Source organism: Cyclobacteriaceae bacterium (assembly GCA_025808415.1).
GTDB lineage: Bacteria > Bacteroidota > Bacteroidia > Cytophagales > Cyclobacteriaceae > UBA2336.
Genome location: CP075525.1, coordinates 2,534,330 through 2,592,000, shown reverse-complemented (window position 1 = coordinate 2,592,000; position 57,671 = coordinate 2,534,330). Strand labels below are relative to the sequence as shown.

General features: G+C 39.5%; 50 protein-coding genes, 1 pseudogene and 1 riboswitch (2 of these 52 running past the window's edge). Of the genes and pseudogenes, 14 read left to right on the top strand and 37 right to left on the bottom strand.

What is annotated here, in order from left to right:
• Positions 1-41, bottom strand: partial view of an acyl-CoA dehydrogenase family protein gene (locus KIT51_11760; protein UYN85556.1) — the start only. 1,177 nt of this gene lie to the left of the window's left edge; the window shows 41 of its 1,218 coding nt (coding positions 1-41); it begins with the start codon at positions 39-41; its stop codon lies beyond the left edge, outside the window.
• Positions 42-93: 52 nt separating this feature from the next.
• On the opposite strand from KIT51_11760, the gene KIT51_11755 reads away from it, so the two are divergent.
• The 4 genes from KIT51_11755 to KIT51_11740 are packed head-to-tail and all read left to right on the top strand — an operon-like array spanning position 94 to position 4,846.
• The gene (locus tag KIT51_11755) at positions 94-1,038 is read left to right on the top strand and encodes a tryptophan 2,3-dioxygenase (GenBank protein UYN85555.1); all 945 of its coding nucleotides are present in this window, start codon (positions 94-96) and stop codon (positions 1,036-1,038) included.
• Between the two features lie 35 nt (positions 1,039-1,073).
• Positions 1,074-2,858: a hypothetical protein gene (locus tag KIT51_11750; protein ID UYN85554.1), complete on the top strand. Its 1,785-nt coding sequence runs from the start codon at positions 1,074-1,076 to the stop codon at positions 2,856-2,858.
• Between the two features lie 46 nt (positions 2,859-2,904).
• Positions 2,905-4,479, top strand: coding sequence for an FAD-binding protein (locus KIT51_11745; GenBank protein ID UYN85553.1), 1,575 nt, complete (start codon positions 2,905-2,907; stop codon positions 4,477-4,479).
• Positions 4,480-4,483: 4 nt separating this feature from the next.
• On the top strand, positions 4,484-4,846 hold the full coding sequence (locus tag KIT51_11740; GenBank protein ID UYN85552.1) for a CoA-binding protein: 363 nt from the start codon (positions 4,484-4,486) through the stop codon (positions 4,844-4,846).
• Positions 4,847-4,867: 21 nt separating this feature from the next.
• Here the strand turns inward: KIT51_11740 and KIT51_11735 are convergent, their stop codons facing one another.
• Both KIT51_11735 and KIT51_11730 read right to left on the bottom strand, forming a co-directional pair.
• Positions 4,868-5,374, bottom strand: a complete 507-nt coding sequence (locus KIT51_11735; GenBank protein UYN85551.1) for a hypothetical protein — start codon at positions 5,372-5,374, stop codon at positions 4,868-4,870.
• Positions 5,375-5,431: 57 nt separating this feature from the next.
• Positions 5,432-5,581, bottom strand: coding sequence for a hypothetical protein (locus KIT51_11730; GenBank protein ID UYN85550.1), 150 nt, complete (start codon positions 5,579-5,581; stop codon positions 5,432-5,434).
• 136 nt (positions 5,582-5,717) lie between these two features.
• Between KIT51_11730 and KIT51_11725 the strand changes: the two genes are divergently transcribed.
• Positions 5,718-6,677 (top strand): polyphosphate kinase 2 family protein, encoded by a 960-nt coding sequence (locus KIT51_11725; protein ID UYN88573.1) that lies wholly within the window; start codon positions 5,718-5,720, stop codon positions 6,675-6,677.
• Between the two features lie 2 nt (positions 6,678-6,679).
• On the opposite strand, the gene KIT51_11720 is transcribed toward KIT51_11725, so the two are convergent.
• Complete coding sequence (locus KIT51_11720; protein UYN85549.1) at positions 6,680-6,820, bottom strand: hypothetical protein; 141 nt, start codon at positions 6,818-6,820, stop codon at positions 6,680-6,682.
• Positions 6,821-6,952: 132 nt separating this feature from the next.
• Between KIT51_11720 and gyrB the strand changes: the two genes are divergently transcribed.
• Entirely contained in the window at positions 6,953-8,908 is a 1,956-nt protein-coding gene (gene gyrB / locus KIT51_11715; protein UYN85548.1) for a DNA topoisomerase (ATP-hydrolyzing) subunit B, read from the top strand.
• A gap of 66 nt (positions 8,909-8,974) precedes the next feature.
• On the top strand, positions 8,975-11,101 hold the full coding sequence (ppk1, locus tag KIT51_11710) for a polyphosphate kinase 1 (protein ID UYN85547.1): 2,127 nt from the start codon (positions 8,975-8,977) through the stop codon (positions 11,099-11,101).
• Position 11,102: 1 nt separating this feature from the next.
• On the opposite strand, the gene KIT51_11705 is transcribed toward ppk1, so the two are convergent.
• Positions 11,103-12,041: a phosphatase gene (locus KIT51_11705; GenBank protein ID UYN85546.1), complete on the bottom strand. Its 939-nt coding sequence runs from the start codon at positions 12,039-12,041 to the stop codon at positions 11,103-11,105.
• A gap of 60 nt (positions 12,042-12,101) precedes the next feature.
• A riboswitch (SAM riboswitch) is annotated at positions 12,102-12,218 on the top strand.
• A gap of 55 nt (positions 12,219-12,273) precedes the next feature.
• On the opposite strand from KIT51_11705, the gene KIT51_11700 reads away from it, so the two are divergent.
• The 6 genes from KIT51_11700 (at position 12,274) to KIT51_11675 (ending at position 17,766) form a co-directional block, all read left to right on the top strand.
• Entirely contained in the window at positions 12,274-13,278 is a 1,005-nt protein-coding gene (locus KIT51_11700) for a homocysteine S-methyltransferase family protein (protein ID UYN85545.1), read from the top strand.
• Between the two features lie 59 nt (positions 13,279-13,337).
• A complete protein-coding gene (locus KIT51_11695) occupies positions 13,338-13,475 on the top strand; it encodes a four helix bundle protein (GenBank protein ID UYN85544.1) in 138 nt (45 codons plus the stop codon).
• A 12-nt stretch (positions 13,476-13,487) separates the two neighbouring features.
• Complete coding sequence (metH, locus tag KIT51_11690; GenBank protein UYN85543.1) at positions 13,488-16,193, top strand: methionine synthase; 2,706 nt, start codon at positions 13,488-13,490, stop codon at positions 16,191-16,193.
• Between the two features lie 86 nt (positions 16,194-16,279).
• Positions 16,280-17,236, top strand: coding sequence for a methylenetetrahydrofolate reductase [NAD(P)H] (gene metF / locus KIT51_11685; GenBank protein ID UYN85542.1), 957 nt, complete (start codon positions 16,280-16,282; stop codon positions 17,234-17,236).
• A 42-nt stretch (positions 17,237-17,278) separates the two neighbouring features.
• Positions 17,279-17,428 (top strand): hypothetical protein, encoded by a 150-nt coding sequence (locus KIT51_11680; protein ID UYN85541.1) that lies wholly within the window; start codon positions 17,279-17,281, stop codon positions 17,426-17,428.
• Positions 17,429-17,502: 74 nt separating this feature from the next.
• Positions 17,503-17,766 carry a helix-turn-helix transcriptional regulator gene (locus KIT51_11675; GenBank protein UYN85540.1) on the top strand — a complete coding sequence of 88 codons (264 nt, stop codon included), beginning with the start codon at positions 17,503-17,505 and terminating at the stop codon, positions 17,764-17,766.
• Positions 17,767-18,115: 349 nt separating this feature from the next.
• On the opposite strand, the pseudogene KIT51_11670 reads toward KIT51_11675, so the two are convergent.
• The 6 genes and pseudogenes from KIT51_11670 to KIT51_11645 form a co-directional block, all read right to left on the bottom strand.
• A pseudogene (locus KIT51_11670) lies at positions 18,116-19,179 on the bottom strand (IS3 family transposase).
• Positions 19,180-19,671: 492 nt separating this feature from the next.
• Positions 19,672-20,511, bottom strand: a complete 840-nt coding sequence (locus KIT51_11665) for an agmatine deiminase family protein (protein UYN85539.1) — start codon at positions 20,509-20,511, stop codon at positions 19,672-19,674.
• Positions 20,512-21,777: a hypothetical protein gene (locus tag KIT51_11660; GenBank protein UYN85538.1), complete on the bottom strand. Its 1,266-nt coding sequence runs from the start codon at positions 21,775-21,777 to the stop codon at positions 20,512-20,514.
• A 397-nt stretch (positions 21,778-22,174) separates the two neighbouring features.
• Entirely contained in the window at positions 22,175-23,125 is a 951-nt protein-coding gene (locus KIT51_11655) for a site-specific DNA-methyltransferase (GenBank protein UYN85537.1), read from the bottom strand.
• A gap of 1 nt (position 23,126) precedes the next feature.
• Positions 23,127-25,847 (bottom strand): DEAD/DEAH box helicase family protein, encoded by a 2,721-nt coding sequence (locus tag KIT51_11650; GenBank protein ID UYN85536.1) that lies wholly within the window; start codon positions 25,845-25,847, stop codon positions 23,127-23,129.
• On the bottom strand, positions 25,844-26,164 hold the full coding sequence (locus tag KIT51_11645; GenBank protein ID UYN85535.1) for a helix-turn-helix transcriptional regulator: 321 nt from the start codon (positions 26,162-26,164) through the stop codon (positions 25,844-25,846). Before KIT51_11645 ends, KIT51_11650 begins: the two co-directional genes overlap by 4 nt.
• 41 nt (positions 26,165-26,205) lie before the next feature.
• On the opposite strand from KIT51_11645, the gene KIT51_11640 reads away from it, so the two are divergent.
• Positions 26,206-26,478: a hypothetical protein gene (locus tag KIT51_11640; GenBank protein UYN85534.1), complete on the top strand. Its 273-nt coding sequence runs from the start codon at positions 26,206-26,208 to the stop codon at positions 26,476-26,478.
• Between the two features lie 374 nt (positions 26,479-26,852).
• Here the strand turns inward: KIT51_11640 and KIT51_11635 are convergent, their stop codons facing one another.
• The 26 genes from KIT51_11635 to mgtE all read right to left on the bottom strand — a co-directional run.
• On the bottom strand, positions 26,853-27,647 hold the full coding sequence (locus tag KIT51_11635) for a cation transporter (protein UYN85533.1): 795 nt from the start codon (positions 27,645-27,647) through the stop codon (positions 26,853-26,855).
• Positions 27,648-27,652: 5 nt separating this feature from the next.
• Positions 27,653-29,827, bottom strand: a complete 2,175-nt coding sequence (locus KIT51_11630; GenBank protein ID UYN85532.1) for a TonB-dependent receptor — start codon at positions 29,825-29,827, stop codon at positions 27,653-27,655.
• Between the two features lie 414 nt (positions 29,828-30,241).
• On the bottom strand, positions 30,242-30,580 hold the full coding sequence (locus tag KIT51_11625; GenBank protein ID UYN85531.1) for a hypothetical protein: 339 nt from the start codon (positions 30,578-30,580) through the stop codon (positions 30,242-30,244).
• A 441-nt stretch (positions 30,581-31,021) separates the two neighbouring features.
• Complete coding sequence (locus tag KIT51_11620) at positions 31,022-31,816, bottom strand: DUF3800 domain-containing protein (protein ID UYN85530.1); 795 nt, start codon at positions 31,814-31,816, stop codon at positions 31,022-31,024.
• A gap of 55 nt (positions 31,817-31,871) precedes the next feature.
• Positions 31,872-32,045 (bottom strand): hypothetical protein, encoded by a 174-nt coding sequence (locus KIT51_11615; GenBank protein ID UYN85529.1) that lies wholly within the window; start codon positions 32,043-32,045, stop codon positions 31,872-31,874.
• On the bottom strand, positions 32,046-32,885 hold the full coding sequence (locus KIT51_11610; protein ID UYN85528.1) for a GIY-YIG nuclease family protein: 840 nt from the start codon (positions 32,883-32,885) through the stop codon (positions 32,046-32,048).
• Positions 32,886-32,983: 98 nt separating this feature from the next.
• The gene (locus KIT51_11605; GenBank protein ID UYN85527.1) at positions 32,984-33,901 is read right to left on the bottom strand and encodes a site-specific DNA-methyltransferase; all 918 of its coding nucleotides are present in this window, start codon (positions 33,899-33,901) and stop codon (positions 32,984-32,986) included.
• A gap of 6 nt (positions 33,902-33,907) precedes the next feature.
• Entirely contained in the window at positions 33,908-34,822 is a 915-nt protein-coding gene (locus KIT51_11600; protein ID UYN85526.1) for a HindIII family type II restriction endonuclease, read from the bottom strand.
• Positions 34,823-35,079: 257 nt separating this feature from the next.
• Positions 35,080-35,727, bottom strand: coding sequence for a hypothetical protein (locus KIT51_11595; GenBank protein ID UYN85525.1), 648 nt, complete (start codon positions 35,725-35,727; stop codon positions 35,080-35,082).
• Positions 35,728-35,995: 268 nt separating this feature from the next.
• A complete protein-coding gene (locus KIT51_11590; GenBank protein ID UYN85524.1) occupies positions 35,996-37,123 on the bottom strand; it encodes a site-specific DNA-methyltransferase in 1,128 nt (375 codons plus the stop codon).
• Positions 37,120-38,487, bottom strand: a complete 1,368-nt coding sequence (locus tag KIT51_11585) for a DNA double-strand break repair nuclease NurA (GenBank protein UYN85523.1) — start codon at positions 38,485-38,487, stop codon at positions 37,120-37,122. Before KIT51_11585 ends, KIT51_11590 begins: the two co-directional genes overlap by 4 nt.
• Positions 38,488-38,499: 12 nt before the next feature.
• Positions 38,500-40,599 carry a DUF87 domain-containing protein gene (locus KIT51_11580; protein ID UYN85522.1) on the bottom strand — a complete coding sequence of 700 codons (2,100 nt, stop codon included), beginning with the start codon at positions 40,597-40,599 and terminating at the stop codon, positions 38,500-38,502.
• A gap of 524 nt (positions 40,600-41,123) precedes the next feature.
• On the bottom strand, positions 41,124-42,185 hold the full coding sequence (gene mcrC, locus KIT51_11575) for a 5-methylcytosine-specific restriction endonuclease system specificity protein McrC (protein UYN85521.1): 1,062 nt from the start codon (positions 42,183-42,185) through the stop codon (positions 41,124-41,126).
• Between the two features lie 3 nt (positions 42,186-42,188).
• Positions 42,189-44,810, bottom strand: a complete 2,622-nt coding sequence (locus KIT51_11570) for an EVE domain-containing protein (protein UYN85520.1) — start codon at positions 44,808-44,810, stop codon at positions 42,189-42,191.
• 9 nt (positions 44,811-44,819) lie between these two features.
• Positions 44,820-45,929 (bottom strand): hypothetical protein, encoded by a 1,110-nt coding sequence (locus tag KIT51_11565; protein ID UYN88572.1) that lies wholly within the window; start codon positions 45,927-45,929, stop codon positions 44,820-44,822.
• A gap of 2,248 nt (positions 45,930-48,177) precedes the next feature.
• Positions 48,178-48,879 (bottom strand): type 1 glutamine amidotransferase, encoded by a 702-nt coding sequence (locus KIT51_11560; protein UYN88571.1) that lies wholly within the window; start codon positions 48,877-48,879, stop codon positions 48,178-48,180.
• A gap of 4 nt (positions 48,880-48,883) precedes the next feature.
• A complete protein-coding gene (locus KIT51_11555; GenBank protein UYN85519.1) occupies positions 48,884-49,600 on the bottom strand; it encodes a YggS family pyridoxal phosphate-dependent enzyme in 717 nt (238 codons plus the stop codon).
• Positions 49,597-50,322, bottom strand: a complete 726-nt coding sequence (locus KIT51_11550) for an AAA family ATPase (GenBank protein UYN85518.1) — start codon at positions 50,320-50,322, stop codon at positions 49,597-49,599. The genes KIT51_11555 and KIT51_11550 overlap by 4 nt, the downstream gene beginning before the upstream one ends.
• Positions 50,319-50,861, bottom strand: a complete 543-nt coding sequence (locus KIT51_11545) for a GNAT family N-acetyltransferase (GenBank protein ID UYN85517.1) — start codon at positions 50,859-50,861, stop codon at positions 50,319-50,321. The genes KIT51_11550 and KIT51_11545 overlap by 4 nt, the downstream gene beginning before the upstream one ends.
• Positions 50,862-50,884: 23 nt before the next feature.
• Complete coding sequence (locus KIT51_11540; GenBank protein ID UYN85516.1) at positions 50,885-51,490, bottom strand: winged helix-turn-helix transcriptional regulator; 606 nt, start codon at positions 51,488-51,490, stop codon at positions 50,885-50,887.
• Complete coding sequence (locus KIT51_11535; protein UYN85515.1) at positions 51,491-51,754, bottom strand: DUF2024 family protein; 264 nt, start codon at positions 51,752-51,754, stop codon at positions 51,491-51,493.
• Between the two features lie 136 nt (positions 51,755-51,890).
• Positions 51,891-52,124, bottom strand: a complete 234-nt coding sequence (locus KIT51_11530; GenBank protein UYN85514.1) for a thioredoxin family protein — start codon at positions 52,122-52,124, stop codon at positions 51,891-51,893.
• A 438-nt stretch (positions 52,125-52,562) separates the two neighbouring features.
• Entirely contained in the window at positions 52,563-53,399 is an 837-nt protein-coding gene (locus tag KIT51_11525) for a hypothetical protein (GenBank protein UYN85513.1), read from the bottom strand.
• Positions 53,400-53,411: 12 nt separating this feature from the next.
• Positions 53,412-54,761, bottom strand: coding sequence for a dihydroorotase (locus KIT51_11520; protein ID UYN85512.1), 1,350 nt, complete (start codon positions 54,759-54,761; stop codon positions 53,412-53,414).
• Positions 54,762-55,220: 459 nt separating this feature from the next.
• Positions 55,221-56,681: a BamA/TamA family outer membrane protein gene (locus KIT51_11515; GenBank protein ID UYN85511.1), complete on the bottom strand. Its 1,461-nt coding sequence runs from the start codon at positions 56,679-56,681 to the stop codon at positions 55,221-55,223.
• A gap of 25 nt (positions 56,682-56,706) precedes the next feature.
• On the bottom strand, positions 56,707-57,671 hold the 3' portion of the coding sequence (gene mgtE / locus KIT51_11510; GenBank protein UYN85510.1) for a magnesium transporter. 415 nt of this gene lie beyond the right edge of the window; the window shows 965 of its 1,380 coding nt (coding positions 416-1,380); its start codon lies off the right edge, out of view — the gene reads right to left on this strand; the stop codon is at positions 56,707-56,709.

Sequence of the window (57,671 nt, the reverse complement as noted above, 5' to 3'; positions counted from 1 at the left end):
AATGATTTTATAGTCTTTTTATCCAACGTGTGGGTTGCCATAGGATTTTGTTTAATTGCATGCAAATTTAAGTAAATCACAATCCTTAACACCATGGAGGAACCTAAGGTTAACCCTGAATTAGCGGAACAACTCAAGAAATTACAGGAAAAATATGCTGTAATGGGGCAGGATTTATCGTCCTACCTGGATGGCCTGCTCTACTCGGATTACCTCACCTACTGGGACTACATCCACCTGGACACCTTGCTTAGTTTGCAGAACCCGAAAACCAGTTTTCCGGATGAACATATTTTCATCATCTACCACCAGATAACGGAGCTTTATTTCCGGTTGATCATACTGGAACTCGAACAAATTACCGCAAAGGAAAATCCTGATGAAAAGTTTTTTAGTGAACGGCTTGATCGGGTGAACCGTTACTTTGGCCATCTCGAGAATTCATTTGATATCATGGTGAAAGGAATGGAGCGCGAACAGTTTTTAAAATTTCGCATGTCGCTTTTACCGGCCAGCGGTTTTCAATCGGCACAGTATAGGATTATTGAATTGTATGCTACGGATTTCATAAACCTGGTGGCGGAGAAGGATCGTGTATCAATTCGGGATGGAGGAAATATAGATGATGTGTTACCGAATTTATATTGGCGCAGTGGTGCTACCGAATTGGCTACCGGAAAGAAAACCTTAACGCTGCAGCAGTTTGAAAAAAAATACCTTCATCAGTTTCGCGCTCTCGGGATTTCACTGGCCACAAAAAACCTTTATCAACTGTATAAGAAACATTTCTCGGGCAATCAAACGATCATTGAACGCCTTCGGGCGTTCGATACCCTGGCCAATGTGCTCTGGCCCCTGGCGCATATGAAATCCGCAGCGCACTACCTGGAGAAAGATCCGGAAGATATAAAAGCCACTGGCGGCACCAATTGGCAGAAGTACCTTCCGCCACGTTTTCAAAAGGTTATTTTCTTTCCGGAGTTATGGTCAGATCAGGAGAAGGCCGAATGGGGCAAAGCTGCCTTTATCCGTAAATAGCGCTGAATTTCGTACCTTTCCATAATCTTTTACCCGTGAAAAGGCTATCCATAGCAATTTCATTTTACCTCTTTGCGGTTCAAACCTATGCCCAGGTTTTTACCCGTCAAACTTTTCACGATCCCGAAAAGAAATTTATCAAAGAAGTTTTCCAGGTTAAGGATACCATTAAGAATATTCTGCATGGGCGTTTTGTATCCTATTACCTGAACGGTAACATCGAATCAAAAGGTTTTTTTTCAAACAATGAAACAACCGGCATCTGGGAATTTTTTTACGAATCCGGAAACCTGAAAATGCGCGGGGCCCTTCGCCAAAATTCCAACTATGGTTTGTGGGAATATTTTTATGAGAGCGGCCAGAAAAGTATGGAAGGTACAGTTAATGGAAAAAACCGCGAAGGTGAATGGAAAATGTTTTATGAAAACGGCCAGGTAAAGGAAACCGGAAACTACGTGAACAACCGGAGGTCGGGTTTGTGGTTGAGTTATTTTGAAGATGGTGTAAAAAAAGGTGAGATCGAATACGTTGATGATTTTGGCCGGTACACAGAATATTATCATACCGGAAAGGTAGCAGCCGAAGGCCCCAAAATGGGTACGCGCCAGGTTGGCCATTGGCGGTTTTACGATGAGGGTTCAGGTGCATTGATAACACAGGGCAATTATGAAAATGGGAAAAAGACAGGTGAGTGGATTACCTATTACCCTAACAACAGTGTAGCCGCGAAGGGTCGTTATGAAAACGATCAGCCGGTTGGTAAATGGGAGTATTATTTTGAAGATGGATCGTTGAGTTCTTCGGGCGAATATGTAGGCGGTCAGAAAAATGGTTACTGGAGTTCTTTTTCAACCGGTGGAAAATTATTAAGCGAAGTAAACTACGATAAAGGTACTGGAGAATACCGCGAGTATTATCCCAGCGGCAAGCTGAAAGTTACCGGCATGATGGTGGATGAAAAAAGACAGGGTGCCTGGATTTTTTATTTTGAGGATGGAAAGAAGGAAGGTGAATGCGAGTTTGATAAAGGTAAAGGAATGTATTACGGGTATTACCGCGATGGCTCGTTGCAAACGCGGGGAGAAGTTGATGGCGACAAACGCGTTGGTACCTGGGAACTTTACGAGCGTGATGGTACGCTCTCCGGCTACTACAGGCCTTACTATAACCAACCCAACCTGGCTAAAGATATTAACGACATGGTGGCGAAGAAGGAAGTTGCACGGTCATCGTCCGGGGGTTTTGGATATTTTACAGCACGCGCGAATGAGTTTAAAGGCGTTATCGTGGAAGGCAACCCGGTATTGATGTTTGCAGGGCGCTTTCCATTGGCGGTTGAATTTTATTCGCAGGAGCGGCTTGGCCATGCTTTTGAATTTATCGGCATACGCAATCCGTTTTTTGAGGCCGATGGCAAAGTTGTTCCAGGCAAGTTATTTGAACGCGGATACAGCATATCCATTAAGCAAAAGTTCTATAATCCTGTAAAAGCCGGCATGTGGTACTTCGGACACCAATTACGTTTTACCAACCTGGGTCATTTCACCAACATTATATTTAACGGAAATCCGGAAAGCATAATTACGTTTACCGCGCCTGATCAGCGTATTGAATATGGCGCTTTGTTAGGGTATAGGATTATACAGCGTAACAATGTCAGTGGCTTTACCATTGATATTTATGGTTCTGCCGGAATAGGTTTCAGGAACGTAAATGTCGACCCGATGAGTGCCAGTTATTTCCAAAATGTTGACCAATCCAAACTGGTTACAAGCTTTACGTTCGGGCTCAACATGGGCAACGTGTTTTCCTATCGTTAACACGTTATATTTGCCTGCTTAATATTGAAGGTTAACTTCCTTCCACATGCCTGCCAAAGAGATTATACTTTCGCCCGAAGAGGCTTTTGATGAACAACGCTTTATTCCTGCGTTGTATGAAAAACTCGGAATGAAGAAGGATGGTGAGTTGTGGGTGCGCCCGTTAAAGCGCTCCATTGATGCCAGGGGCAAAAAAGTTGTGGTACGCGTACTCTGCGAAACCATAAAGGCCTCTGAAAAACGTCCGCTGATAACATATTCAAAAAGATTTGCTGCTGTTGAAAAAGCCAGGCGCGTATTGATTGTTGGGTCAGGGCCAGCCGGATTGTTTGCTGCCCTCCGTTTACTTGAATTGGGCGCAAAGCCTATACTACTGGAGCGCGGATTTGATGTAAAAACCAGGCGCAGGGATATTGCCGCCATTAATAAACATCATATTGTTAATCCCAATTCAAATTATTGTTTTGGTGAGGGGGGTGCCGGTACGTATTCTGATGGGAAGCTATACACACGATCGAAGAAACGCGGTGATGTTAACCGCATTTTGGAAATACTGGTGGCACACGGTGCGAAAGAAGAAATTCTTTTTGATGCCCACCCGCACATCGGAACAAATAAACTCCCTATGCTTATTGAAGAGATCAGGAAGAGCATTCTCGAAGCCGGAGGTGAAATTCATTTTAACTCTTGTGTAAATGATTTTATAATCAAAGAAGGGTGCATTAAGGGAGTTAAATTGAGTGACGGAACCAGTATAGAAGGCGAGGCCCTTATCCTTGCCACCGGCCATTCTGCCCGTGATATTTTTGAGTTGCTTTATTTCAAGGGTATACTCATTGAACAAAAACCTTTTGCTTTGGGCCTTCGGGTAGAGCATATGCAGCAACTGATCGATCGGATCCAATACCATTGCCCGGTTGAACGCGGACCGTACCTACCAGCCTCATCCTATTCGCTGGTGCATCAGGCCAGCGTTAACGGTCAACAGCGCGGTGTGTTTTCATTTTGCATGTGCCCTGGCGGATTTATTGTTCCGTCCGCTACTGCTCCCGGTGAGGTTGTCGTCAATGGTATGAGCCCATCCCGAAGGGATTCCCGATATTCAAACTCGGGCATAGTGGTTTCGGTGAACGAGCGGGACTTTATTCCCTTTAACCGGTTTGGCCCATTGGCAGGTATGCATTTTCAGGCAGCCATTGAACGGCAAGCGTGTATCCTTGCCGGTAATACCCAAACCGCCCCGGCCCAACGTTTGGTAGATTTTGTGGAAGGAAAAGTTTCAACAACCCTTTTGGAAACTTCCTACCAGCCTGGACTTACATCCGTTGACTTACGAGAGGTCTTGCCTGATTTTATTACAGAAGCCTTGCAGCAGGGTTTCCGGAACTTTGGTAGTAAAATGCGCGGTTACCTGACCAACGAGGCACAAGTGGTGGGTGTGGAAAGCCGAACATCGTCACCGGTGCGCATACCGCGCGATGGTGAAACCCTGGAGCACCCACACGTACAAGGTTTGTTTCCGTGTGGCGAGGGGGCAGGCTATGCAGGAGGTATTGTTTCTGCAGCCATGGATGGCGAACGTAGTGCTGAGGCGGTGGCCAGAAAATTAAAATTGAACTGAGAAAATGAAAACGGTAATTATCGGGGCAACCCCAAATCCATCGCGCTATGCTTTTATAGCGGCCGGTATGCTCACGGAATATGGGCACGAAATCGTACCTGTTGGAATTAAGAAAGGAGAGGTTTTCGGGAAGCCTATTTTAAATATGCGGGAGCAGCCGGAGATTAGTGATGTTGATACCATTACGCTTTACATTGGGCCGGATCATCAACCCGAATGGTATAATTACCTCATCGGCTTAAAGCCAAGGCGAATTATTTTCAACCCAGGCACTGAAAATCGTGAGTTTGAACAATTGGCTATCAAGAATGGTATAGAACCCATTGAAGCCTGCACCCTGGTTATGCTGCGTACAGGCCAATATTAATGGTAATGCAATCCAATAATCTCACCGGACAGGCTCATTGTCTTTTTGAATAGCAATGACGGAGACACACACAATTTTCCATTCACCGTTTACTTTCTCCATTACTCTTACCTCTGCTTGTGGTGGCCTGTTGGTATCGTCCGAAACTTGCTGCGTGAAACGGATATACGCCATGTTGCCATGTATTTTAATATGATGCCAGTCCCGTTTAATATTGGCGCTGGAAGGTTTGGAGGTTTTGAAATAATTACTAAACCCTTTATTAATTTCATTCCATCCTGAAAACGAATTCACATCCGTAGTATCGGCAAACGACCAAAAAGCATACGGCTCATGCACCCACAAATTGGCCCATGTTTTCTGATCGATTTCAAAAAATGCTTTTGTTTCCTTTTCGATGATTGCTTTAATAGCGGCTTCATCGTTGCCTTTGACAACGGGCTGGGATTTGCCTTTTTTATCTTGCGCGGAAAGGTTCAGGCAGGTGGCACCGACCAGAAAAAGCAGGAGGTATACGGAAAGTTTCATAGCGTTAGGGTTGCGGTTAACAATCTGTTTTATGACTACTGTATTAATTCGCACGCTTTAGAAGGCAACCGGAGTATCTACGGGGGTAGACAACTCCTGCATCATGTCAACTAATCCTGCAATAATTTTTCGGATAACCCCAACGGCAACAAAACTCAGTGTTAAGTAAATAAGCAGGAAATCAAGCTTTTTTATGGCCAGTTTCATAGGTTTTTGATTAGGTGACTATAAGTTAATGAAATAGGCCTGAATAGTCAAATCAAAACGCTGGCCAGGTTATGATGTAAATCATATCCGAAAAACCGTTTTAAAGATTACCTTCATGAGCATAATCCCTGACACCATGTTATCCGATGAAAAACTTATAAGCGTGAAGAAGCTTTACGCAAAGCCTGGTAAGAAAATAAGCCTGAAAGACTTTGATACTAAATACACGGGCAAGCAACTCAACCGTAAGGAAGCCGAACAGTTGCTGGAAACCGGCCGAAAGCATTTGGCCGAAATACAGGATAAACTATATGCCCACAACCAGTACAGTGTGCTTATTATTTTCCAGGCTATGGATGCTGCCGGTAAAGATGGTGCAGTAAAGCACATCATGTCGGGGTTTAACCCATTGGGGGTAAAGGTGTATAGTTTTAAAGCGCCTAATTCGCATGAGTTGGATCATGATTTTTTCTGGCGTCACAACCTGGCTTTGCCAGCACGTGGAGAGATCGCTATTCATAATCGTTCACACTATGAAAATGTGCTTGTAACGAAAGTCCATCCGGAATGGATACTGAACGAAAATATTCCGGGTATTGATTCAATAAAGGATATCAGCAAAGCATTTTGGGAAATGCGCTACAAACAAATTACCCGCTTCGAAAAAAACCTGGCGGAAAACGGAACCATCATTCTTAAATTCTTTTTGCATGTTTCTAAAAAGGAACAGAAAAAGCGTTTCCTTGAACGGATAGATGACCCATCAAAGAACTGGAAGTTTTCCTTATCTGACTTAAAGGAAAGAGCGTATTGGGATGACTATCAGAAGGTATATGAGGAGGCCATCTCGGAGACATCCAAAGAGCATGCTCCCTGGTTTATTATTCCTGCTGATGATAAATGGTATGCCCGTTTAGCCATTGCCGCAATTATTTACCGCGAGTTTGGAAAGTTAAAGTTGAGTTATCCAACCGTTACGGATTCTCAAAAAGCTGAACTCCAGAAGGCCAGGCTTCATTTGATGGCGGAGAACGGAAATGAAAAAGATAAATCCCAAAAGAAGAGTAAAAAGGTTAGGCTTGTAACCCCTGATTAAAACTAATTTTGATTGGGTTGATCAACTTCTTTTTCCACTGTATTCAGGTGAACGATCGTTCCCTTTTTTCGTAGTACTTCAGCCAGTTGAATCAAACCGTTATTCCTTCCCATGCGTTTCAGGGGTTTTGAGGGTTTAGTCATCTCAAATCAGGGGGATTAATTTTAGGCATATTTTAAGTTCAAAATAATGTTAGTTTTTTAGCCCTTAATTACCTGATTTTCTTACGTTTTACGGTCAAAAAGCCTTAATTTTGAAGGTTCTAACCAAGCATCATGACGGAAAAAAAGAAGAAAGGCGCGGATGACTATTCGGCCAGTAATATTCAGGTTTTAGAAGGATTGGAGGCAGTTCGTAAACGACCTGCCATGTACATCGGTGATGTAAGCACCAAAGGACTTCACCACCTCATCTGGGAAGTGGTGGATAACTCCATTGATGAGGCATTGGCAGGTTATTGCGATGAGATACGGGTAACCGTAAATGAGGATAATTCGGTGTTGGTTGAAGATAATGGCAGGGGTATACCTACCGACATGCACGCCAAAGAAAAACGTTCGGCCCTGGAAGTGGTCATGACTGTTCTCCATGCCGGTGGCAAGTTCGATAAAAACACGTACAAGGTTTCGGGGGGGCTTCACGGTGTGGGGGTTTCCTGTGTTAACGCCCTATCGGAAGTTATGAAGGCCACCGTTTACCGCGATGGTAAAATCTGGGAGCAGGAATACCGCAGGGGCGTGCCCCAATACCCGGTTAAAGTGGTAGGCGAATCGGACCGCAGCGGAACTTCTGTAAAATTCCTTCCCGACAAAGAGATTTTTATTGTAACCGAATATAACTACGTAACCATTGCCTCGCGTTTACGCGAACTGGCCTTCTTAAATCCGGGTATTCAAATTTTCCTTACCGACTTACGCGAGAAGGATGAAGAAGGAAACCCGCGCACCGATAAATTTTATTCTGATGGCGGATTGCGTGAGTTTGTTGCTTACATTGATTCTACCCGTGAAAAGCTAATACCCGAACCAATTTATATTGAAAATGACAAGGGATCAATTCCGGTGCAGGTTGCGCTTAGCTACAATACCTCGTTTAGTGAAAACCTGGTTTCGTATGTCAATAACATCAATACACACGAAGGGGGAACGCACGTAGCAGGTTTTCGCAGGGCGCTTACGCGTACCTTGAAAAATTATGCTGATAAATCAGGCCTGTTGGATAAAGTCAAGATCGAGATCAACGGTGATGATTTTCGCGAAGGGCTAACTGCAGTTATTTCTGTAAAAGTAGCCGAACCTCAGTTTGAAGGGCAAACCAAAACCAAACTGGGCAACTCCGATGCGATGGGAGCAGTTGATCAATCGGTAGGGGAAGTGTTGCAATATTACCTGGAAGAACATCCGCGCGAAGCAAAGCTGATTGTCAGCAAGGTTATCCTGGCGGCCCAGGCGCGCCACGCAGCCCGTAAAGCGCGCGAAATGGTGCAACGCAAAAACGTTTTGACCGGTACCGGGTTGCCCGGCAAATTGGCCGACTGCTCAAGCACCGACCCGGGCATATGTGAACTTTACCTGGTGGAGGGTGATTCAGCCGGTGGATCAGCCAAGCAGGGGCGAGACCGTAACTTTCAGGCTATACTTCCGCTCAGGGGAAAAATATTGAACGTTGAAAAGGCGCAGGAGCATAAAATATACGACAACGAAGAGATCAAGAATATCATTACAGCATTGGGTGTTTCTTTCGGTACTGCCGAAGATGGAAAGGCGCTTAACCTGTCAAAACTCCGTTACCACAAAGTAATCATCATGACGGATGCCGATGTAGATGGTAGCCATATCCGCACATTAATCCTGACATTCTTTTTCAGGTATATGCGTGAGTTGATTGAGAATGGGTATGTATACATTGCCTTGCCTCCATTATACCTGGTGAAGAAGGGTAAAGAAGAACGCTATTGCTGGACTGAGGAAGAACGCGATGCCCTGGTAAAGGAACTGGGCGGAGGGAAGGATGATTCCGTTAACCTGCAGCGCTACAAGGGATTGGGAGAAATGAACCCCGAACAATTATGGTCCACTACCATGGATCCGGCCCGAAGAACGCTTAAGCAGGTAAGCATTGAATCGGCTGCCGAAGCCGACCACTTGTTCTCGATGCTAATGGGCGATGAAGTTGCCCCCCGCAGGGACTTTATTGAGAAAAACGCCAAGTACGCGCGAATCGATATTTAATAATTTTTTAACCTTTTTAAAGCTGCAACCTGTGCCCAGCGTGCCAACTTGCGGCAGTACCATGCTATGAACGACCCCGTAGCGATAAAAGACAATGTAACCAGCCGGATTGACGAGAGCCGCTACATCAGTCGCGACCTCAGTTGGATACAATTTAACTACCGTGTTTTGGATCAAGCCAAAAACACGAACCGCAATATTTTCGACCGCTTAAAGTTTTTGGGTATAACCTCCTCAAACCTGGATGAGTTCTGCACCATTCGGTTAGGTAGTTTATACAATTACCTGGATTACGGGAAGGAGCGATTCGATTACAGTGGTTTGCGCGAAGAACCTTTCCGGAAATTGCTACTGAATGCCTTGCGTAACTTTGTGCAGGATCAGCACGAATATTTTGTTTATAAACTAAAGCCTCTGTTTTCAGCCAACGGCTTTTCGATTTGCCCGTATGCCGACTTATCGGTCCAGCAAATGAAATTGGTGAACGATTATTTTAACCGCACCATATTTCCCATGCTTACCCCCATGGCGTTCGATTCGTACCATACCTTTCCGGTATTGAAAAATAACCGTTTGCTGTTTGGGGTAGTTACCAAAGTGGCTGGCGAAGGGCAGGAACAAAACAGGGTTTCGTTTATCCAGGTGCCCAGTAATATTCCCCGCTTCTTTGAGTTGCTTGATGAAGATGTATTCCGCTTTGTTCCGGTAGAAGAAATTATCCGTAGTAACATCCATCACCTCTTCCGCAATGTGGAGATCCAGAGCATAAACCTGTTTCGCATAAACCGCAACGGTGACTTTACCCTGGATGAAAGTGATGATATCGAATCCAATTTCCTGGAGGACCTGAAGCAAAAATTGAAAACCAGGCGAAGCGGAAGGGTAGTGCGCATGGAAATACAAGGCGAAGTGGACCCCTGGATGGTGCGCCTTCTCAAAATCCAGTGGGACATTGATGACCATAATATTTTCACCATTCCCACACAAAGCCTTATGGACCTGGGGGGGCTTTCACAAATCATAGGGCACTCCGAGTTTAAAGGCCGAAGGGCACCGCTTCCACAACCGATTCTTCCACTCAACTATCCGGAAGATGCCTCATCAGGATTATTCGAGATTTTAAAAGACCGCGATATTTTACTTCATCACCCGTATAATTCCATGGAACCCGTGCTGGAGTTATTGGAAAAGGCGGCTGAAGATCCCGATGTGCTCTCCATTAAAATTACGATATACCGGGTAGCTAAAGAATCGCGTGTTACCAATGCTTTGTTACGTGCTGCCGAAAATGGAAAACACGTTGCAGTTCTGTTTGAGGTTAAGGCACGCTTTGATGAAGAAAACAACATGCGGGAGGCGCAACGGCTTCAAAAGGCAGGTTGTTTTGTTATTTATGGCGTAGGTAGTTTAAAAACCCATACCAAACTTATGCTTATTGTGCGTAAGGAAAAAAACGACCGCGTTTACCGGTATGTCCATCTTTCCAGCGGCAACTACAATGAATCAACCTCGCGCCTATACACCGATATTGGTTTACTGACTACAAAGGAAATATACGCCAACGATGTTTCAGAATTTTTTAACGTAATCACGGGGCATTCCTATCCAACAACGTACCGCAACCTGATCACCTCACCGCGCGATATGCGCATACAGTTGTGTAACCTCGTTAAACGTGAAGCCGAAAATGCCAGGCTTGGGTTGCCCGCGGGCATAGTAATAAAAATAAATTCGTTGCAGGACAATGAATTTATTGATGAGCTTTATGCAGCCTCGCAGGCAGGTGTTACCATCAAGCTGGTGGTAAGGGGTATGTGCTGTTTGCGCCCTGGCCGTATTGGTTTAAGTGAAAATATCCAGGTAATATCTATTGTTGGCGAGTACCTGGAGCATTCGCGCATTTATTATTTTCATAATGCTGGCGATCCGAAAGTCTATATCGGAAGTGCCGATGCCATGGTGCGCAGTTTTGACCGCAGGATCGAATCATTATTCATGCTGGATGAAGCCATTCTGAAAAAGCAAGCCATGAATATCCTTCGGTTCAACCTGAAGGATAACGTAAACACTTACATTATGCAGGAAGACGGAACGTATACACTGAAACAGACCGATGGCGATGATCCTTTTAACGTGCATAAAGAATTTTACCATGTTTCGAAGGAACTGGTAAAAGATGTTCAGCTATTTTGATTTATAACCTTAGGATTTTCCTTCCCTTCGATTGATCTTCGGTGTTGGCGAATTCGATTCGTTTCTGGCTTGAATTCTTTTTGAACAGGTGGAGCATAATGCCATCTTTCAGGCCAACCTCAGGTACCTGTATATATTTGGCATTGGCCCATTCCATAACCTTAATGTAAATGTTACTGGCCGGTACAATTACATCGGCACGGTCGGGGTTCATTTGCAGTTTATAAATACGATCCTCAAGGGAATGTTGCTCAACCATTTCTTTGATCTCAATAACCTTTTTTAAGGACATTTGCCGGTGCGGCTTCAGTTGGGCCAGGTCAAAAATCTTACTGATGTTACCGCCCGTTCCGATAGCGGTAACTTTACCGTAGGCGCTCTTTACATGGGTCTTTATCCATTTTTCCATATCGGCCCACATAACGGGCGAGTCGTGATGCTCGAGGATGCGTACAGAGCCTATCTTGAATGAACGTGTATTGATTTTTTTGCCGTGCACATACAGGTTTAATTCGGTACTGCCTCCTCCCACATCAATGTGCAGGTAGGTGGCATCCGACAGATACGATATAATGGCCTGGTTGATGTATTCAGCCTCTTGCTTACCGTCAATAATGTTAATGGAGAGCCCTATTTCGTCCTCTACTTCCCGAGCAAGCTCCGGTCCGTTTTCTGATTCGCGCATGGCTGAGGTGGCGCAGACCATATAATCATCTACTTCGTACAGCTCGGTAAGCATTTTGAACACGCGCATCAGCTTTTTGAATTTTTCGATACTCTTGTTACTGATCCGGTTCAGTGTAAATACATCATGCCCCAGGCGAAGCGGGAAGCGTATGTATTCCATTTTTTTGAAGATTACGCGATCGTCTTTATCGAGAACTGAGGAAACCTGGAAACGTATGGCATTAGAGCCAATATCAACAGCGGCTAATTTCATGTAGCACAAAAATACGCCTTTGCCTTTTTCTTTTTAAGTACTTCTTTCGTTTCTTTGACCCACTTATCCAGAAAGACCGAGGGATTGGGCCCTTTGACGTCTTAGCATCCTGTTCAAACGATTGTTTAACGTTGTGCTAAATCCCAGGCTGATCGTAGCAGCAGCCGAAGATAAGTAACCCACCATACCGGGCTCTCTGGATAACGATGTGATGTAGTACATGTAGGGAGCTATGAAAATCGAAGACATTTTAAAAGAACGGATACTCGTGCTGGATGGTGCTATGGGTACCATGATTCAGCGCTATGCGTTGGAAGAGGATGATTTCCGTGGGGCACGTTTGAAAAACCACCCTCATCCGCTAAAGGGCAACAACGATTTACTCTCGATAACCCGACCGGACATAATACAGGACATCCATCGAAAGTACCTGGAGGCTGGCGCTGATATAATTGAAACCAATACCTTTAGCAGTACCAGTATTGCTCAGGCCGACTACCATTTGGAAGCCCTGGCTTATGAACTGAATTTTGAGTCGGCCAGGATCGCCAAAGAAGTGGCTGCTGAATTTACAGCATTAAGTCCTGAAAAGCCCCGCTTTGTTGCCGGTGCACTCGGGCCAACCAATAAAACTGCATCCATCTCCCCGCAGGTAAACGATCCCGGGTTCCGCGCCATTACGTTCGATCAATTGGTGGATGCGTATTATGAACAAACCAAAGGCCTGGTGGAGGGTGGGGCGGATATTTTACTGGTTGAGACCATTTTTGATACCCTCAATGCAAAGGCTGCTTTGTTCGCCATACAAAAATATTATGACGATTCAGGTATCACCTTGCCCGTCATGGTTTCCGGTACCATTACCGATGCAAGCGGCCGAACGCTTTCGGGGCAAACTACCGAGGCATTTATGATTTCAGTGTCGCATGTTCCATTACTCAGCATCGGCCTCAACTGTGCTTTAGGGGCAAATCAACTGCGCCCGTATCTGCAGGTAATGGCAAAGGAGTCGGAGACGTTTGTAAGTGCTTATCCCAATGCTGGGCTGCCCAATGCGTTCGGACATTACGATCAGTCAGCGGAAGAGATGGCTTCACAAGTTGAAGAGTACTTAAAGGAAGGATTAGTCAATATAGTTGGCGGCTGTTGTGGCACTACACCGGATCACATAAAGAAAATCGCAGAAGTAGCGATGAAGTATAAACCTCGTGTCAGTTTGTTGGCCGATAGTAATTAGTCGATAGTCGATGGTCGATAGTAATTAGTTTATAGATTAATCGTAAACCAAAAGGTTATATGGCATTTAAGTTTGAGAATCTTAAAGTGTGGCAAAGGTCAATTGAACTCTCGGGAGTTTCGGAGTTGACAGAGAAATTTCCTGGAAAGGAAATGTTTGTTCTCACCCCTCAAATTCAACGCCATTGCTCTAAATAGTATTAAAGTAAAATGAGCTATCGACCATCTGCCATCGACTATCGTCTAAAATTAAGTGGACTTGAACCGTTAACGGTAACCCCCGCTTCCAACTTTGTCAACATCGGTGAACGTACCAACGTAACCGGGTCAGCTAAATTCCTAAAGCTGATTAAGGAAGATAAGTTTGATGAAGCGCTGGAGGTAGCGCTCGACCAGGTGCGGGGCGGGGCACAGGTGATTGATGTAAATATGGATGAAGGCATGCTTGATTCACAGGCAGCTATGGTTCGTTTTCTTAACTTGATGGCTGCCGAGCCGGAAATTGCACGTGTGCCGGTGATGATTGACTCCTCCAAGTGGGAGGTAATTGAGGCAGGTTTGAAATGTTTACAGGGTAAAGGTATTGTGAACTCCATCAGTCTGAAATCCGGAGAAGGGGAGTTTATCAGACAGGCCAAATTAGTCAGGCGATACGGTGCAGCCGTGGTTGTAATGGCATTTGATGAGCATGGCCAGGCCGACACCTTTGAACGGAGGATTTCCATCTGTAAACGTGCTTACGATATATTAGTGGGACAGTTGAAGTTTCCACCCCAGGATATCATTTTCGATCCAAACATTTTTCCGGTTGCCACCGGTATTGATGAGCATAAGAACTACGCACTTGATTTCTTTCGTGCAGCCAAATGGATACGGGAAAACCTTCCGCATGCGCATGTTAGCGGAGGAGTAAGCAATGTGTCGTTTAGCTTTCGGGGAAACCAGAAAGTGCGCGAAGCCATGCATGCGGCTTTTCTGTATCACGGTATTCAGCACGGTATGGATATGGGTATCGTAAATCCAACCATGTTGGAAGTATATGACGAGATTGACAAAGAATTACTGGAACGCGTTGAGGATGTATTGCTGAACAGGAGGGACGATGCCACCGAACGCTTGCTTGAGTTTGCCGAAACGGTAAAAGGTTCAGCCAGGAAAAAAGAAGCTGACGATTCGTGGCGCAAGGGAACGGTTGAGGAGCGGATCACGCATGCCTTAGTGAAAGGTATAATCGATTTTATCGATCAGGATACAGAAGAAGCCCGGCAAAAGTACGCCAAACCACTAGATGTTATCGAGGGTCCATTAATGGCTGGTATGAATGTAGTGGGCGATCTGTTTGGTTCAGGTAAAATGTTTCTTCCGCAGGTAGTAAAAAGTGCGCGCGTAATGAAAAAGGCAGTAGCTTACCTGGAACCGTTTTTACAGGAAGAGAAAATAAAAAGCGGTCAGGTTGGTAAACCGGCTGCCAAAATTTTAATGGCTACCGTAAAAGGCGATGTTCACGACATTGGTAAAAATATAGTGGGCGTTGTACTGGCCTGTAACAATTATGATGTGGTTGATTTAGGCGTAATGGTTCCTGCCGATAAAATACTGGAAGCTGCACGCAAGGAAAAAGTGGATATCATCGGGTTGAGCGGGCTAATCACCCCTTCGTTGGATGAGATGGTACACGTTGCCAAAGAAATGCAACGCGAAAAATTTGAATTGCCCCTGCTTATTGGCGGGGCTACAACATCCCGCATCCATACGGCTGTTAAAATCGATCCGGTGTACGAGGGCCCCGTGGTATATGTACTCGATGCCTCACGCAGTGTACCGGTGGCCAGTGAACTTATCAGCGAAACGACTCGTAAAGAATTTAAAAACAAAGTAAAAGAAGAGTACAGGAAGCTGCGTGAAGAGCATGAAAACAGGAGGGAGTTGAAAAATTACATCTCCTTAAAAGAAGCCCGTAAAAACAAAACTAAAATTGACTGGAATGCATTCGTTCCGGTTAAGCCTTCGTTCTATGGAAAGAAAGTTTTGCTGGACTATCCCCTTGATGAATTGCGAAAGTATATCGACTGGACACCGTTCTTTCAAACCTGGATGTTGGCCGGTCGCTACCCGGGAATTTTAGAAGATGCCGTTGTTGGTGCTGAGGCGAAGAAACTGTATACTGATGCGCAAAACATGCTTGATATCATTATTAAAGAGAAAAGTCTTAAGGCCAATGGGGTGGTGGCGTTCTACCGCGCCACCTGCGATGGTCATGAAGATGTGAAACTATTTAGTGATGATGCGGCTGAGCACTCTTTTGCAACCCTTCATTTTCTGCGGCAGCAAAACAAGAAGGCACAGAACCTCCCCAATTTTTCATTGGCTGATTTTATTGCTCCCGCAGATTCAGGTAAGCGCGACTACATTGGCATGTTTGCAGTAACGGCCGGAATCGGATTGGAGAAGCTGATTGAAAAGTATAAAGCTAATCATGATGATTATTCCGAAATCATGGCTAAGGCATTGGCCGATCGGCTTGCAGAAGCGTTTGCCGAATGCCTCCACGAGCGGGTGCGGAAGGAATACTGGGGTTATGCAAAGGATGAAAATCTTGCCAACGACCAATTGATTGCAGAAAAATATCCAGGCATTCGTCCGGCACCGGGTTATCCCGCTTGTCCCGATCATACCGAGAAGCGAACGATTTTTGAAATACTGGAAGCCGAAAAAGAGGCAGGTATTAAATTAACCGAATCCTGTGCAATGTATCCAGCCGCTGCTGTAAGCGGGTATTATTTCTCCCATCCGGAATCAAAATATTTCGGGCTTGGAAAAATCGAAAAAGATCAGGTTGAAGAGTATGCCGAACGGAAGGGGATAAAGGTAGATGATGTGGAGCGGTGGCTCTCACAAAACTTGTCTTATAACTAAGTCAAGTTGAAGATTAATAAATTTTGAAAATTTGAAAATGTACTTTACTTATTAAGAAATTTTCAAATTACGTTATATACAGAAATATGAAAGTAACTGAACATTTAACAAACGCAAACGGAAGAACATTATTCACCATTGAAGTACTGCCCCCGCTTAAAGGCGAAAATATCCGCTCGTTGTTTGATCACATGGATCCGCTGATGGAATTCAAACCCTGTTTTGTTGATGTTACCTACCACCGTGAGGAGTATGTCTATAAAAAACGGGAGAATGGTTTACTGGAAAAAAGATCAACACGAAAACGGCCAGGTACTGTAGCATTGTGTGCCGCTATTCAAAACCACTATAAGGTAGATACCGTGCCGCACATTATCTGTGGCGGATTTTCGAAAGATGAAACCGAGAATGCATTAATCGACTTACATTTTTTGGGCATTGAAAACGTATTGGTGTTACAAGGCGATGGCATTAAAAACGAAGGCCGCTTTGTGCCCGAACCTGATGGGCATAAGTATGCCTCGGAATTGTTGCAGCAAGTGGCCGATATGAACAAAGGCGTTTACCTTGACGAAGAATTATTAAACACCACACCCACTAATTTTTGTATTGGTGTTGCTGGCTATCCCGAAAAGCATTTTGCTGCCCCAAATCTTAAAACCGATTTGAAATACTTAAAGCTTAAAGTTGATTTAGGAGCTGAGTACATTGTTACCCAAATGTTCTTCGATAATAAGAAGTATTTTGATTTTGTAGATAAGTGCCGTGAGGTAGGCATTACCGTGCCTATAATACCGGGTATTAAACCCATTACCACCAAAAACCAGGTAAGTGTGCTGCCTACCATTTTTCATATCGACTTGCCGGAGGCGCTGGCCGATGAAGTAGAGAAGTGTAAAGACAATGCGGCTGTACGCCAAGTGGGTGTTGAGTGGGCGGTAAAGCAATCGAAAGAGTTAATCAAGGCGGGGGTGCCCACACTGCATTTTTATTCCATGGGCAAGTCTGACCCGATTTATAAAATTGCCAAAGAACTGTTTTAATACCTCACGTACGAATTATAAAATCCTTTAAGATTCGATCAAATGAAAGATATTTTTATTTATGTATTGGCAGCAACATTTGAAATCTTTGGCTGTTTTGCTTTTTGGAATTATTTCAAATCGGGTAAATCGGTACATTGGCTGTTCCCGGGGATTCTATCATTAATCCTGTTTGGTTACTTACGCTTATAATCAAATAGTTATGGAAGAAAAAAAAATTTGAGAAAATTGAAAAAAGTTCTTGCCCTGTCCGAACAACGTTGGATATGATAGGGGGGAAGTGGTCGTTTGCCATTATTTATTCGTTGCTCAACGGCACAAAAAGGTTCAAAGAACTGGAACGTTCTATTGAGGGTACCAACACGAGAATGTTGGTTAAGGAATTGAAGTCTTTAGAAGAATGGGGTATTGTAAATCGGCAGGCATATGCCACCGTTCCGCCTACTGTTAAATACTCTTTGACAGACAAGGGCTTAGAACTACAACCAGTGTTGTCTGAAATTCAGAATTGGGCAGTCAAGTATGTTTAGTGTGTAGGTGTCTTGATACGCTTGCTGGTAACGGTTTGGCGCTTGGCGCAGTGGCGGATTTCGGAGCACAAAACTGTCAACCTGCACTGAACTTGAATAGAAGCACAAAGCTCCAAGTTTGCACGTCACCCCGCCTGACGCAAAACCCGTGTTAGCGGGTCGTTGTTATCGTTTCGTCACTTTATATGGTTTTCCTTTGTCGTCATAAGTTGTCCATTCGCCAACAGGTTCTCCTGTAAGCTCCCCATTTTTAGGACAACTCTAAATTAGGAAATTTATTCATTGTTATTGTTGTAACCGGTTGTGGGTTTGTGGGAAACTCGTTTCGAGTTTCCCATAAATCCACGGCCAGCATGTCCGCAGGACTGCGCCCTTCGAGCGCATCATGTGGACGGTCATAGTTGTAATCATTCATCCACTCATCAGCTAGGATTCTTACCTGGATAAGGGATTCAAATAAGTACGCATCGAGAACATCTCTTCGGAAGCTTCCATTGAAACGCTCGATGTATGCATTCTGTGAAGGCTTGCCCGGTTGAATAAACTGAAGCTGGATGTTGCGTTCTTCGCACCATAGGCCGAGTTTGCTTGAGATGAATTCGGGGCCATTATCAACCCTGATTCGCTGTGGTTTTCCTCTCCATTGAATGACTTGTTCAAGTACCCGTATCACTCGCTCAGCCCGTAGCGAAGTATCAACTTCAATAGCAAGGGCCTCACGGTTAAAGTCGTCCAGCAAGTTGAGTACTCTGAACTTGCGACCCGATAGAAGGGAATCACTCATAAAGTCCATCGACCAGCTTGCATTGATGTGGCTAACAGCCTCCAGGGGCTGAAGAACGCGTGCTGGTAATCTCCTTTTTCCTTTTCGTTTCATATTCAACTTCAATAATTTATACACCCGATGGATGCGTTTGTGGTTCCACAACAATCCTTCTTTCCTTATCCTGAAATACATTTTCCAAAATCCTTCGGTAGGCCGTTTCTCAGCTAAGTTCTGGAGTTTATCAATCACCGCATGATCGTCCGTCTTACTTCGATAGTAGTAAACCGAACGTGAGAGATCCATCACTTCACAGGCCCGACCGAGGCTGACTTGAAAAGTCGTTCTCAGATAATCTACACGGGTTCGCTTCTCAGCGGGCCTTAGAACTTTTTTCCCAAAACGTCTTTGAGCATCTTGTTGTCCAGCGCCAGGTCACCATACATCTGCTTGAGCTTCCGATTTTCTTCCTCAAGCTCCTTAACGCGCTTAAGTTCGTTCATCTCCATACCTCCGTACTTAGCCTTCCAATTATAAATAGTGGCTTTGGACACTCCGTGCGAACGGGCAATGTCCTGGATGTTTTTGCCAGCATCAAACTCCTTGAGAATAGTGAAAATCTGGGCTTCGGTAAATCGTGTTCTTTTCATTTTTAACAGTTTAAAGTTAGACCTTTTGTCTAATTCAAAACTGTCCTATTTTCGGGGGAGCTTACATTCGTATTTGGTGCGGTGGCAAAAAATGGCTCTTTTGGTTTTGCGAAGGGTCGTCTTGTGGGCAGGGCAAAACCAAATGTGCCATTTGTGCGGTGGCATTTCAATTTTTTTTGTGCGGTGGGGAAAAAATTAAAACACAGAAGGGTGGGCAATGAGTGTCGGCTTACTCGCTGTCCGTTTGTTATATCGTTTTTATGTCTGTGTTCACCTGTCAAAATGGTTTACTTTTTCTTAGTTTATGTCGGTCGTTTCGTTGTTGTAGTGTCGTCTTTTAGGCTTACTGCTAACGTTTTTGCGCTTGGCGCAGTGGGGGACTTAGAAGCACTATACTGTCAACCTGCACCAAATCTAAATAGAAGCACGAACTTTCAATTTTGTACGTCACCCCCCATTGCGCCAAACGCATGTTATAGGGCGTTTTTCTTCTCACGTTGTCCATATGTTCCAAGTTATGCAGTTAAGTATTCCGCCATTGTCAGCCACTTCGTTACTGTCAATAGTTGCTATTTGTTGTCCGCTAAAAAGTTGTTCAAATTGTCGAACCGCAATTTCATCTTCTTTAATTCCGAAAGTCGGAATAATTACGGTGTTTTGCATTTGTAAAAAGTTAATGTAATCACCGTTTGCTTGTCCGTAAGTCTTGTTGCCGTATGGGTTGTAGGGAATTTCTATGTAGTCAAGTCCTGCGTTGTCTAAGGCAATTTTAAATGCTCTCTGAAATTCTGGTTTCTCTTTGGAATGGTCGTTAATTATTACCGTGTTATTGTCAAGGAAACGAACCATTCCGTCTGCGTGTCCTGTAAAGTCTTTTGGTTGTTGAGGCACAAAATAGAGTTTATCAACTTCAAAAAGCTCTCTAAGTTTGTCAGCAAGTTGTCGTCTTGAGTAGTGCGGGTTTTCTATAAAAATCTTGTCGCACATTATTACTTTATCAGTCGTTTTAGTTACGTTACCTCCATCTAAAACAATGTCGGATTTTATACGATTTAGTTTAATTGAATTGCAGATGCTATCAACATCCGAAATTGTCTTAATCCATTTTTTACTTTGCAAATAGTCGGGGTTGTAAACGAACTGAACAAACTTGTCAAGCGTAACTTGAACAGGCATATAATCAACAGCCCAAATATCTTTTGTGTCAGGTAAAAGCTGAAAAGTAATGCCACACTTTTTTAATACCACTTCAAAGTCCGCAAAGAATTTTGGATGCTTTGTTGGTAAGCAGTCAGCAAGGTAAAGTGTGTTAGTTTGGCTGTCAGGTATCATTTACGGATTTATGTTGTATCCCATAATTTCTTTGGCTTGTTCTTTTGTGATTTTATTGTCTGCCAAAAGTTGACGAACAACCTTTTCTTTATCCTTGAATTTGTGTTGAAGATTAAGTTCAACTAAATACCGATATTTTTTCTCTGCATAATTTTCTGTGTCCTCTTTTTTCTTCGTCAAGCCGATACGAACCGCTTGGATTGGCTCGGTTTCAATGGCTTGAATTATTTCTTTGTTTAACTCTCTCAAACAAATGCCACCTTCACCCGTTAAAATGTTGCCGATGTTTGAGAAAATTTCTTTTAAAACATTTGATGGGCCGCTTATGTAACGTGGGTTTTCTCCAAATTTCATTATTCCTCTAATTAATAAGCCACCGTAAATTTTCTTTTCGTAGTCGCCAAAAGTGATGTCCAAACCTGCTCCGTTAAAATACCAATTGCCTGCAAAAAGTTGTTCGGATGAACAATGAACGTAAGGGTCTGGGTGATTGTCTTTGTCGTGGTAGTAAACTTCTAATTCTGTTATTCTGTATGGTTGGTCAGCAACAACTAAACACAAGTAATTCATTAAATAATGTGTCAATGCTGAAAACTTGTCGTCAAGTGTTTTGAACTCAAAACCACCGTTTAAGTCGTGCCAAAATTCTGCAAGTTGGCTTTGTTGAATTTCTTCGTCTTTTCCGTCAAGTTGAAAAGCAGAAATGTAGTGGTCGAGATATTTAATGCCTTTGGCATTCAAATATTCCAACATCTTCTTTTCTTCTTCTCCAAAGTTTTTTGTCAATGCTACGATACCCAATAAGTTTAATGTCTTTGGGTCGTCTGCTAAACGTAAAGCTTCTAAAACTGCTAAAGGGTGGTCTCTTTTGGCAAGTAAAATTTCTTTGTAAACGAAAAGCGTGTATAAATGTGATGTTATGCCGAACTCAGGTAATACTTGTTCCGGTTCTAATTTATTTGCGATTGCTTCCTCTAAAATTTGGGTTTCGGTCTTTGCCGGTGAAAGCAAATATTCTGTTGCAGCTTTTTTCAGATTGTTAATGATTGTATCAACGTCTTTGTCCGTTGGTAATGATTTAACGAACAATATTTTTCCAAAGGTGTCACTGTCTGGCAAACCGAAACTTGCCAAAACCTTAGCTCGGATATGAAAATATTCTTCAAACAGTTCTCCGTTTTCTTCGGGTCCACCGCTGTTGTCAATGTGAAGTTGAATTTTTGCTAAACCTCTAATAGCGTTTTTTAGTTTGTCTTGTTGTTCCATTCTTATTGTTTATTGTCAGCCGAAGCCGTTGTCCTAAAATGCCCTATAACGTTTCGGGGGTTGCCGTCAGTGCGGGAATTAATAGCACTAAATTGTCCGCCCACAACAAATGTAAATAAAAAGCACTACCGTTTGATTAAGCACTTCACCCCGCATTGCGGCAACCCCTTGTTATCTGCTGCTCTTCTGTCCTCCGTCAAAGTTGTCGTGATATTTCCTAATGAAAAGCTGTCCTGTCCTGTCGGGGTTGCTGTCTGTGCGTGGCAGAAAAAAATTAAAAAAAGAGGGGAGGAAAAATAATTTTTCTTGCGTGGCTGAAAAGCACACTCTTTTGCAAGCTTTGGTCTGTGCGTTGGCTTGTGCGGCTTGCAAATGTGTGTGCTTTTGTGTGTTGCAATCATACTTCAATGCTTTCTTTTTCTTCTACTATTTTTAAAAATTCTGCCAAGTCAGGATTTACTTGAATAGAGTGTTCTGCTGCAAAGAAACTACCATTCATTTTTAGTGTATGTAGTTTAAAATACTCCAACATTTTCGGGTCGCTGTCAACGAGAATGGAGTTCCTGCTTTCTTCAATACAAACTCGTCCTGTTGTGCCTGAACCTGCAAAAAAGTCAAGAACCAATGAGCCAGGATATGAAAGTCCTTTTACAAACCTGCGAATGAGTTCAAGCGGCTTTTGTGTCGGATGCCCAACTCGTTCTATTGAATTTCCATTTAGTCGTCCAATTTCCCAAACATTTGTCGGGTTTTTCCCTTTGTCAATATTTTCTGCAATTAACCGTTTGTCCCGCTTATACATTTCCTTTGTTTCTTCGTCAAACGGCACTCTCACCGAATCCAAGTCAAAGAAATATTTGTTCGTTTTTGAGAGCCAAATTGCTTCTTCGTGTCTGTTAGCAAAGAAGCGGTGAGCACTCATTCCGTTTTTGTAATACCAAATCACAAGGTTTGTAAAACGCAAGTCAGTATGATGTCTTGTGTAGTGCATTATCTCTAACAAGTCGCCTTTCTTTAGGTCTTGATATTGAAAGCCGCCAAAAATTACACAATTACCAGTGTCAGATAACACACGATAGATTTCATCTAACCATTGCTTTGCCCAGTCAAGATAATCGCTAAATGTGTCCCAAGTTGCCAAGTCAAGATTGTAGGGCGGGTCAATCAAAATCAACTGAATGGAATTGTCAGGAAGTTTCTTTAGAAACTGAACAGCATCTTCTGTAAAAAGTGCATGAAAGGTTTTTGTCGGCAATGTTGCCTCAATATGACTGCTATGAGCAACCCCATTTTTTTTGAGTTTGTTCATTGCGATGTGTCCTGAATTGAAATGAGATTTGTTTGCCATTTTATTTTACGATTTTGAAATTGTTGATGAAATAATTCTTAGTCAAGAAATCTTTTCCAAAAGATTCTTTGAGCAACGAAACTTCTTCTGCTGTAAGTTTTGCAGGTTCATGGAGAATTTTTTCAATTCTCAGAAACACTTCCTGTTCTGATTCTTTTGGTTTAAGCTGGATAGTTTGTTTGGATAAAACAAATTGCAATAGTTCAATATCGCTTCTCCCTTGTTTGATTATTCCTAATGCTTCAAGGATATTTAAAAGAAATGGACAACGATGTTCTGCTCCTGTTTCTGTTGCTGCTTCTATTCCATTTTGGTCACAATAGCTTGCAATAAATGGTGCATTGAAAAATCCTTGATAGATGCTGCTCTTTGAAATTGTGGCTTTGCGTTCAATACGATATAGGTAATTAAGCATTAAGCCAACGGCATGCATTTCAAGAAATGTTCTCGTAATGAATGAACCATCTTTTTTACTTTTTTGAATGAATTTGCTTATTGCTTCATTAAATTCAGATGGTTGAGCATTCATTTCCCACGATGGGATTTTACTGCTTTTGTCTTTAAAACTAAGGTCAACGGTTTTGAAAACTGGTCTTAAAATTTCCGCAAACTGCTTGCCCTTCGGAGTTAATTGAAGATGATACTCTGTATCTGCTCCAATCTTTCTATCATCTACCAACAAGCCAAGTTCCATTAACCCCTGTAACTTGTATTTTGTTTGCCGTTGAAACGCCCCCAACCTATCATCGTCAAGATTACCTCTTAATCGTATGTATTGACTGTCAAGGTGAGTGTTCTTTAAACGATTACCGAGTAAAGTTTTTAAGATGTATAGAATGTGTCCAAGATGCAGCCCTTGAGGAAAATGATAACTGGCTTCTGTAAATTCTCCGATCTCTCTTAGGAATTTTATCCATGAACCGAAAACTGTTTGATACTTGCCAACTTTAAATTCTCCCTGCTCGTTTATTTCCTGCTGTGTTGGCTTGTGTCCGAGTGTTTCTGCTAAAGTGTAGTAAGCATCAATCAAATCTTCTTTCGTAATTTCTCTTGCTGCTTTGTCCTGTGAATCAAGTATCTGTTCTACTTCAGCATCAAAATGAACCTCGCAATTCGGAGAGTATTCGTAAATAACTTTCTCAACTCTACCAGTTTTTCCATTTTTCTGTTCGCTTTTTCCTTTCGCCAAATATTCTCTGACTTTATTCGCCTTTTGATAATTGCTGATGAAGTCAAGTATTACAACATTGTCTTTGCCACTGCAAAGGCGAAGCCCTCTCCCTAACTGCTGAACAAAAACTGTTTTAGATTCTGTTGGTCGTAAGAAAAGTAAAACTCGTAGGTCGGGAAAGTCAACTCCTTCATTAAATAAGTCAACAGTGAATGCAACTGTAAATTTATTTTCTCTGAACTCTTTTATCAGGTCTTCTCTGTTTGGTGTTTGTGATGTAATTGCATAAGAAGGTATTCCGTTGGCTGTAAAATATTCTGCCATTGCTTCGGCATGTTTTACAGAGCAACAAAAGCCAACGGCTTTGTTGCTGTTTCCTTTTTCTAAATACTCTTTGAGTATTTGTTCGTTTCGTTTTTCAATTATCAAATACCTGTCAAGGTCTGCAACATTATACTTGTTTCCTTTGTAACGGATTTTTGAATAGTCAATATTGTCTTTAAGTCCGTAGTAGTTGTAAGGCACAAGAAAGCCGTTTTCAATGGCTTCGTTCAATGTGTATTCAAAAACTTTTTGATAATCAAACAATTCAAAGATGTCTTTCCTGTCCATACGGTCAGGCGTGGCAGTTAAGCCCAACATGAAAAAATTTGGCTGGAAATACTCCAATACAATTTGATAAGAAGGTGCTTGTCCGTGATGCACCTCATCAACAATTATGTAATCAAATTCGTCTGGTGAAAATTCATACAGAACATTGGGATTCCGTAAAGTGTCTTTGGATGCAAACAAAATTCTTGCGTTCAAATTTTCTCTTACATCGCCTGTAAGCAAGCCCAAAGTTTCTTTAGGATATGCTTTCTCAAACGCTTCCCTCGACTGACTTAAAATGTCTAATCGGTGAACGATGAATAAAATTCTACCCTTAGCTTTCTTCGTGTCAAACGCTGATAAAAAAGTTTTGCCTGTTCCTGTCGGTAAAACAATAATTCCTTTTTTCCAACCTGTGTTACGATAAAAGTCAAGTGCATTAAGGGCTTCTCTCTGTAAGAAGTTAGGTTCAATTAAACTTTCTGAAAGCAGTTCGGGAAGCGTTCTGTAAACAACTCTCCTCAAACTTTCGCTTACTCTTGTTCTCCATTCAGGGTGTTGAAGTTGACTGAATGAGTAACGCAATAAATGCCAACCTGCATTAAGGATTTCGTTTTGACGATTCAGATTGTCGTCAAACATTTCATTTGGAATTATTCCTTCTGCATGATAGGTTTCTCCGTTTACTTCAAGTGCAAGTTTCTTACCGTCTTTAACGAGAGCAAAATCTATTCTTCGGGTTCTTCCTTCGGAATCAATGAACGGATATTGAGGAATTACATACTTGATATTTTCTTTTCCTAAAAGTGGGAACAAAAAATCTTGAACGAAAAGTTTTTCACTCTCTTGCAGTATTCTTTTTTGGTAAATTTCTAAATACTCTGCAAGTTGCACCGATTCTTTATCCTCCAAAGGATTTTTCCAATTTGTTATCTCTGGTGTAATGTTGTCTTGGCTCATTTATGGTTTTTTAAATACTCAACTTTTTTTTCAGCAACTTTCAAAGTATCAAGGTCGGCTTCTTCTTCAATTATCCTGTAAGCAAACTGGTCGCTTAAAACTTCCTTTGCAAGTTGTTTTTCGTCCAACTTAAAATATTTGGCAAGCTGTTTAAGTTGCTCCTTGGTTGGCTGCCTTTCGTTTCGTTCAATCTTTGCTAAAAGGGAAGTGTCAATGCCGATTTCACCCGATAATGTTCTTAATGAGAGCTGAGATTCTTCTCTTAGGGTTCGTAATCTTTCTCCGAAAGTTGAAATACTATTCTTATTCATTGCCATTGTGGTCTGAATTTGTCCAAAGATAATTTAAAAAATGCGGTATGGACAAATATCGTCCACAAAAGTTTTCAACAAACCGTGAACTTACAGAGCGTTGGCAAAAAATGGCTCTTTGGGTTTTGCTGCGGGTGGGTTTGTGCGTGGGGCAAAACCCAATGTGCCATTTGTGCGTTGGCATTAAAATTATTTTTGCGGGTGGGCTTTTTTTAATTTTTTTCTTGCGTGGCAGTCGTGCGGTTGTCGGCTTACACTGTCAAGCAGCAGTCAAACAAAGTCCCCAAAAATTGTTGTCAAAGACCGTCCGTGTCAAGTAGCACAGTCGCTGAAATAGAGTTGCAGATAACGGTTTGCGGCTTGGCGTAGTGGGGGCTTTTCAGCACAAAACTTCATACGAAGCCGAAAGTTCAAATTTAAGAAAAACTGTCATACGAAGCACGTCCGCCCCCATTACGCCAAACCGCTGTTAGCAGCTGGCGTTCTGTCCACCGTCTTAGTAAACCATTGTCTGTATGTCGGTGTAAGTGTCGTTGTCGGCTTGTGCGTTCGGGTATTTTTTCTTTTTTCAGAAGGGCAGGAAAATTTTTTATTCATTTTTTTTCGGGAAAACAAGAACACTCTTTTTGCAGCTTTGGTTTGCGTGTTGGCTTGTAGCGGCTGCAAAATGTGTGTGCTTGTGTGCGTTGGCTTTTTATTTCGCTAACTGTAATATCCTGTATGCTCCTCTTGCAACAATTACAAAAACAATTGCTCCAATAATCAAGTCGGGATAACCTGAATTAAGCCAATTAACCAAAAGTCCCGCAAGGATTACACCCGAATTAATGATTACGTCATTGGAAGTAAAAATCATACTCGCTTGCATATGGGCTTCTTTGCTTTTCCCTTTTTGTAATAAGTAAAGACAAATCACATTTGCTATCAGGGCTAAAACAGAAACTACAATCATTGTTTGAAAATCGGGCATTTTTTCAACTCCGATAAAACGTCTGACAACTTCAATGAAACCGATAACAGCTAAAAGGATTTGAAAATATCCTGCAAACTTGGCGATGTTATTTTTTCTTGCAATCGTTCCCCCAACTGCAAATAATGCCAATGCGTAAACGATACTGTCAGCAAGCATATCCAAACTGTCCGCTACCAATCCCATTGAATTGGAAAAAATGCCAAACAGCATTTCCAACCCGAAGAACAGGAAATTGATAATAAGAACCGTCCACAATAATTTTCGTTGCATACTGCTTGTGCCTGCTTCTATTTCTATTGTATTTTCTTCCGTTGAAATTAAGGTTGTATCAAGATTTAGAGTTTCCAAAGCCGAAAGTATAGGTTGGCTTTCCGCAATATGATGAACTGTCAATTTTCGGTTTGCAATATCAAACTCCAATGATTTTATTTCATCAAACTTTTGCAGTTTCATTCGTATCAATTGCTCCTCGCTTGGGCAATCCATTTTTATGATTTTAAATATTGTCTTTTGCATAATTCTTACAATTTTAATTTTATACCGCCATTAATTAAAAATCCATCAAGCGGTGCGTAAATGTCCCTGAAAACAGGATTGGTAACTGTTCCTGTATAAATGGTGTCAAATCGGGTTTGCCGTGCGTCAAGGAAATTTTCAAAGTTGATGTAAACAGAAAATTTTTCCCATAGCTTTTCAACCATAAATCCGCAAAGCACATATTGTTTTCCTGTTGCTCCGTCACTTAATTTTTGAGGGCTGAAATAATACGTTTCCAAACCTACTTTCCATTTATCCTCTATTTCATACATTAAAACTGAATTTATCCTGTGCTTTGGCGTGAGTGGCGTATTTGTCGAAACTCCGTTTTGATGCAAGCGTGTATCTGTAAACGTATAGCCCAAAAACAATTTAAAATCTTCATAGCCGATTTTGATATTGGTTTCCGTTCCTCTTGTATCAATATGCCCTGCCGAATTGATAAATCGGTATAAGCCGTTTGTTTGATAGTCAAGCAACAAAGGATTATTCAAATAGGTGTAAAAGAAAAGTTGGTTAATGCTAAACGTTACTTTTTCGCCAAATGCAGTGCGGTAATTAAAATCAACATTTCCTCCGTAACTGCGTTCTAATTTGTTGATATTTTTATCAATCGGCATTACATTTTGATATTGTATGCGTTCGCTTTCTTCGGTAAAAATGGTTGGCGTTTTATAGCCAAATCCACCGCCAAGACGTGAAGAAAATTTGTCTGTAATTTTGAATAATGCCGAAACTCTTGGTAGTAACGCAATACCGTAATCAATAACATAATCGGCTCTGAAACCTGTTTCAAGATTAAGCCACCTGGTAGCTTTCCACAAATTTTGAGCAAATGCACCAAAAGTAATTTGGTCGTAATTTCTTAACGGAAAAGTATCTAACTGCTTTTCCTGAAAATTGTCTGTCCAAAGATTTACCCCTGCAACCCATTCTGTTTTTTCCCTTACATTGGTATAGCTTGCTTCGCTGAAAGTTGCCGTTTGTGTGCCGTCAAAACTATAATTCGGAATGTTGATTATCCTGTTAAAGTAACTCACGCTGTTTTTAAAATTGAAAAAACTTTTGTCATTAAATTTATGGTCAAAAGACAATTGCGTAGAATAGCGTTGTGTTTTATTTTCTTCAAAATAACTGTGGATAGCGTCGCCATTTCCCTGAATATAATGTATGTCGCCACCGATACGGTTTTCAATTGCTGTGTTTAATCCAACATTCAGCTTTGTTTTATCGCTGAAATAAACAAACAACTTGGGATTGAAAACATATCTGTCAAATTTCGGAATAGCCGTCAGGTCAATATTTGCAGGGTCGTAAGCCCAATTTCTGTTATGTGCCGCAAATATTGTTGTTCCTATTTTATTGAAACGTTGTCCGTAAAAACCATTTATATCAAAACCTCTACCCGAACTTCCGTTTAAATGAAAACGCAACTCTCTTTCATCAGTTGGTGTTTTGGAAATCAGGTTTACCAATCCTGCTATTGCTCCGCCTCCGTAAAGTGTAGATGAAGAACCTTTAATAATTTCTACCTGCTTTAAGTCAAGCGGTGGCGTTTGCAAAAGTCCCAAACCGCTTGCTGCACCTGCGTATAATGGAAAACCGTCTTTAAGAATTTGGGTGTATCGTCCGTCAAGCCCTTGAATACGAATAGAAGCGTTGGCAGATGTTGCCGATGTTTGTTGCGTTTGTATTCCTGTGCTTTCGCTCAAAAGCATACGAATATCGCCCGCTTTCATATTTCCCTTTTCTTCTAATTCCTCTCCTGCAATAAATTCAATTCTTGTCGGAATGTCTTTGATTGTTCTTGAACTTCGTGTAGATGAAATCACAATTTCGTCCAACTCGTCTGTTTCTGATTGTAGAAAAATTTCAATCGGGTCTATTGTTGTTAAAGGAAATTCAAAGGTGTCTTTTCGTGTTTCATAACCTATATAACGAAATTCAATTACCTGTTTTCCGTTCGGAATATTGGTTAAGGTTATCAGTCCGTCAATGTCTGCGGTTGCTCCTGTTGCTGTTCCTGATAAAATTGCTGTCGCACCGATTAACGGCTCTTTTGTTTCGCTGTCTTTTATGACCGCTTTAAATGTATTCTGTCCGAATACGGTATTTATATGAAATGCTGCCATTAGCAGCAAAATGATTTTTAGCTTCATTGTCTGAATGATTATTAATGTTTGAAAAATAAGAATTGGCGGTGCGTAGCACCGCAATTTGTTATTGTGCCGAAGGCACTGAAACATTAACTAATCTTAGGCGGTTGCCAAATGGCAGAGAAAAAGTCAGACGTAGTATTGTCCTTGTATATGGAAACTTTTTTGTCTGAATAGGTAAGGACAGGGTGTAAAGAAAAGTTTGCTATCGGGAAAGTAAACCCTACACAAGTATGGCAATTCATAAAAGGCGAACAACAATCGCCACAATCTTTATCATCTTGGTTGTCTTGGGATTGTTCAGTCGTTTGCTCCCGAAAACATTTGTCCTCCACTAAGTTTGGGGCTGCTGTCAGCAACAAAACGTAAATGGCTAATATGGAAGATAAATATTTCACGGTGCAAATTTAATAAAAATCATTTTTCTACTGTCCAATCATCATTGTCATTTTCTTCAACATTAATTTTACTGATTACAGCGTTTGCCCCTGAGTCTGTGTAAGTTCCATATCCATTAACAAATACACCTTTCGCTCCGTCTTTTCGGTTTCTCATTGCGTATAAAATGGCTTCATCGTCCAAGTCGTTTTGTCCGGTAAAACGATATATTTTATCAATAACGATGTCGTTCAAATCAACCTTTTCGCCTCCTTTTTTGTATGAGATGTTTTCTTCTAACAGGTTAAAGTCTTCTGTGTAACCTCGTTGTCTTAATATTTCAATTACTTCTGATAATGTTTTCTCTGTTGATAGCATAGTGTTCTCTTTATAGATGTTTTATAAATGCAAAGTTAAAAAAGCGTTGGGAAAAATGGCTCTTTGGCTTTTGCCGAAGCGTAGGTTTTTGTGTGTCGGGGCAAAAGCCAATGTGCCATTGTGCGGTGGCAAAAAAATGAATAAAAAATGTGCGGTGGGGAAAAAGAAAAAATACACAAGGGTCAGCAAAGAGTGTCGGCTTACCCGTTGTCCCGTTTCAATATGGTCTGTTTTTGTTTGTCTGTCTGTCAAAATGGTTTACTTTTCTTGTCCGTCCGTCCGTTACTGTCAGGTTGCACGGTCTGTTACGCTTGCTGCTAACGGTTTGCCGCTTTGCGAAGGCGGGGATTTTCAGCACTAAACTTCATTAGTTGAACAAAGCTTGGATTTAGTACTTCACTGTCATAGAAGCACGAAACCCCCGCTTTTGCAAAACGGCTGTTAGGCAACGTTCTTTTTTATTTCTTCTCGAATTTTATCATGATTACTGTTCTTTGGGGCGAAGTTCATACCATAGTCAATAATTCTTCCGGGATAACCACGGTATTTCGAAAGTATTTTTGTAGTCAGGTCATACCCTAAGGAATTATCGGTCCCCTGAATGGTTTTAAGGATGAAATCTTTTGCAGCTCCAATGACTAAGTCCGCAAATTGTAAAACGCCTGAATGTGTCGATTTTGCGAAGTATAAGCTATCATTAAAGCCTAAATTCATTAATGGGCCAGAGTGAAAAGTCACACCGTTTGATGATTGTCCTAAATTATAGGCTCTGAAATATTCACGATTAAATGGTTTGGGATTGCTACTGTCTGGCCAGTCTAAGATTATTTCAAAATTGTCTCTGAAAGGTAAATCTCTCGCAAAAAGTCCAATTCTCATTAAAGCTTGTGTGAATGTAATTCCTGTCAGTTGTTCTTTAATTTGTTTTAATGGGATTTTGGAAGGATATCTTTCAGTGCAAGCTAAAACTACTCTGTAATCAATGTCCAATGACCGCTCAAAAATTTCAGTCCGCCATTCGTATGACTTTTGCTTTAGTAATTCATAGTCTTTTTGTCTATTCCACTCTGCGTAAACGTCTTCGAGGTCTTTGAAATTCCACTTAATTGGCAAAGTAGGATAGGTGTATTTGCTTTTAATTTCTCTTAAGAGAGTCTCAATCTGTTTCTCAGATTTATTGTCAACAATAACACCACCAAAAACTAACACATTAGGTTTCCCTTTTTCTGTGCTCATTTCTGAATTGTCAGCATACCATTTTAGCATTATTGTCGTCTTTTTAGAATGTTGCCTAACGGTTTCGGGCTTTGCGTTCGGGCGGGTTTTGGAGCACAAAACTGTCAACCAGCATTGAACTTGAATAGAAGCACATAGCTTCAAGTTTGCACGGCACCCCGCCTGACGCAAAACCCGTGTTAGCGGTTCGGGCTTCTTTTCTGTCGTCAATATTCAAGTCAGTTGTCATTTAGTTTTTATTGTAGCCGAATTGTCCCCTTGTTAATAATACTTCTTTCCAGTAAGATTCTCTGTTTATTATCACGTTGTCGTCAATACGCATAGAGCGATATTCTAATAAACTGAATCTAAAATTTTGTCTTGCATAGTCAATGCCGTTTTCTGCAATTATTTTGGTTAATTCGTCATTAAAGCCGTGTCCTGTCCCTACGTAAACTGACCACCTTGACCAAATACCAAAATCACCGTATGCAGAACCAACATATTTTTTCCCGTTTGACTTGTCAGCAATCACATAAACACCTTTTACATTCTCCAATGCAGCTTTCCAATCATTCTTTTGATACTTGAAAACGGTCTCTAATTCAGGGAAGTCAATGTTTATGCTTTCGTATCCAGGGAAATTAATTCCATCAAATGGTTTTTTAAGAATTTCAGATACAACAAAGTCCTTGTAATAGCCTTCAAGTAAAAATGCTCGTCCACGCAAACCTTGATAGCGATAAAAGTCAATCACAAGTCGTCCGATTAACTCTTTATGTAAGTCAACCAATTCAAGTTCATAACCAACTTCGGTGTCTGCCCAGTCATCAAGTCTGTTTACAACTTTAAAAATGCCGCCAAATAGCCATTTGTTTGGTTCGTGATAAAATTGAATCAAACTGAAAATGTATTGTCTGTTAAAATCGTTTTTGTTGCCACGCCATTCATTCCATCCAACCCACCTGTCCCAACCTTGTAAATAAACATTCAATGGTTGTTCGTGTCCATTGTAACAAGCAAGGTGCAACTTGTAATGTCGCAAGTCGCTGTCGTTAAGTTTTAAAATATTTTCTGCCTTAATTGTCATTCGTTATTGTCTTGTTGGATTGTCGTTTTAGCCTGACTGCTAACGGTTGGCGGCTTTGCGTAGTGGCGGATTTAGAAGCAGAAAACTGTCAATAACCACTAACTTTTTTTAGAAGCACTACCGTTCAATTTAGCACGTCCACCGCCATTACGCAAAACCGCTGTTGGCTGCTGTGCTTCTTCTACTTCGGCATATTCTTCTTCTGGTTCTTCAACAACAAATAAAGTCGGTATGTCTGCAATTAATTTTACTCGTTTTCTTGCAATTTCGCAGTATTCGTGGCTTATGTCAATACCGATATATTGTCTGCCCATTTCGCAAGCAACTCTTGCTGTTGTCCCACTACCACTCATTGGATCAAATACTAAGTCGCCTTGATTTGTCCAAGATTTTATGTGGTCTCTTACAAGTTCACAGGGAAAAGGTGCAGGGTGTCCTTTTGCTTCTTGGTCTTCTTGTTTTTTACCGACAACATATTCCCAAATGTTTCCTTTTATTTTTTTGTCTTTGACTGGTTTTGCTAATTTTTCTCTTGTCTGCTCGTTCTTTGAAAAGTTTTTGTAGGTAGTTCCATTTAATTCAAGTCCTGCGTGCAAACAGTCAACCATAATCGGGTTATGTGTTTTTACAACACCTTTGCTGAAAACAAACATAAATTCAAACTCATTGTTATAGCGTTTACGGTAGATTTGAGGAATTGGATTTGCCTTACGAAATATCATTGTGTCGTGAAGATTGAAACCAATTTGCTGAAAATATAATGCTTGTTTAAAGCTCGTGCCTGTCTCGTTGCCGTTAATCGTTGCATCATTAACAACCCAAACTACTACGCCACCTGGTTTTGTAACTCTGTAAAGTTCTTTTGCAATGTCTTCAAATGGAAAAACAAATCCTTTGTAATTTCTCAAATCGTCATAAGGGGGGGAAGTAACTGTAAGGTCAATTAGATTTTCGTCAAACTTTCGCATTACTTCTACACAGTTACCTTCAATTATTTTATTTATGAAATTTTCCATTGTCTCTTATTTAAGTGTAAATAGTCCGTTATCGGAAATTGCACTAATAGTTTTAATTCTGCTTTCAATCTTGTGAACTTTGATAAGTTCTTTCAATGCTTCTTTGTGACTCATTCGCATTATCTTTTCTCTTTCTTGTGCCAAGAATGTTAGGGCTTCTTCTTTAGAAATAGTAATACTTTCAGTCGCAACGCCTTTCTCGATACTCCACAAAGGTTCTACTGCTTTAGAAAAGGAGAGAATTGTTTTATTGATAGCTAACCAATAGTCGGTAGCATTTTTTGAAGGATTGAGTGCTTTAACTGTCTCGAAAATTTTCTTTAAAAGCTGTTCGGCTTTTGTCTTTCCTTCCTTTTCAGAGTAAGAAAGTAGCAATGCAAGGTGTGAATATGTAAAAACACAAACATTTTGTGTCGTTGCTTGCTGGTAAATTTGGCTTGACGAAGTTGGAAGTTGATAAATAGGACAAACAACCATTGCGTATGGTTTGCCACGTTTCCAACCGTGCATTGCTTGAACTTTAAAGTCTTTTTGATTTTTTGCTGTCCTGCTTAGTCGGAATGCTTTTGCATCTGCAACAAAGCTGTAATCTTTTGCAAATGCTTCAACGTCTGCCGCATCTGCTCTCTCTTTAAGCACCAAACTTTTAAGTCCTAATGCCGAATAAGCTAATGAAAGTAAGCAGTCGGTGTATTTTGAATATAGTTTTTCTTCACTTGTGTCGTGTCCGTAACTTTCAGGGATATTTCCGCAAAGTCGCAAGTGGTCAATAAGTGACGAAACACCGTTTTTCTTTATTTCGGCTTCTAGCTCCTTTTCTAATTTTTCTGTGTCGTTACCAAAGTGTCCGCTCAGTTTTCGGATTTCTTCAATCCAATACTGTCTTGTTTTTATTGCCTTATCTGATATTATTTTACTCATTTATCTCTGTCAAAATATTAGTTTCCAAATTTACTTAAATTGTCGGTTAAGCAGTCCGAAAAAGGTCAAAAGTTGTCAACGGTTACTGTCGGTTGTGTGGTCTTAGCATTGCAGCCAACGTTTTGGCGCTTGGCGCAGTGGCGGATTTCGGAGCACAAAACTGTCAAAACACCACAAAAGTGGATGCGAGGTAGAATGTTCAATTAACCACTTCACCCGCCATTGCGCCAAACGCCTGTTATAGGGCGTAGTTCTTGTCACCATATACCAATCCAGTTTTCTAATTTTCTTTTAAACTCGTCAACTGCAAGCCAAGTGTTTACTTTTTGTTCATCTCTCTTGTCGTATGCTGTCAAATACTGAATGTGAATTTTTTCTCCCTGTTTTAGTTCGGGAATTTTTGTCACAAATCCGTTCTGTTTCATTTCTGTTATTGACTGATAGAAATCCACTTTGTTTTTAAGTCTTGGCGGAAACCAGTCGTCATTTTCTGCTCTTGAATTTAAAATTTCTCCGTCTTCTGTCCCAATGTGCAATGTCCACTCGTTACTGTCGGCTTGTATTGCGTCCAAGTGCTCTCCTGTCGCTGTGTCAAAAGTTATTTCGCCATTGATTTTGTCAAGCAAGCAATAGGTTTCTAGTTTCTCGTCAATGTCAGCCGTTTTTTCAATCCTAAAAATCCAGCCGAAACTGTCAGTCAAGGTCTCCCCATTATAAAGTGGAACTCTTATTTTAAATGAAACGATTTCAATGTTGTGTGCGTCCGTTTTAAAAATTTCCGAACTGCCGTTTTCGTATTTCTTTGTCTCAATAACATTGTCTTGTCGGTTACAGATAAGTCCGCAACGAACAACTCCCAAAGGTGTCTTAAATTCTCGTTTTATGTCAGTCGTCTGTGTCGTCATACTATGCCCTATAACGTTTTTGCGGCTTGGCGTAGTGGCGGATTTTTAGCACAAAAGTTCAATCGAAGAACTGCACTTGAACCTACCACAAAACTGTCATACGAAGCACTGCACCCGCCATTACGCCAAACCGCTGTTGGGTGCTGGCCTTCTGTCTTTCGTGTTGATTGTCTGTCAGTTGAGCGTTGGAACAGGCACACTCTTTGCCAAGTTTTGGCTTGCGTGAAGGCTTGTGCGACTTGGCAATGTGTGTGGCTGTTGGGTTGGCTCATTTTCTTGTCATTATAATATCAACTTCACCGGGTTTCATTGTCTTGTCCCCGTAAAGTTTTGTTTGTGTCTTGGTGTCTTTTGTCAAAGGCTTTTCTACGATTTTTACTGAATGATTTGGAAAATGCTTTTTCAGGATTTCAAGTGTCGAGTTGAATGTAAATTCTCTCTTGTCTGTCCGCACGTAAACAGTGCTTTTCCTTTTCATCATTTTGGCACAAAGTCCAAAAACATTGTCGAGCAGGTCATAATACTCTTGCTTGTTTACAAATCGTCCTTTGTGTTTTTCCTTTAGTGATTGTGGATTTTCAGAACCACCTAAAAGCCAAAGTCGCAACCATTGGTCAGCGTGATAGTCAGTAATTGAGCAATAAGGGGGTGAAGTAAACAGCAATGAAAATTTTATATCGTTGTTTATTGCTCGCTCTGCAATGTTTACTAATTCATTTGAACTGTCGCCAAACACAACTGCACTCTCAGTAACTTTAGGTTTTCCTTTCTCATAACGCCATTCAATTTTTTTGAGAATGAAATCACAAGGATTTATATCAGGTGGTACGGTCAATTTGTTTTTCTTCCACCATTGCACCGAATAATTCATTCCCATTGATTTGGTCATTCTCATTTGATTGGAAAGTCCTTCACCAAGTTTTGCGTGTAAATAAATTAGAAGGATTGACATCAATGTCGCATCAATATTATTGTTTTTCCAATCTAAATGAGTTCTGGCAGCCAATAGAAATTTCAGAACTTCATCACAGTAGCAAATGCGATAAAATTCAGGCATTCGTTGTATGGCTCTATTGTAATAGTTTCTCTTACCATAAATTTCAAGAAGTCGGTCAACAACTTCTTCTTTCTCTGCTGGTTGAAGTTTTACAGTGCCATACAACCAACCTACAGGATTGATTTCAATTCCCAAACTATTTCTACCTAAAACACCACCTGCATATATACTGCTGCATCTTCCCGCAAAAGGGTCAATGATATAATCGCCTTTCTTTGAATACTTCTCAACTACATCAAATGCAAATTCCAAAGGAAACATAGCATAATATGGTCCAAACCTTGCCCAACGTGCTTCGGCAGTTTCAAAACCTTTTAATATTTTTTCTCTTGCTATCATTCTTTTGATTTCTCTCTTATTTCTCTTGCGATATCTTCAAATATTCGTTTACCTAAGTTCAATGGAATTGCTGCTTCAGCGTGTGCAGAAACTAACGGTGAAACAGAATTAGGGTATCTACTTGAAACAAGTTGGTCAAGCAAATTCATAACATCTGCTAATCTTGTAAATTGATCAGGATTTGCAGTTTCAAGATTTCGTTGATACTCGTTGAAACAAGCTACAACAGGAACAATTTTTTGACCTGATGCTGCTTTGTAAAATAGTTTTCTTCCAAAATAGGTGTCTTGTCCGTATGGTTTGGGGCTTTCAGAAAATATGATATTTCGTTTTATGTAGCCATCATTTAGGAGTAAGGCTGATTGTTTTGGAAATTTGTCAGTCACCCCATCTTTGGTAGTATCAATCTCAATAAAGTGATTAAAAAATGTTCCTGATTTTTCAATTCCAATTATTAAAAGGTCTTGTCCGTTTACTTGCCTTTGAAGGTCATTTAGTCGGGTTAATTCGTGACTAATAACTTTCGTCAGCCAAGATGAAGTGCTGAACACTGCTAAAGGGCCATCCATTATAAAAGCAACTCTCCGAAGTGTTGCTAACCATCCTTTGCGTTCAAATGCTCTTAGAATATGAACAAGCCAAAGTTTTTCGAGAGTTGACATTATTTGCCCAAACATTTCACCATTGCTCCCGCCTGGGTTCATAAGTTCGTGTAAACGCAAAGCATCAGTTGAGAAAAGCGGCTCACCTGAATGAGGACAGGTATATTCCCCATAGTCATAGGTCATTTCTTCTTCAACTCCTTCAATTGGACTTCTTGGTAAATTCTTTTCTTTAAAATGCTCTCGTTTTATTCTGAAAAGATGCTCGTAAGTGTCAAGCAAAGTTTCCCCATCTGTGAAAATGGTGTTGTTTCGTAACTCTTCAAATAAAGCTCTCCTTAAAGAAGATTTGGCATTCTTTTCTGTATCAAGAATTACATTACAGCCGGGAAAAACACTTTCAATAGTTGATGCCTTCTCAGTTTCCCGAAATTTCTTTGGTTCTACAAATTCCTTTTTTTCCAACTCTCCAATTAACTTTAAGTCAATTAAAACAGAAGCTATTGTAATGTAGCCAAATTCAGCACCGGGAAATCCGTTTTCTGCTTTAGCAGCTAAATTGCTACCATCAATTGCAAGAACTAAATCAGGTTGCAATGTGCTTTCAGTCAAATCAGATTTTTTGACTATTGAACCTTCAAAGTCTTCTGTTTCTTCTTCCTGTTGCCTTATTTTAAGTCGGTTTTGAAGTGATTTAACTTTTTCACTATCAAGTAACCGTCTTAAAGGCTCGTAACTGGCAAATTCTCCTTCAAAACTCATAATGATAGTGCTTTAAACTTCAAACTTGTCAACCTGAACAGGGATGACAAATAGGTTACTTAATGTTTTTACTCTTAAAAATCCCTTGTCTTGTGCTCGCCTTATTGATGGTTCAAAGTCTGCAAAGTCGTAATACTTGCAAAGTTCTTTTGTCTCATCTGTATTGTTCAAGTGACTGATAAACCAATTAGCAGTATTTTTTAAGATGTTCTTTTGAATACTACTCACTTCTTGTGTAGCGTATACCATTCCAATTCGATACTTAGAACCTTCTTTGGCAGTTCTTACCCAAATGTCAGATAAATCTAAATCATTACCTGCGGGTAAAATGTTGTGTGCTTCTTCAACATAGACTAAAATTTCAGGAATGTCAGTTGCTCCCTGAATGAAACGTCTTTGATTTTCTTTGAAAATTTTGGTCATAATTCGTGTTGCAGACGATTTATTCAATTCAGGTTCACCGCTTGATTGGTCGATTATTACCAATTTCCCTTGAACAAGATGATTGTAAATATCTTCAGCGTAATCACTTGTAGTATCAGCACTATGTTGTTCTGCTGCTTTACCAATTTTCCTTGTTCCGTTAGGATACTGGAAAATGCCAATTATCTTTTTTAAATCTTCATCAGCCCATCTATCCCCTGAACCATTTGGACGATTAACATAAGCGGTTTCAAATGCTTGATACCCACTATTCCTATCCCTTATAAATTTGTCTAGTGCTTCAAACGCATTGGCAAGTTGACCCCAAGTAGGATTTTGATTTCCAAAAATCTGTGCTGCTGATTGATATTCAGGTGCATTGTCGCTTGCACTATTTTGCATAGCGTTTAACAAGTCTCTGTTAAATAAACTTCTCGTATTTGCTCTTTGATTTTGTGGAATAGCAAATCCTGCCCTTGCCAATACCGATTTATATGCCAAGACTCTACGACTGTGTCTTGTTAATGCACTTCTGTCACCTGCGTCAGGTTCTTCGAAACTAACTTGGCAAAAGTTTTTGATATATGTCGTGTTGTCTTCTGAAAGTATGCTATCTATTATTTCTTTTCCAATTTGTAGGTTCTCGTCTTCAAAGAAATTCAGCAACATTAAAGTTCTGTCAGGGTCGTTGGGATGTCGGGTTATTCCGTAAGTAACAACTTCATTAGCCTTTACACCATTTGGTAATAGCTGCCAAACATTTTTTAGAGCGGAATTATTGTCCTGAACATTTTCATTTGCATACTCACCGTTTGGGTCAAAAATAATTTGCCCTATTCGTAGTGGTCTATCATTTGGATTTTCATTTGTTCGTAATTCAAATACTGATTTGGCGATTATTTTAGTAGTGTTTGATTTACCTGTTCTAGTCATACCAAATAATGCGGATTTTTGAGAAAGTAAGTCCGCAGGGTATATAAAAACAGGAACATCATCTACTTGCTGATACTTACGATTTGTTGACGCATAACGAACAAATCCAAGTTTCACTCTCTCTGTGTTTCCGTATTTCTCTGTGTGAGCCTGAATGCTTGACGGGTCAGCGTAATTTACGATTTGTTCAAGTGCTTTTCCGTTTGGCTTATATACTTTCAATCCCCTGTTTGGGTAGTAATTAGAAATGTCGCTACCAAACTTTAGGTTTAGTGGAGCTTCACCATTGTGTCCATTTTCTTCAAGAAAGAATGTTCCAATAATTCGGCATTGAACCCCTGCAAAACCAAGAATGTTTTTTGTTCGCAAGTCCATCGAACCTGCATCATCCCAATGTTTTTCAGTCTCTCCGCTTATTCTTTGAGCCGTTTCAACTCTTATTCTTTCTGCATCTTTGTCTTGTGGTAAAGCTGCTGCATCCATTACCCGCAAAAGAACAAATGAAGCATCTTCCTTTTTAAAGTCAATGTCTGTTTTGCTCGGGTCAACTCTTGTCGCAATTAGAAAACTTAAACTTGGTATTCCGCCAACTTTTTCTCTGTAAAAGTCGTGAATAATTACCCTTGCTGTCTCGTAGTTGATAGAGTAGATGTCACCAACATACTGGTCTGCTTGAATAAGCTTTTGAAACCATTGTTGGCTTTCAACCTGCTTGTCGTTTTCTCGTCTTGAGTTAAGTCCTTGTTCTATACTCATATTGTCAATTTCTTAGTTGTCAAATTTATTCATTTCTGTCGGTGCGGTGGCAAAAAATGGCTCTTTTGGTTTTACGAAGGGTTGGCTTGTGTGTCGGGCAAAACCAAATGTGCCATTTGTGCGGTGGCATTTTTTTCTTTTATGTCGTGTCGTTAATTTGTTCACTGTCGTTGTCTTTTAGGCTTGCACCCAACGTTTTGCAGCTACAAGAAGTTGGCGATTTTCACCACTAAACTTCATACGAAGAACGAATGTTTGATTAACCACAAAACTGTCATACGAAGCACTGAACCGCCAATTTTTTGTAGGTGCTGTTAGGTGCTGGCGTTTTTGTCCACCGTGCTTGTAAACCATTGTAGCTATTGAGTTGTCGTGTCATTGAGTGTCGGCTGTGCGTTGCGTATTTTTTATTTTTTTAAAGCGTTGGAATTTTTTTTAATTCAATTTTTCTTTTGCGTTGTAAATGTGAAAGCTCTTTTGCAATTTTTGGTCTGTGCGTTGGCTTGTGCGAATTGCAAATGTGCTTACACCTGTGCGATGGCTTTTTTGTCCACCTCAATTATTTCTTTTAAACGTGATGATATATTTCTCCAATTTGAATTTAAGTTAATTGTTCTGATTTGTATTTTATGTTCATTGTATTTGAAATTTAAATTATAGTCTGTTTCAATTGTCGGATAAAGTAAAATGCCTGTTGCATTATGTGTTTTTAAGTTTGTGTCTTGTTGGTTGAGCAGGTAACTGAATAACTGATATAAGTTCGCTGATTTTATGCGTTCCTTATCGTAATTCAAAGTCATTGTCTCACGGTAAAACTTTGCATCAATTATTATTTTTTCATCGTCATTTTCTAAAGTTATATCAGTTTCCATTTGAGGTAAATATTGGTAACTATCTTTGTCTGTGTTATCAAATTGCCACTTAATAGTTTCCTTTTTTACTGTCTTGTATTTCTGCTGTTCGATTTTATAGAAGTTTCTAACAAACGATTCAAATAATTGATTCATTTTTTTATCATCCCTTGTGAAGTCGGAGAACTTATATTTTCCTTGTTCTTCGGATGGCAAAGTGCTTTCATAAATAATTTGACAAACATTCATTACAAATCCATAGAAACGGTTGTTTCTATTTAGTTTTACTTGCTTGAAGAGTGAATTGGTAATTTCAATTTGTTCAATGTCTGACAACATTCTTTGTAAACTAACTAATTCATTTTTTAGCTGCTTGTCAAGTCCTTTGGTTCTCGTAAGTCTATAAATGGTTGAAACCAAAATACTGTTTGAAATTATGTTGGCGGAGAAATCGTCAAATGTGCAAATGGTTCTTTGTTTAAAAAGTAAATTGCTTTTCAATGTCTGACTAATCTGAACTTTACCTTTTACGCCTGCTAGTTCTTCTGTGTAGTCAATATAATTTTTATCAATGCCTCTTTTCAAAAGCATTTTTGTAGCATTAATTAAAATCTTTGCAAAAAGGTCAAGAAGTTCCGTCTTATCGTCTATCGAAACATTTACACGTTCTTTCTCATCTAGCTTGTTCCAAGCATAGCAAAGTAAGTAGTAAATATTCTCAATAGGTATTTGCATTACTTATCTTGATAGTTGTTTTAAAACATCTGAAACTATTGTTGAATCATCAAACCAAATTTCTTCAAGCAGAGGCTTCAATTCAAAACTTAAAATTTCATTCCACCATTTATTTTCATCTTCATTCGTTGTAAAAGTGCAGAAATAACTGTGTCCAATTTGAAATCCTTCACCAAGGTTAATATCCTCTTTTATTTTACTGTTCACTTTTGTAACTGCTGAACAAATATGTTCAACCATTCCAGCAGATAAACCTTTTGAAGCAAGGAATGAACGGAAATTATTACCATAATCAGGTTGAAGTGTAATAAAAGCAAATCGTCTTCTTAAAGCATAATCAACAATTGCTAATGAACGGTCTGCCGTGTTCATTGTTCCAATGATGTATAAATTTGAAGGAACATAAAAGCGGTCTTCTTCGTCTTCTGCGTAAGTTAGTTTTAGTGCAAATTTTTCTTCTCTTTTATCTGCTTCAATTAGCATCATCAATTCTCCGAATATTTTACTCAGATTTCCTCTGTTTATTTCATCTATAATAAAAAAGAAAGGTCTGTCAGGATGTGCCAATGCTCTTTGACAGAATGAATAAAAAATTCCGTCTCTTAAATCGAAACCGCCTTTTTGTGTTGGTCTTAGTCCTTGAATAAAATCTTCGTAGCTGTATGATTGGTGAAACTGCACCATTTCAATGTTTGCATCTTTTATTTCTTGCATTATTTCATAAGCCAATTTTCTGGCTATGAAAGTTTTTCCAACTCCCGGAGGACCTTGTAAAATAATATTCTTCTTTCTTTTTAATAGTGCAACGGTTTGTAAAAAATCAACTTCACTTATAAATGGCTTGTCGCTGTCGTCAGTAAACTTGTATTTTTTAATGTTACTGCTTTGAAGAAGTTTTTCCGTGATAATGTTTTTGTTATCAATTATCTCACGAATGATGTCGTATTCTTCTTCTGTAAGTTTGAATAAACTTCCTTGATTATTGATGAATACTTCGCAATGTTGCAAAGCAGCATTGTTTTTCAGGTCGTTCCAATGAACTGGGATTTCCAACTTCTCAACCAGTTCAAATTCTATTTCTTCACCGTTGGCTGTGTTGTGAATTCCTTTCGTTACTTCATAAATTGCTTTAATTTGTTTGGTTGGCGTGCTTTCGTAACCAATAATTAAATCGCCTTCTTTAGCTGCTTCAAAGTATTTATAGATTCTTCTTTTGTTTCCTTTTTCGTTATGCGTTGTATAGGTTTGCCTTTGTCCTTCCGTATGATTGCTAATGCTCCAAATTTTAGGATTAGCATTCAGCCACCAAAAATTCAAAGGCTCTGTTTCTTCATTTACTTCATCTATTTCTACTAGTGGCTCTGAAACGATAGGAGTAGTTCCTATTTTTTCTGCTGTGAATTTTAAATTATTTGCTGCAAAAACCGAAGCAAGTTCAGGATAAAGTCTTACATACTCATTCAATATAAACTCATATACTATTGTCGGGCTAAATGTATCAGGTCGGAAAAGGTTTTTGTAATTCTTTAAAGTGTTTGATTTGTATTGATAAACTTTATCTGTTATCCATTTTACTTTTCGTCTGTGATTAAAGTTGTCCCATATGCCGTCAAAAAAGTAACTACCTTCAATTATACCAATACCTAAGCAGGTATTCACTCCTTTAGTTGCAAAAACTACATCACCAATATTTGCGGTTTTAAAAAGCCAAAGATTCCAAGTTTTGTTTGATTTGTCATCGTCTTTAAGTCCGATTTCTTTATTCATTTCTTCTCTTGATTCAAACTTGTTTAAATCATCGAAGTTGAAATCTATTGCAATAATATTTTCGTTATGAAACCTTTCCCATTCAGATGCCTGACTGCCTGGTGCAAACTTGAAATAATTTCGACTTTCCTTATTTAGTTTTGTTATTTCAGGCTTTAATTTTTGGAATAAATTATAGGCATCATCATAAGTTGCTATAGCTTTTAGATTATTTGGTTTGGGCTCTTTTACTGACCAACCTGCAATTTGACCTGCTTCTGGTGAAGCATCAAAGCGAACAAAAAATTGATAACTGTCTTTGTGAGATTCTTTGGTTATAGGATATAAAGCTATCCAACAAAAATCACTGCCAAAATTAGTTGCTCCTTGAAAGTCAACTTTATGAAAAATGTAATCCTTTAATTCTAATTTGGCTAATAAATCTTTTGCTATTTGTTCAAGATAGTTTAATACTGTTTCTCTTATTGTTCCTCTGTAAAAGTAGCTGTGAAAAATGCTCCAAGGGTTTTGCCAATTGGCGAATAGGTCTCTTTTAAATAATTCGTATTCTTGAATCTGCTTTAAGAAGTCTTCTTTATAATGATTGAAATAGTCAACGTTTTTAGTTCTGATATTATCCTTTATTTCATTTACCAGTGCTTCGCTTGCAGTTTCGCCTTGCAAAATTCTACGGGCAATTTCTGCTCGTAATAAATTTACTGGTTTAAAATCACGGTCAGGGTCGCCATATTCTTTATAAATTTCTTCAACAATATTTTTAGGCAAACTATTAATTGCGGCATATAACGAAATCGGATTTTCGGTATATGCTCGATACTGCTTTGCTAAGTCCGTTATATATTGAAATTGTGTTTGCATAATGTTTTATTAAGATTCTTTTTTCCTATTGGGTTTCTTCGGCTTCTCTTTTGTAAAAAGGTCTGCCGTATATTTTTCGTATAGTTCAAATAAAAATACCATTCTGTTTGCTTCGCTTGTAAATGGTTGCGGTCTGTATGCCAAGTCAACCGCTTTGTCTAATTCGTTATGTGCTTTTATTAATGCTTGTGGCATTGTCAAAGGGTCGTATAGGTCGGCAAGAGAGCTATTAGGGAATTCTAATCTTGCATCTAAAACCTTTTGTGCTGCTGTTTCAATAGCTTTAATTTGTTTTTCCGTTGGATTTTCTGGCCAAGGATAATTGTTGTAAACAATATCTTTAGAATATCTGTATCGGCTTTCTAATCTTCCGCAAACCGATTTAACCCAAGCCATATGCATTGCAGACATTAAAATTCCAAAATGAAATAAGTTGCCGTTTGGAACTGTATGACAACTATTATTTGCAATATCATCTTTACCAAAAAATCCTAATGGAATATATTTACGATTTTCTGATGTAGTGCTTGGTATTAAAATATATGTGTCAGGTTGATTTCTGTCACGAAATAAAGTTGGTGTTGCTGCAAATTTCTGTGTTGAGGGAGCAACACTGTCAAGTCTAAATTTTTTAACTGCTTCAACTCGTTTTAAAATCTCTGGTAGTTGTTTCAATTCACTTGGTTCAGCATCTACAAGCCAAATACACCAACGTTTTTCGCCATTTAGAAATTCATAAGCTGAAATTAGTGGTTTAATAAATTTCTCTGCTTTGGGTTCTTTTATAAGAAACTCCTTTTTCTCTACGTCCGATAAAAGCAAATGTCCTCCGTCTAATGGCATATTCCCAAAACTCATTTTCGGAACATTGCATATTGGATTAGAACTTTTGTTTATCAATAAATCTTTTGCATCAACTAAATACGGATTGATATTTTTAACATTCAATTCGTGGGCTTCGCCTTTAATATCTTCATATTCAAAAATGCTCTTGTTATTAGTGTCGTAGTTGGCGAAGCCAACTACGACACAATAAACTGCTGCATTTCCTTTTGCTTCGTTGCTCCATTTAAAAGTGCGATGTGCAAAATGAATTTTAATATTGTATTTGTTTAGCATTTGCCCCCACAGAATACTTGTTTGCTCTCCTTGAACAATCGAGTTTGTAGAAACAAAGGCAACTTTAATTTTTGAGCCTTGAATAAATTTTGCTGCTTTGATATACCAACCTGTTACATAGTCTAAAACTCCACTGCCGTCTGCATTGTCAAACTGTTTTACAATTTGGTCACGTTGGCTTTGCTTCATTATTTTAGAACCAATGAAAGGCGGGTTTCCGAGAATAAATGAGAGTTCATTTTTTGAAACAACATTTTCCCAGTCAGTTTCTAAAGCATCACCGTGAACAATTTTAGCTGCTTTTTTCAAAGGCAAACGAACAAAGTATTGCCCAAATTCATTGCTAATTTGCATATTCATTTGGTGGTCAATTAGCCACATTGCAACTTCTGCAATTCGTGCAGGAAATTCTTCATATTCAATTCCGCACATCATATCAACGTCAAGCCAAATAATATCTCTTACATCAATTACTCTTTGTCCTGATTTATTTAAGGCTCTTAAAATTTCAATTTCAAGCAAACGCAATTCTCTGTATGTAATTACAAGGAAGTTTCCGCAACCGCAAGCAGGGTCAAGGAATTTGAGTGTGCTAAGTTTTTTATGAAATTCGGGAAGTTTGTTTTTGTTGTCTTTGATACTTTCAAATTCTTTCCAAAGGTCATCTAAGAAAAGCGGTTTGATAAGTTTTAAAATGTTGGTTTCACTTGTATAATGTGCTCCTAAGTTTCTGCGTTCTTTTGGGTTCATTACACTTTGAAACATTGAACCAAATATCGCTGGCGATATTTTGCTCCAATCAATGTAACAGCAGTCAAGCAAGGCTTGACGCATTTTTGTGTCGAAACTTGCCGTAGGCAAGTTTTCTTCAAAAAGTTTTCCGTTTACATACGGAAAGTCGGCAAGTTGCTCGTCAAGATTTTTAAAACGGTTTTCTTTCGGTGTATTTAATACTTGAAATAATTCTTGCAGCTTTGAAGCAAGGTCGCTTCCATCTTCGGCTGTCCGCTGTTCTAAATATTCTTGAAACTGTTGCTTGTTGAAAATTGTTGTGTCTTCGGCAAACAATAAAAACAAAATACGAACCAAGTAAACTTCTAATGGGTGTCCAGTGTAACCGATTTCTTCCAATCTGTCGTGAAGTTTACCCATTAACTCCGCTGCTTTAATGTTTGCAGGGTCTTGTTCTTTGTAAACCTTTTTTTGATAACCTAAAATGTAACCGAAATGCTGAACATTATTTACAAGGTCGTTGAGTTTAAAATCAACGATTTTATCTTCTTCAAGGTCGTAAAGTCTAAAATTTTCAAAGTCAGAAATGAGAATGTATTTCGGTAATTCGTGTTGTTTCAGTCCGTGTGTGTAGTCTTTGGCTTGTTGATATGCTTTGTCAAGGTTTTTACCTCGACTTTTCATCTCAATTAAAATCGTTCCTTTCCAAAGCAGGTCAATGTATCCGTCTTTGTCGTCCAGTTTTTTTACTCTGTGTTCAAAGGTCGAAACACGTTTACTGCTAATGCCAAACACATTAAAGAACTCAACTAAAAATGGCTTTGCGTCTGCTTCTTCGTTTGAAGTGTCCGCCCATTCTTTTGAGAATTTTAATGCTCTATCTTTTATTTCGTTCCAGCTTAATGCCATTCTTAAATTGTCAAGTTGCTAAGATAATTATTTAAAGTCCTAATGTCATTCGGTGCGTTGGCAAAAAATGGCTCTTTTGGTTTTGCGAAGGTTCGGCTTGTGTGTCGAGCAAAACCAAATGTGCCATTTGTGCGGTTGGCTAAAATTGAATTAAAAAAAAGTGTGGGAAAAAATAAAAAATACAGAAGGGTCGGCAAAGAGTGTCGGCTTACTCGTTGTCCGTTTGTGATATTGTCTGTATGTTGGTCACTTGTCAAAATGGTTTACTTTTTCTGTTAAATTGTCTGCTTGTCGATGGTTGTTGTGTCGTCCTTTACGCTTGCACCTAACGGTTCTCAGCTATACGCAGGCAGGGATTTTTACCACTGAACTTCCTATGAAGAACTGAACTCCAAATATAGCAATTTACTGTCCTACGAAGCACGAAACCCCTGCTTGCTTATAGGTGATGTTATGCCTTCGCCCTTCTTTTTCTGTCGTCTGTTTGGTTGTCATTTCGTGTCTGTTTAGGTGCGTTGGCTTGGTGGCTCTTTTGCAAGACTTTGGATTGTGGGTCGGCTTGTGCGGTTTTGCAAATGTGCCACCAAATGCCTTGGCTTGTATGTGTCTATTTGCTTAACTGTTCTAAAATGGCTTTCATAATTTTATTGCAGTGTCCGATATGTTGTATGCCTTTTTCTATGTCGCTCAAAGATTGAACGAAACGAGAATTTATCAAGTTGCTTTTTCCATTTTCTAACATCAGTTCAGTAGTCTGTTCGCTTACTTCCAAATGAAACTGTAAGCCGATTACATTGTCGCCATAGCTGAATGCTTGATTGGTATTTGCTTCTGATACTAATATGTTTGAGCAATTGGTGGGAATTTCAAATTGGTCTCCGTGCCAATGAAAAACAATTGGGTTGTCTTTGAATAGTTCATAAAACCAAGAAAGTTTTTTACACTGGTCAGTCGGAAATACAGGAAACCACCCAATTTCTTTGTTTTTAGCTTTCATCACTTCTGCTCCCAAACAACAAGCAATTAATTGAGCACCCAAACAAATGCCTACTACTTTTTTCTCTGCTTCAATGCTTTTTTTGATAAATAATTTCTCTTCTTCTAACCAACTAAATTCAAGTTCATCATAAACGCCCATTGGTCCACCCATTACAATCAACCAATCAAAATCGGCAATTTCAGGCAAAACAAAATCTTCATAAAATTTTGTAGCCGTTAAAATGTGATTATTCTCGTTCGCCCAAGTTTCTATATAGCCTAATCCTTCAAAGGCTACGTGTTGTAAATAATGTATTCGTAATGATTTCATTTTACTATTTTTTTTCGTTCCAATAATAACTGTCGGGATAAGGTCTTTTGCCAAAAATGGCTGTTCCAACCCGAATAATGGTTGACCCTTCTTCAATGGCTGTTTCAAGGTCGCCACTCATACCCATAGATAACTCGTGAACAGGTATGTTTTTCTCTAACATTTGGTTTTGGATATTCTTAAGAAGTTTAAAACATTTACGGACTTTTTCTGTCTCTGCCGAAAAAAGTCCTATCGTCATCAAACCTTTTATGTGCAGTCTTTCAAGTTGCTGAACTTGTAAAGCAAAATCCAAAGCCTTTTCTGGTGCAATGCCAAATTTGCTTTCTTCGTACGATGTATTTACTTGCACAAAAACATCAATCGTTTTATCTTCAAACTCTAAACGCTTTTGTAATTTTTCTGCTAATTCTATTCTGTCAAGCGATTGAATACAATTAGCATATTTTATTACTTCTTTAATTTTGTTTGTTTGTAAGTGCCCAATAAAATGGGTTTGGTGCGGTGTGGCTTTTAGCGTTTTATATTTTTCTTTTAGCTCTTGTAGTTTGTTTTCTGCAATCAAGTTTTCGCCTGTTTGCAGTGCAATTAAAATCTTCTCGGCCGAAACTGTTTTTGTTGCCAACAGAAGTTTTACACCTTGGCTATCTCTACCACAGTTGGTGCAAGCGGATTTTATCCGATTATGAATAACTGCAATATTTTGAATTATCTCATTCATCCCAATAATTGAGTTTGAAGTTCAGCTTCCAATTCTTCAATTAGAAGCGATTTTATTGTTGTAAAAGCGTAGTCTTTGGCTTCGGCAAAAGAAATTTCATATTTGCGATTGATGTTTGCTAAATGTTCAGGCATTGAAACTAAAATTTTGTCGTAGTAATCATCTAATGATTTTTTATTAGGCATTTCAAATTTTACTACTACTTGAAAACGTCTAACAAGTGCTTTGTCTAAGATTTCTAAATGGTTGGTAGCAGAAATAAGTAATGCTCTTTCGGGCAAATAATCAATGAGTTGTAGAAGTGTATTAACAAGCCTTCGCATTTCGCCCACATCTCTATCGTCATTGCTTCGCATTTTACCTATTTGGTCAAATTCGTCTAAAAATAATACCGAATTTTCTCTTGCCACTTTATCAAAAACCATTTTTAGATTTTGAGAAGTTTCCCCAATTCTTGATTGCACTACATTACTCAAACTAAGAATGTTTAAAGGCTTACCCAAACTATTTGCAATGGCTTTAGCTGTTGTGGTTTTGCCACAGCCCGAACTGCCATAAAGCAAAATTTTATTATTTACGGGTAGACCATACTTTTTTAACTCATCAATGTATTTGTATTCTTTTATGAGTTGATGAATGGCAAAACGATTTTCTTCATCCATTAGAATCTCTGATAATTCTACTTTCTCTCGGTCGATTATGATGATTTCGTGAACGTTCATTCGCTTTTATTTTGTTTGAGTTCTTCCCTAAGAATTTGATAAATAAAATTGAGCTTCGCTTCTTCTCCAAAATAAGCAACTTCCTGTTCAGCTATTTTTGTTGCACCAATTCGGGTTATGGCTATATGTGACCTTACATTAGATGCTCCAACTTGAAATTTTACTCTATCTACAAATTGAAAAATGTAATCCAACATTGTACGCTTAACCGATGCGTTTATCCCTTTCCCCCAATATTCTGTAGCATAAAAGGTATAACCAATAAAAATACTTTTATCATTTTCATCCCAATCATAAAAACGGGTGCAACCAAGAGTTTTATGTGTAGCTTTTTCTAAAATTTTGTATGCTCCTTTGCTCTGCAATGCACCTTCAAAAAAAACTTTGAATACTTCTTTTTTCCAACGGTCTTTATTGGGATGCTGTTCCCAAATTTTAGGGTCAGATGCAACTTTGAATAAATCGTCAAAATCATCTTCTTTTAATGGTTGAAGAATTACTCTTTCATTCTGTAAAATATTTTGGATTTCAAAATTCATTGGTTTGAAAATGTGTTTAATGATTAGTTTAAAGTCAATTCGTGTTCGGGGCAATCAATTCGTAAATCTGTTGTTGCCAATTTTGATTGAAGCAATTTGCAGTAATGTTGTCCGTTTGTATTTTGATAGTTTGAACAAGTAAAACACATTCGTTGAATGGTGATGATACCTGCCTTGTTCAATTCGTGAATAAGTTTGAGCAACCCCGAAAGGATAATTTCTTTTTGATCTTCCGTCAACGAACCCAATGGTTTTTCAATAGCAAAAGCAAAATTGGCTGACTTGTCTGCTGTTTGTTTTCCTTGGTCAGTTAAGCCAATCACGTAACTTCTTGTGTCAATAGGGTCATCAAATTTTTGTACTAGCCCTTTTTTCAATAGTAGTTTTACGCTATCGCTAATCGTAGCTTTTGACATATTAAATTCTTGTGCCAAGTAGCTCACCTTACATTGTTGTTCGCTATGAAAAAGCAGGAAGATTAAAACCTGTATTTGAATAGGGCTTAAAGCGTTTTCTTTGCTTTCGTTCCATAGCAACACACGGAAGGCTTCGGAAATACGCTCCAAAGCCACAACAATTTTACTTTCTACTTTTTTATTCTGTCGGTTTACATCAAATGCTGATTTCATCTATTTGCAGTTTTCCATTTCAATTATAAAATATCCTTTTTGCTTTATCGCAGCTTCCCACTCTGCTCGTAGAGTTTCTATATGGCAGAACCTACATTCTTTTGATGTTAATGGTTGTCCTTCTTGCCCCTTTGATGTCAGATAGTCTTTACCATAACCGTAAATTATGGATGTATCTCTAATTTCATCGGGTGCGATAATGTCAAAGTGCATTACGCTACCGTCTTTTTTTGTTACATAGGTGTCCCAAACTGCTACTTTCATTTCTTTTGATTTATTGTTTTATGCGTTTACCGAAATAGCAAACAACATCGTGATGGTTAAAAAAAATATTCTCATTGCCATAGAAAATAAGAAAGCCCCACAAAGGTAGTTATCCTAACAATGTGGGGCAAACTTTTTAACCTTTTACGTCCGCCATAGACGCACCAAAGTTCAGGTGAAGTACGTTCCCGTTTGGGGTAAGCAATGCAGGAACAGATTTAACGCCTTTTGCTTCCGCTTCGGCAATTCTGTTCTTTTGCTCGCCCAAATGAACGATTTCTACTTTGTCGCTACCGATAAGCGACACGATGTCCTGCTCTGCACTAATGCATACTGGACAACCTGCGTGGTAAAACACTGATTTTGTCATTTTTTGAATGAATTAAGTTTGTGGCAAGATTGCCGATGCAAATATAGTTAGGCATCCTAACTATACAAAATATTTTAGCTTTTTTTAATTGTCAGGGTGGTGGGTGGGCTTTGGGTGCGGTTGGGTAAAATTAAATGTGCTGCAAAAGCGTTGGCTAGTTTGTCGGCTTGCAGCTCTTTTAATTTTATGAAGCGTTGGGGCTTTGTCTGTCTGTTTACTGCTGGTTTTCTCTCAGTGGTGTCGTCTTTTAGGGTGAGGCATAACGGTTTGCGGCTTGGCGTAGTGGCGGATTTCGGAGCACAAAACTGGCAACCCGCCACAAAACTTGATTAGAATTACTGAACTTCAATTTACCACTGAACCCGCCATTACGCCAAACCGCTGTTAGCTGCTGTGGCTTTGTTTTCCAACTGTTTTCATTTCCATATTTTAGTATTTTTAAGGATTACAATAGTCGCAGTAAGTTGGGTCTTCGGTTGTTTTTTTATTGGGATAAATTTCTTCTTTTGTGAATTTACAATGTTGGCATACATAAATATAGCTTAGTGTTGAGTTTGTCGGTGAACCGCATAAGCTGCATTCAAGTCCCTTTTTAGCGTCTGTTATCCCAAAACCCGGTGTTTGACATTGTGGGCAAGTTGATTTAATTTTTTGCACCAGTTTTTGTGTTGCTTGTTCAATTACACTCATTCGTGTTGGATTATACATAGCTCTCATATCAGTTTCGCAATAAACAGAATTGTATTTTGAATGGAGATGTTCATATGTTTTTTTTAAAATCTCAACATCTGTTATTCCTTTATAAATGTCTGTATTTTCATCTTTTGATTTACGAAGAATTAATCCGTGTTTAGGAAACTCCGTTTGATTAGCAAATTCTAATAGCTCTCTTTGACTTTGAATTTGCTTCCCGTTGAAATTAGTAGAAGTGCTTAATTCTCTAACTATAACTTCAATTCTATTCTTATTGTCTATGAAAATCAAAAATTCATCATCGGCATTTACGAAAAACATAGAAGGGTGTGGACCAAATGAACCCTCACTGGCAACGCCTAAATCGCAACTGTTTAATTTCATTGCCCGTAAACATTTTTCTCTGGCGGTTGAAATGGGGTCAAGTTCTCTTTCAATTTCGCCCGTAAATGTTCCTAATGCGTCAGTATCAAAAGTTTCATCAACAAAACAACTTACACCTAATTCTTTTTCAAGAATAGGAGCAATCACGCTTTCCTTTTCGTGTTTTGTTGCAATAATTAATTTCCGTTCTTGAAACATAAGAAAACTGACTTAATTATTTTGTTTGATGGTTAGTGGTTGTCCTTTTGCATTCAAATTAAATTGTCCGTGGTCGTAAACTAAGTTTCCATTTACAAATGTATGGATTACTTTAGTTTGAAATGTGGTTCCGTCTAATGGCGACCATCCACATTTTGATAAAATATTTTCTTTGCTAACTGTCCAAATAGAATTGAGGTCAACGATACTTAGGTCTGCGAAATAGCCTTCACGAATGAAGCCCCTATTCTCTATTTTATAAAGTGTCGCTGGATTATGGCACATTTTTTCAGCGATTTTCTCTAACGAAATTTGTCCTTGTTTGTAGAGCTCAAGCATAATGTTTAACGAATGTTGAACGATTGGGGCACCTGACATTGCTTGAAAATACGATTTCTGTTTTTCGTCTAAAGTGTGAGGAGCGTGGTCTGTGGTTACTAAGTCTATTCTATCATCCAACAACGCTTTCAATAGTCCCTTTTTATCTTTTTCTGTTTTGATGGCTGGATTCCATTTGATTAAAGTTCCTAAATGCTTATAGTCTGTGTCGGAGAACCATAAGTGATGCACCGATACTTCAGTTGTTATATTTTTTTCTTCAAGCGGAATGTCATTACGGAAAAGATGTGTTTCAGCTTCTGTGGTCAAATGCAGAATGTGAAGTCGTGCCTTGTGCTTGTTTGCTAAGTCTATTGCTCTTTTAGTTGCTTCGTAACACGCTTTTTCACTTCTAATTATTGGATGAAGTTCAATAGGCACATTATCGCCATATTTTTCTCGATATATGTTTTCATTCTCTTCAACTATTTGTTCCTTTTCAGAATGTATAGCAATGATTGATTTGCAGTTCGCAAACAGTTTCTCCATTGTTTCGGGATTGTCGGCAAGTAGATTTCCTTTTTGGGTAAAGTAAAGTCCGTCATCAGAAACGGCTAATAGTTTTGATGTGTCGAGGTTAATTACGTAATCGAGATTGTCACCATTAACACCTAAAAAGAAACCATAGTTGGCTAACGATTTTTCAGATGCTATTTGATATTTTTCATTAAGTATGTCAATGGTCATTACATTCGGAAAGGTATTTGGCATATCAATGAAGGAAGTCACGCCTCCCGCAACGGCTGCTCTGCTTTCCGAATGAAGGTCACCTTTATGTGTTAGTCCTGGTTCACGGAAATGAACTTGCCCGTCAATGATACCAGGGAATAAATATTTGCCTGTTCCGTCAATAATATTTGAATTAGTAATGTCTGCAAGCCGTCCAATTTTTAGAATTACGCCATTGTCAATAAGTATGTCGCTGAGGATTATTTGTCCTTCGTTGACGATGCTAATATTTTTGATTAGAGTTCTTTCTGTCATTGTAAATTTTCTGTCTGTTTCGGTCGTCCGCCATTGCAGCTAACGGTTTGCAGCTACGCGCAGGCAGGGATTTAACCACTGAACCTCCTACGAAGAACTGAACTTCAAATTTAGCACTTTTCTGTCATACGAAGCATAAAACCCCTGCTTGCGTGTAGGTGCTGTTACCAGCTGGCGTTCTGTTGTCTGTGTCTTGGAAGTCAGGTCTGTAAAGGGTTTCGCTGTAGTTTTTAGGTCAGAGTTTTGTTTTTATGTGTCGGTTGTGCGTTGGCGGTTTTAAAAATTTTTGGAAGGGTAGGAAGAAAAAAAATGAAGTTTTTGTAAGGGTGGAAAAGGGGCAAGCTCTTTTGCAATTTTTGGTCAGCGTGTTGGCTTGTGCGAAACGAAGTTCACGAACACCAAAATTCAATAAACAACAGGTGAGTAATTGCAAATGTGCTTGACCCTGTGCGTTTGGATTTAAAATATATGTCCAAATCCAAAGAAAAATTGTCCACCTTCTCTGCTTTGTGCATAGTCTAATCTTAGAATTGTTGATTGGTTCCAAGCTATTCTACCACCTATTCCAGGCGCACCTCTCCATTGTTTGAAATTCATATCTCCCGGTCTGTCCCACACACTACCAAAGTCATAGAAAGGTGTTAATCCCAAAGCAAAATGTTGTTTAAGCAGTTTAAAATTATAAAGTCTTGCTCGCATTTCCAAATTCACCAATGCAACTGTTGGTGCTAAAAACCTTGCTTCTCTAAATCCACGGATTGAACGACCACCACCTAATACTAAAATTCCGCCTGCTTCTGCCTGACTTGACAGATCCCACATTTCAATGAAGTTAATGTTGGAACCTAATATATGGCCCATTGCGGCTAAGCCTGCAAAAGTCAATCTTCCTTTATTGTTGTTCCACCTTTTTAGTGTGTGAATAAATTGACCCTGCATCATGAACTTATGAAAGTCAAATTGTGAACCTAACCAAGGGGCACTATATTCGTGTGAATACTCCAAAAATAATCCCTTTGAGGGGTCGGGTTCAAAATCTCGCGTATCATAAATCAACGCTGCTGCGAGCATACTGGTGAACATATAATTATTTCCGTTTGTGAATCCACTTAAGTTAAACGTATTCCAAGTTCCGTCAGCTTTTTGAACATCTAACAGCGTTGGATTATTAATAGCTTCTACTTGTTCGCCATCAAGTGTAAATGCTTCTTCTGCTATTAAACCGTTGTAAGATGTGAATGAAGTAAACAAGGCTTCATAGCCGAACATTAAACGAAGTTTTCCTCCCATCATAACCCTTTCACCAAGTAAATTATACAACTGTTCCCTTTGTTGAATGTGGTTAAAGTGAAAGTCGGTGTAATAATTCCCATCGCTCCCTAACTCTGCAAGAGCAAGGTTTTCTTCATAATCGTCAACTTTCTTAAAATTTCGAGTAATGCCCGTTCTTTTATCTCTAAATCTTAAAGCATTTAGTGAAGAACGTCCAATACCCCAGTATTGCGCGTTTGGATCTTCCCAATACACTGCATCTGCTCTTAATCTCCATTTGGAATTGAAAATATAAGGTGCATCATAATTAAGGGCATAACGAATCCTGCCATTTTGAAAAATGAAAAACTCTGCGTTGATACGGTGGCGATAGGCTGTGTAATCAAAGAATGGGTCTTCTTTGGTCTTGTTCATAAAAAGGTTTACGTTACCACCAACACCAAATCCTCGAATCGGATCAAATTCAAATCGGGGTAATCCTGTAATAAATGTTCCTTCTTTCTTTTCTTCCAGTTCAAAGTCAGGAATCTTTTTGGATTCGTGAATGAAAAAAGGCAGCTCGTTTTTTGATTGAACCGTATCGTTGGTTTGAGCAAAGGCACTTAGGCTTATTGCTAAACCCATTGAAATTGTAATAAACTTTTTCATTGTTTCTGTTTTTATAGATTATAATTTAAAGTGAAAAGAAAAGGGTAGCCATTGCGAAATAGATGAGCAAACCTGTAATGTCAACAACTGTGGTAATGGCAGGACTTGCCGCAACAGCAGGGTCGCCACCAATCCGTTTTACCAACAGTGGCAAACCTGCACCAATTACCGTTGCTGTGATTACTTGTAAAGCCAATGCAAGCGAAATCATAAAGGCAATTATTGGTAAAGAATAGGCAGAGGGTATTTCGGTTTCCCAACTCAAAAACAATACTTTGCCATAGGCAAGTAATCCCAGGCATACTGCCAAAAGCAAAGAAATCTTGGCTTCTTTCCAGAGGATTTTAAACCAATTACCTACAGTGATTTGTCCTAATGCCAAGGCTCTTACCACAACGGTTGCAGCCTGACTACCGGAATTTCCTCCAGTATCAGCCACCATAGGCATATATAGGGCGAGAATTAAAAGTTTTTCTAAGGCATTTTCGTAACTGTGAATAATAACACCCGAAATAATGCCAACGGCTGCCAGAGAAACTATCCAAACTACCCGCTTTTTAAAATGTTTAAAGGTGCTTGTTCCGATATAATCAAATGCTTCGTTTGCCTGAGCAATCCCCATAAACTTTTGCATATCCTCAGAATGCTCTGCACGGATTACTTCAATAGCTTCATCGTGGGTTACGATTCCTACCAATTGATTTTCTCTGTTCAAAATGGGGATAGCTACCAAATCATACTTCTCAATTTGAAAGGCGACTTTTTCTCTGTCTTCGTCCACATAAGCAAATACAAAATCTTTGTGCAGGGCATCTTCAACTTTTGTGTAGGGTTCTGCCATTATCAGGTCTTTTAAAGTAATGAAGCCTTGCAGTTTTTGGTTTTCATCCACCACATACACATAGTAGATGGTTTTTTTTGACGGGGCATCACTTCTTACTTTTTCAATGGCATCTACACAGGTCATATTACTTTGCACGGTGGCATAGT

Bases quoted from the DNA above. Each gene is read 5' to 3' on its own strand.
- KIT51_11740 (UYN85552.1), top strand. From the start codon at position 4,484: ATGAAAACGGTAATTATCGGGGCAACCCCAAATCCATCGCGCTATGCT.
- KIT51_11660 (UYN85538.1), bottom strand. From the start codon at position 21,777: ATGGAACAACAAGACAAACTAAAAAACGCTATTAGAGGTTTAGCAAAA.
- KIT51_11680 (UYN85541.1), top strand. From the start codon at position 17,279: ATGAAAGATATTTTTATTTATGTATTGGCAGCAACATTTGAAATCTTT.
- metF (UYN85542.1), top strand. From the start codon at position 16,280: ATGAAAGTAACTGAACATTTAACAAACGCAAACGGAAGAACATTATTC.
- KIT51_11625 (UYN85531.1), bottom strand. From the start codon at position 30,580: ATGCTATCAACAGAGAAAACATTATCAGAAGTAATTGAAATATTAAGA.
- KIT51_11725 (UYN88573.1), top strand. From the start codon at position 5,718: ATGTTATCCGATGAAAAACTTATAAGCGTGAAGAAGCTTTACGCAAAG.
- KIT51_11530 (UYN85514.1), bottom strand. From the start codon at position 52,124: ATGACAAAATCAGTGTTTTACCACGCAGGTTGTCCAGTATGCATTAGT.
- KIT51_11585 (UYN85523.1), bottom strand. From the start codon at position 38,487: ATGAGTTTTGAAGGAGAATTTGCCAGTTACGAGCCTTTAAGACGGTTA.
- KIT51_11605 (UYN85527.1), bottom strand. From the start codon at position 33,901: ATGGAAAATTTCATAAATAAAATAATTGAAGGTAACTGTGTAGAAGTA.
- KIT51_11635 (UYN85533.1), bottom strand. From the start codon at position 27,647: ATGCAAAAGACAATATTTAAAATCATAAAAATGGATTGCCCAAGCGAG.
- KIT51_11630 (UYN85532.1), bottom strand. From the start codon at position 29,827: ATGAAGCTAAAAATCATTTTGCTGCTAATGGCAGCATTTCATATAAAT.
- KIT51_11645 (UYN85535.1), bottom strand. From the start codon at position 26,164: ATGGCAATGAATAAGAATAGTATTTCAACTTTCGGAGAAAGATTACGA.
- ppk1 (UYN85547.1), top strand. From the start codon at position 8,975: ATGAACGACCCCGTAGCGATAAAAGACAATGTAACCAGCCGGATTGAC.
- KIT51_11730 (UYN85550.1), bottom strand. From the start codon at position 5,581: ATGAAACTGGCCATAAAAAAGCTTGATTTCCTGCTTATTTACTTAACA.
- metH (UYN85543.1), top strand. From the start codon at position 13,488: ATGAGCTATCGACCATCTGCCATCGACTATCGTCTAAAATTAAGTGGA.
- KIT51_11620 (UYN85530.1), bottom strand. From the start codon at position 31,816: ATGAGCACAGAAAAAGGGAAACCTAATGTGTTAGTTTTTGGTGGTGTT.
- KIT51_11705 (UYN85546.1), bottom strand. From the start codon at position 12,041: ATGAAATTAGCCGCTGTTGATATTGGCTCTAATGCCATACGTTTCCAG.
- KIT51_11595 (UYN85525.1), bottom strand. From the start codon at position 35,727: ATGACGACACAGACGACTGACATAAAACGAGAATTTAAGACACCTTTG.
- KIT51_11700 (UYN85545.1), top strand. From the start codon at position 12,274: ATGAAAATCGAAGACATTTTAAAAGAACGGATACTCGTGCTGGATGGT.
- KIT51_11515 (UYN85511.1), bottom strand. From the start codon at position 56,681: ATGAAAAAGTTTATTACAATTTCAATGGGTTTAGCAATAAGCCTAAGT.
- KIT51_11570 (UYN85520.1), bottom strand. From the start codon at position 44,810: ATGCAAACACAATTTCAATATATAACGGACTTAGCAAAGCAGTATCGA.
- gyrB (UYN85548.1), top strand. From the start codon at position 6,953: ATGACGGAAAAAAAGAAGAAAGGCGCGGATGACTATTCGGCCAGTAAT.
- KIT51_11535 (UYN85515.1), bottom strand. From the start codon at position 51,754: ATGAAAGTAGCAGTTTGGGACACCTATGTAACAAAAAAAGACGGTAGC.
- KIT51_11565 (UYN88572.1), bottom strand. From the start codon at position 45,929: ATGCTAAACAAATACAATATTAAAATTCATTTTGCACATCGCACTTTT.
- KIT51_11540 (UYN85516.1), bottom strand. From the start codon at position 51,490: ATGAAATCAGCATTTGATGTAAACCGACAGAATAAAAAAGTAGAAAGT.
- KIT51_11555 (UYN85519.1), bottom strand. From the start codon at position 49,600: ATGAATGAGATAATTCAAAATATTGCAGTTATTCATAATCGGATAAAA.
- KIT51_11675 (UYN85540.1), top strand. From the start codon at position 17,503: ATGATAGGGGGGAAGTGGTCGTTTGCCATTATTTATTCGTTGCTCAAC.
- KIT51_11735 (UYN85551.1), bottom strand. From the start codon at position 5,374: ATGAAACTTTCCGTATACCTCCTGCTTTTTCTGGTCGGTGCCACCTGC.
- KIT51_11520 (UYN85512.1), bottom strand. From the start codon at position 54,761: ATGACAGAAAGAACTCTAATCAAAAATATTAGCATCGTCAACGAAGGA.
- KIT51_11720 (UYN85549.1), bottom strand. From the start codon at position 6,820: ATGACTAAACCCTCAAAACCCCTGAAACGCATGGGAAGGAATAACGGT.
- mcrC (UYN85521.1), bottom strand. From the start codon at position 42,185: ATGCAAATACCTATTGAGAATATTTACTACTTACTTTGCTATGCTTGG.
- KIT51_11600 (UYN85526.1), bottom strand. From the start codon at position 34,822: ATGAGTAAAATAATATCAGATAAGGCAATAAAAACAAGACAGTATTGG.
- KIT51_11610 (UYN85528.1), bottom strand. From the start codon at position 32,885: ATGACAATTAAGGCAGAAAATATTTTAAAACTTAACGACAGCGACTTG.
- KIT51_11590 (UYN85524.1), bottom strand. From the start codon at position 37,123: ATGATAGCAAGAGAAAAAATATTAAAAGGTTTTGAAACTGCCGAAGCA.
- KIT51_11655 (UYN85537.1), bottom strand. From the start codon at position 23,125: ATGGCAAACAAATCTCATTTCAATTCAGGACACATCGCAATGAACAAA.
- KIT51_11755 (UYN85555.1), top strand. From the start codon at position 94: ATGGAGGAACCTAAGGTTAACCCTGAATTAGCGGAACAACTCAAGAAA.
- KIT51_11745 (UYN85553.1), top strand. From the start codon at position 2,905: ATGCCTGCCAAAGAGATTATACTTTCGCCCGAAGAGGCTTTTGATGAA.
- KIT51_11560 (UYN88571.1), bottom strand. From the start codon at position 48,879: ATGAAATCATTACGAATACATTATTTACAACACGTAGCCTTTGAAGGA.
- KIT51_11695 (UYN85544.1), top strand. From the start codon at position 13,338: ATGGCATTTAAGTTTGAGAATCTTAAAGTGTGGCAAAGGTCAATTGAA.
- KIT51_11580 (UYN85522.1), bottom strand. From the start codon at position 40,599: ATGAGTATAGAACAAGGACTTAACTCAAGACGAGAAAACGACAAGCAG.
- KIT51_11545 (UYN85517.1), bottom strand. From the start codon at position 50,861: ATGAATTTTGAAATCCAAAATATTTTACAGAATGAAAGAGTAATTCTT.
- KIT51_11615 (UYN85529.1), bottom strand. From the start codon at position 32,045: ATGACAACTGACTTGAATATTGACGACAGAAAAGAAGCCCGAACCGCT.
- KIT51_11640 (UYN85534.1), top strand. From the start codon at position 26,206: ATGGACAAATATCGTCCACAAAAGTTTTCAACAAACCGTGAACTTACA.
- KIT51_11525 (UYN85513.1), bottom strand. From the start codon at position 53,399: ATGTTTCAAGAACGGAAATTAATTATTGCAACAAAACACGAAAAGGAA.
- KIT51_11550 (UYN85518.1), bottom strand. From the start codon at position 50,322: ATGAACGTTCACGAAATCATCATAATCGACCGAGAGAAAGTAGAATTA.
- KIT51_11650 (UYN85536.1), bottom strand. From the start codon at position 25,847: ATGAGCCAAGACAACATTACACCAGAGATAACAAATTGGAAAAATCCT.
- KIT51_11665 (UYN85539.1), bottom strand. From the start codon at position 20,511: ATGATACCTGACAGCCAAACTAACACACTTTACCTTGCTGACTGCTTA.